General features: G+C 63.7%; 47 protein-coding genes and 2 pseudogenes (1 of these 49 running past the window's edge). 15 read left to right on the top strand and 34 right to left on the bottom strand.

Annotated features, from left to right (window positions below; genetic code table 11):
• Together ACMNAY_RS05435 and ACMNAY_RS05430 are read right to left on the bottom strand one after the other, a co-directional pair.
• Positions 1-1,167 (bottom strand): annotated as a pseudogene (locus ACMNAY_RS05435) (hypothetical protein); the annotation flags it as partial.
• Between the two features lie 166 nt (positions 1,168-1,333).
• A complete protein-coding gene (locus ACMNAY_RS05430) occupies positions 1,334-2,428 on the bottom strand; it encodes a DUF3810 domain-containing protein (RefSeq protein WP_418718677.1) in 1,095 nt (364 codons plus the stop codon).
• Positions 2,429-2,605: 177 nt separating this feature from the next.
• On the opposite strand from ACMNAY_RS05430, the gene ACMNAY_RS05425 reads away from it, so the two are divergent.
• Positions 2,606-3,049 (top strand): MarR family winged helix-turn-helix transcriptional regulator, encoded by a 444-nt coding sequence (locus ACMNAY_RS05425; RefSeq protein WP_418718676.1) that lies wholly within the window; start codon positions 2,606-2,608, stop codon positions 3,047-3,049.
• A 43-nt stretch (positions 3,050-3,092) separates the two neighbouring features.
• A complete protein-coding gene (locus tag ACMNAY_RS05420; RefSeq protein ID WP_418718675.1) occupies positions 3,093-3,959 on the top strand; it encodes a DegV family protein in 867 nt (288 codons plus the stop codon).
• Between the two features lie 83 nt (positions 3,960-4,042).
• Here the strand turns inward: ACMNAY_RS05420 and ACMNAY_RS05415 are convergent, their stop codons facing one another.
• The 13 genes and pseudogenes from ACMNAY_RS05415 to murD all read right to left on the bottom strand — a co-directional run bounded on the left by ACMNAY_RS05415 (position 4,043) and on the right by murD (position 17,046).
• Complete coding sequence (locus tag ACMNAY_RS05415; RefSeq protein WP_418718674.1) at positions 4,043-5,101, bottom strand: Gfo/Idh/MocA family protein; 1,059 nt, start codon at positions 5,099-5,101, stop codon at positions 4,043-4,045.
• A gap of 12 nt (positions 5,102-5,113) precedes the next feature.
• Complete coding sequence (locus ACMNAY_RS05410) at positions 5,114-5,575, bottom strand: carbohydrate ABC transporter permease (protein ID WP_418718673.1); 462 nt, start codon at positions 5,573-5,575, stop codon at positions 5,114-5,116.
• A 6-nt stretch (positions 5,576-5,581) separates the two neighbouring features.
• Entirely contained in the window at positions 5,582-5,938 is a 357-nt protein-coding gene (locus tag ACMNAY_RS05405; protein ID WP_418718672.1) for a carbohydrate ABC transporter permease, read from the bottom strand.
• Between the two features lie 5 nt (positions 5,939-5,943).
• Entirely contained in the window at positions 5,944-6,876 is a 933-nt protein-coding gene (locus tag ACMNAY_RS05400; protein ID WP_394976227.1) for a carbohydrate ABC transporter permease, read from the bottom strand.
• Between the two features lie 68 nt (positions 6,877-6,944).
• The gene (locus ACMNAY_RS05395; RefSeq protein ID WP_418718671.1) at positions 6,945-8,258 is read right to left on the bottom strand and encodes an ABC transporter substrate-binding protein; all 1,314 of its coding nucleotides are present in this window, start codon (positions 8,256-8,258) and stop codon (positions 6,945-6,947) included.
• A 26-nt stretch (positions 8,259-8,284) separates the two neighbouring features.
• The gene (locus ACMNAY_RS05390; RefSeq protein WP_418718670.1) at positions 8,285-9,148 is read right to left on the bottom strand and encodes a sugar phosphate isomerase/epimerase family protein; all 864 of its coding nucleotides are present in this window, start codon (positions 9,146-9,148) and stop codon (positions 8,285-8,287) included.
• A gap of 236 nt (positions 9,149-9,384) precedes the next feature.
• Complete coding sequence (locus ACMNAY_RS05385) at positions 9,385-10,347, bottom strand: helix-turn-helix transcriptional regulator (RefSeq protein WP_418718669.1); 963 nt, start codon at positions 10,345-10,347, stop codon at positions 9,385-9,387.
• A 124-nt stretch (positions 10,348-10,471) separates the two neighbouring features.
• Positions 10,472-10,816 (bottom strand): annotated as a pseudogene (locus tag ACMNAY_RS05380) (response regulator); the annotation flags it as partial.
• A 122-nt stretch (positions 10,817-10,938) separates the two neighbouring features.
• Positions 10,939-12,225, bottom strand: a complete 1,287-nt coding sequence (locus ACMNAY_RS05375; protein ID WP_394976232.1) for a cation:proton antiporter — start codon at positions 12,223-12,225, stop codon at positions 10,939-10,941.
• Positions 12,226-12,344: 119 nt separating this feature from the next.
• Entirely contained in the window at positions 12,345-13,529 is a 1,185-nt protein-coding gene (locus tag ACMNAY_RS05370; protein ID WP_418718668.1) for a YcxB family protein, read from the bottom strand.
• A 54-nt stretch (positions 13,530-13,583) separates the two neighbouring features.
• Positions 13,584-14,849: an aminotransferase class I/II-fold pyridoxal phosphate-dependent enzyme gene (locus ACMNAY_RS05365; RefSeq protein ID WP_418718667.1), complete on the bottom strand. Its 1,266-nt coding sequence runs from the start codon at positions 14,847-14,849 to the stop codon at positions 13,584-13,586.
• A 20-nt stretch (positions 14,850-14,869) separates the two neighbouring features.
• Positions 14,870-15,658 carry a GNAT family N-acetyltransferase gene (locus ACMNAY_RS05360; protein WP_418718666.1) on the bottom strand — a complete coding sequence of 263 codons (789 nt, stop codon included), beginning with the start codon at positions 15,656-15,658 and terminating at the stop codon, positions 14,870-14,872.
• Positions 15,655-17,046, bottom strand: coding sequence for a UDP-N-acetylmuramoyl-L-alanine--D-glutamate ligase (gene murD, locus ACMNAY_RS05355; RefSeq protein ID WP_418718665.1), 1,392 nt, complete (start codon positions 17,044-17,046; stop codon positions 15,655-15,657). Before murD ends, ACMNAY_RS05360 begins: the two co-directional genes overlap by 4 nt.
• 356 nt (positions 17,047-17,402) lie before the next feature.
• Between murD and ACMNAY_RS05350 the strand changes: the two genes are divergently transcribed.
• The gene (locus ACMNAY_RS05350; RefSeq protein WP_418718664.1) at positions 17,403-18,890 is read left to right on the top strand and encodes an ABC transporter substrate-binding protein; all 1,488 of its coding nucleotides are present in this window, start codon (positions 17,403-17,405) and stop codon (positions 18,888-18,890) included.
• A gap of 17 nt (positions 18,891-18,907) precedes the next feature.
• Positions 18,908-19,168 carry a metal-sensitive transcriptional regulator gene (locus tag ACMNAY_RS05345; protein ID WP_394976238.1) on the top strand — a complete coding sequence of 87 codons (261 nt, stop codon included), beginning with the start codon at positions 18,908-18,910 and terminating at the stop codon, positions 19,166-19,168.
• 38 nt (positions 19,169-19,206) lie between these two features.
• On the opposite strand, the gene gltX is transcribed toward ACMNAY_RS05345, so the two are convergent.
• The gene (gltX, locus tag ACMNAY_RS05340; protein ID WP_418718679.1) at positions 19,207-20,658 is read right to left on the bottom strand and encodes a glutamate--tRNA ligase; all 1,452 of its coding nucleotides are present in this window, start codon (positions 20,656-20,658) and stop codon (positions 19,207-19,209) included.
• 187 nt (positions 20,659-20,845) lie between these two features.
• On the opposite strand from gltX, the gene ACMNAY_RS05335 reads away from it, so the two are divergent.
• The 4 genes from ACMNAY_RS05335 (at position 20,846) to ACMNAY_RS05320 (ending at position 24,878) form a co-directional block, all read left to right on the top strand.
• Entirely contained in the window at positions 20,846-22,264 is a 1,419-nt protein-coding gene (locus ACMNAY_RS05335; RefSeq protein WP_418718663.1) for an MBOAT family O-acyltransferase, read from the top strand.
• A 15-nt stretch (positions 22,265-22,279) separates the two neighbouring features.
• Positions 22,280-23,377 (top strand): hypothetical protein, encoded by a 1,098-nt coding sequence (locus ACMNAY_RS05330; protein WP_418718662.1) that lies wholly within the window; start codon positions 22,280-22,282, stop codon positions 23,375-23,377.
• 82 nt (positions 23,378-23,459) lie between these two features.
• Positions 23,460-24,467: a tryptophan--tRNA ligase gene (gene trpS / locus ACMNAY_RS05325; protein ID WP_418718661.1), complete on the top strand. Its 1,008-nt coding sequence runs from the start codon at positions 23,460-23,462 to the stop codon at positions 24,465-24,467.
• A 168-nt stretch (positions 24,468-24,635) separates the two neighbouring features.
• Positions 24,636-24,878: an AbrB/MazE/SpoVT family DNA-binding domain-containing protein gene (locus ACMNAY_RS05320; RefSeq protein ID WP_418718660.1), complete on the top strand. Its 243-nt coding sequence runs from the start codon at positions 24,636-24,638 to the stop codon at positions 24,876-24,878.
• A gap of 67 nt (positions 24,879-24,945) precedes the next feature.
• Here the strand turns inward: ACMNAY_RS05320 and ACMNAY_RS05315 are convergent, their stop codons facing one another.
• Entirely contained in the window at positions 24,946-25,632 is a 687-nt protein-coding gene (locus tag ACMNAY_RS05315) for a helix-turn-helix domain-containing protein (RefSeq protein ID WP_394969556.1), read from the bottom strand.
• A gap of 357 nt (positions 25,633-25,989) precedes the next feature.
• Between ACMNAY_RS05315 and ACMNAY_RS05310 the strand changes: the two genes are divergently transcribed.
• On the top strand, positions 25,990-26,625 hold the full coding sequence (locus tag ACMNAY_RS05310) for a histidine phosphatase family protein (protein WP_394975507.1): 636 nt from the start codon (positions 25,990-25,992) through the stop codon (positions 26,623-26,625).
• 41 nt (positions 26,626-26,666) lie between these two features.
• On the opposite strand, the gene ACMNAY_RS05305 is transcribed toward ACMNAY_RS05310, so the two are convergent.
• Positions 26,667-27,587: an AEC family transporter gene (locus tag ACMNAY_RS05305; RefSeq protein WP_394975509.1), complete on the bottom strand. Its 921-nt coding sequence runs from the start codon at positions 27,585-27,587 to the stop codon at positions 26,667-26,669.
• A 182-nt stretch (positions 27,588-27,769) separates the two neighbouring features.
• On the opposite strand from ACMNAY_RS05305, the gene ACMNAY_RS05300 reads away from it, so the two are divergent.
• Entirely contained in the window at positions 27,770-28,450 is a 681-nt protein-coding gene (locus ACMNAY_RS05300) for a GntR family transcriptional regulator (RefSeq protein WP_418718659.1), read from the top strand.
• A 208-nt stretch (positions 28,451-28,658) separates the two neighbouring features.
• Here ACMNAY_RS05300 and ACMNAY_RS05295 read toward each other — a convergent pair whose 3' ends face one another.
• The 6 genes from ACMNAY_RS05295 to ACMNAY_RS05270 form a co-directional block, all read right to left on the bottom strand.
• Positions 28,659-30,083: a GntP family permease gene (locus ACMNAY_RS05295; RefSeq protein ID WP_394975513.1), complete on the bottom strand. Its 1,425-nt coding sequence runs from the start codon at positions 30,081-30,083 to the stop codon at positions 28,659-28,661.
• A 94-nt stretch (positions 30,084-30,177) separates the two neighbouring features.
• Positions 30,178-31,341: a UxaA family hydrolase gene (locus ACMNAY_RS05290; protein WP_394975514.1), complete on the bottom strand. Its 1,164-nt coding sequence runs from the start codon at positions 31,339-31,341 to the stop codon at positions 30,178-30,180.
• A 5-nt stretch (positions 31,342-31,346) separates the two neighbouring features.
• Positions 31,347-31,649, bottom strand: coding sequence for a UxaA family hydrolase (locus tag ACMNAY_RS05285; RefSeq protein WP_394968407.1), 303 nt, complete (start codon positions 31,647-31,649; stop codon positions 31,347-31,349).
• Positions 31,650-31,670: 21 nt separating this feature from the next.
• Positions 31,671-32,948, bottom strand: coding sequence for a nickel-dependent lactate racemase (larA, locus tag ACMNAY_RS05280; protein ID WP_418718658.1), 1,278 nt, complete (start codon positions 32,946-32,948; stop codon positions 31,671-31,673).
• A gap of 268 nt (positions 32,949-33,216) precedes the next feature.
• Complete coding sequence (locus tag ACMNAY_RS05275) at positions 33,217-34,458, bottom strand: glycerate kinase type-2 family protein (RefSeq protein ID WP_418718657.1); 1,242 nt, start codon at positions 34,456-34,458, stop codon at positions 33,217-33,219.
• A gap of 190 nt (positions 34,459-34,648) precedes the next feature.
• Complete coding sequence (locus ACMNAY_RS05270; protein ID WP_394975518.1) at positions 34,649-35,611, bottom strand: DUF4349 domain-containing protein; 963 nt, start codon at positions 35,609-35,611, stop codon at positions 34,649-34,651.
• 170 nt (positions 35,612-35,781) lie between these two features.
• Here ACMNAY_RS05270 and ACMNAY_RS05265 point away from each other — a divergent pair, with 170 nt between their 5' ends.
• The gene (locus ACMNAY_RS05265) at positions 35,782-37,005 is read left to right on the top strand and encodes a 6-phosphofructokinase (RefSeq protein WP_418718656.1); all 1,224 of its coding nucleotides are present in this window, start codon (positions 35,782-35,784) and stop codon (positions 37,003-37,005) included.
• Positions 37,006-37,051: 46 nt separating this feature from the next.
• Here ACMNAY_RS05265 and ACMNAY_RS05260 read toward each other — a convergent pair whose 3' ends face one another.
• The 10 genes from ACMNAY_RS05260 to rplM form a co-directional block, all read right to left on the bottom strand.
• On the bottom strand, positions 37,052-39,847 hold the full coding sequence (locus ACMNAY_RS05260) for an AAA family ATPase (RefSeq protein WP_418718655.1): 2,796 nt from the start codon (positions 39,845-39,847) through the stop codon (positions 37,052-37,054).
• Positions 39,844-40,971, bottom strand: coding sequence for an exonuclease SbcCD subunit D (locus ACMNAY_RS05255; protein WP_418718654.1), 1,128 nt, complete (start codon positions 40,969-40,971; stop codon positions 39,844-39,846). Before ACMNAY_RS05255 ends, ACMNAY_RS05260 begins: the two co-directional genes overlap by 4 nt.
• Positions 40,972-40,987: 16 nt before the next feature.
• Entirely contained in the window at positions 40,988-43,939 is a 2,952-nt protein-coding gene (locus ACMNAY_RS05250; protein WP_418718653.1) for a phospholipid carrier-dependent glycosyltransferase, read from the bottom strand.
• 103 nt (positions 43,940-44,042) lie between these two features.
• Entirely contained in the window at positions 44,043-45,437 is a 1,395-nt protein-coding gene (gene cysS, locus ACMNAY_RS05245) for a cysteine--tRNA ligase (RefSeq protein WP_394968415.1), read from the bottom strand.
• 185 nt (positions 45,438-45,622) lie between these two features.
• Positions 45,623-46,567: a magnesium transporter CorA family protein gene (locus tag ACMNAY_RS05240; RefSeq protein ID WP_394975527.1), complete on the bottom strand. Its 945-nt coding sequence runs from the start codon at positions 46,565-46,567 to the stop codon at positions 45,623-45,625.
• 313 nt (positions 46,568-46,880) lie between these two features.
• Positions 46,881-47,924, bottom strand: a complete 1,044-nt coding sequence (locus ACMNAY_RS05235; RefSeq protein WP_394968417.1) for a 3D domain-containing protein — start codon at positions 47,922-47,924, stop codon at positions 46,881-46,883.
• A 418-nt stretch (positions 47,925-48,342) separates the two neighbouring features.
• Positions 48,343-49,158: a histidinol-phosphatase HisJ family protein gene (locus ACMNAY_RS05230; protein ID WP_418718652.1), complete on the bottom strand. Its 816-nt coding sequence runs from the start codon at positions 49,156-49,158 to the stop codon at positions 48,343-48,345.
• 33 nt (positions 49,159-49,191) lie between these two features.
• Positions 49,192-53,091 (bottom strand): suppressor of fused domain protein, encoded by a 3,900-nt coding sequence (locus ACMNAY_RS05225; protein WP_418718651.1) that lies wholly within the window; start codon positions 53,089-53,091, stop codon positions 49,192-49,194.
• A 207-nt stretch (positions 53,092-53,298) separates the two neighbouring features.
• Entirely contained in the window at positions 53,299-53,697 is a 399-nt protein-coding gene (gene rpsI, locus ACMNAY_RS05220) for a 30S ribosomal protein S9 (RefSeq protein WP_394968421.1), read from the bottom strand.
• A 16-nt stretch (positions 53,698-53,713) separates the two neighbouring features.
• Positions 53,714-54,142 (bottom strand): 50S ribosomal protein L13, encoded by a 429-nt coding sequence (rplM, locus tag ACMNAY_RS05215; protein WP_394968422.1) that lies wholly within the window; start codon positions 54,140-54,142, stop codon positions 53,714-53,716.
• A 326-nt stretch (positions 54,143-54,468) separates the two neighbouring features.
• Here rplM and ACMNAY_RS05210 point away from each other — a divergent pair, with 326 nt between their 5' ends.
• The 4 genes in view from ACMNAY_RS05210 to lepA are tightly spaced (at most 52 nt apart) and all read left to right on the top strand, a layout consistent with a single transcriptional unit that may run on beyond the window.
• Positions 54,469-55,218 carry a tRNA 2-thiocytidine biosynthesis TtcA family protein gene (locus ACMNAY_RS05210; protein ID WP_418718650.1) on the top strand — a complete coding sequence of 250 codons (750 nt, stop codon included), beginning with the start codon at positions 54,469-54,471 and terminating at the stop codon, positions 55,216-55,218.
• Positions 55,219-55,263: 45 nt separating this feature from the next.
• Positions 55,264-56,448, top strand: a complete 1,185-nt coding sequence (gene alr, locus ACMNAY_RS05205) for an alanine racemase (protein ID WP_418718649.1) — start codon at positions 55,264-55,266, stop codon at positions 56,446-56,448.
• A gap of 19 nt (positions 56,449-56,467) precedes the next feature.
• Complete coding sequence (locus tag ACMNAY_RS05200; RefSeq protein WP_418718648.1) at positions 56,468-57,007, top strand: cysteine hydrolase family protein; 540 nt, start codon at positions 56,468-56,470, stop codon at positions 57,005-57,007.
• Between the two features lie 52 nt (positions 57,008-57,059).
• A protein-coding gene (gene lepA, locus ACMNAY_RS05195) for a translation elongation factor 4 (RefSeq protein WP_418718647.1) crosses the window boundary here: on the top strand, positions 57,060-57,160 show its 5' end (the start). Its footprint extends 1,705 nt past the window's final position; 101 of the gene's 1,806 nt are visible here — the first part of the coding sequence; the start codon lies at positions 57,060-57,062; its stop codon lies beyond the right edge, outside the window.

The raw sequence follows: 57,160 nt of genomic DNA, 5'->3' as shown, positions 1-57,160 counted from the left end.
CCCCTCCGGGGTCGGGGTGGGCGCGGGAGTGCCAGTCACCACTGGGGTCGGCTCGGGGGTAGCGGACACCACGGGGGTGGGCGTCGGGGTGACGACCACCTCGGGGGTGGGAGTGGGCGTGATCTCGGGGGTGGAGCTGCTCGTCTCGCCGGAAGCAGAGCCGGACTCGCCCTCCGCAAAGGCCACCGGGAAGAACAGGCGGCCGAATCCGCCCACCACGCTGCTCATCACGCTGCTGGCGGAGTTGGTGGCGGAATAGGTGGCCTCCACGATGTACTCGCCGCCGGCGGCGTCCTGCGCAGTCTTGCTCACGTAGTAGTTGGAGCGGGTGCCGTCCGCGTTGAGCAGCCAGTTCTTGCCGCCGTCGCTCTGGGTGTTGCCCGCCAGGACGTACACGCTGCCCTTGACTTCTTCCTTCTTGCTGATGTTGGTGTCGTAGTCGTTGGAGGGCAGGGTCACGGTGGGATCGAAGCCGTCGCTGGTCTCGTCGTCCAGCACGTTGTCGTCGGTAACGATGTCGCCGGCGCCCACTTCGCTCTCGTCCTTGATCTGGTCCTTAACGGCGTCGGTGTCCACCTTATACTCCACCTTCTCCTTCACCTTGGTGGTGACAGGTTCCGGCAGTATGTAGCCTTCCATCTCGGACAGGTGAACGGTGTACTCGCCCACCGGCAGCTCCTCGATCAGCAGGGTGCCGGTCTCGGGGTCGATCTTATAGGTCTCGGTGGGTTTCTGGGTCTTGGTGCTGGAAGAGCTGGACGACTTGCCCGAAGTGCTCTTGCTGGAGGCGGACTTGTCCGCCTTGTAGTCCACCACCACCTCGAACTCCACGCCGAGCACCGGCATGCTGTTCTCGGCGTTGGTGACGGTGATGCCCAGCGTCTGCTGCACCGCGGTGACCTCCAGGCCCAGCTGGATGGGCTCCGGCGTGGCCGTGGGTTCCGGGGTGGGCGAAGCGGTGGGGTCGGGCGTGGCGGTGGGCGCCGCCGAGGCGGAGCTGCCGGTGGAGGCGCTGTTGGCCGCCGCGTTCACCGCCGTCAGGGCGATGCCCGCACCGGTGCCCACGATCAGGATCATGGCACAGCTGAGAGCCAGCACCGCCTTGTACAGGGGCATGCGGCTCCAGAAACTGCGGGTGAAATAGCGTGAAATATCTTTTCTGCTCATGCTTTGAACGATTCCTCCGCGTATGTGTTTGTCGGCGTCCGCTTTGCTGTTCATGGCAAAGGCGGACGTTTTTTTCGCATATGTGCTTTAAGTATAGCACATATGCCGACAAAGGTACGCGAAATTCCACATTTTTCACAATTTTTGTTGAGAAGCCGGGCGCATTTCACGCCGCCTGCTCCAGCGGGCAGTAGCGCGCCACCAGCAGATCCACGCAGGCGCCGTAGCTGGCCATGCCCAGGTCCTGGCCGTAGCTTTCCAGAAAGGCGGTGTAGGTGCTCTCCGCCAGCTCAGAAGCGGGGCTTTCAAAGGACAGCCAGTATTCGTCGTTCCAGGCAAGGTCCGCCGTCGGGCCCTCTTCCAGCAGCTGCCAGACCTCCCACCAGGCGGCGTGGTCGGCGGAGTAAAGGGCGTTGGACAGGTGCAAAAAGCCAAACAGCCAGCCGGAATACTGCCAGAGCGTGTCGGCGTTTGCCAGGCAGGCCGCAATGCCCACAAAGTTCGCCTCCTGCTCGGGGGCCACGCCCTGCTGGTGGGCCTGCTCATGGGCGATGGTCACAGGCAAAAACACGTTGGGGCAGTCCATGTTGAGGGTGCTCTCGCCGGTGAAGGGAAAAATGTAGCCGGTGAAGCCCACCGCGCTCATGAACCAGGAGTAGACCGCTGGCTTGGGCTGCCGGGCCGGGCCGTCCAGAAAGGGGTATTCCTCCGTGAGGGCGGCAAGGCTGTCGGAGGCCGACTCCATGATGGCCGCGCTGTCCGCCGCAAGGCGGCCGGAAGAGTCCCGTTCCACCAGGCGGCCGGTGCGGTTGGCCCCCTCGGCGAACCACAGGGTGGTGGCCTCCAGCGCTTCGGTGGTCACCGGCTCTGCCGCAAGGCCGCTTTTGTCGCTGAAGCTGGAAGCATAGTAGTGCACGCCCCACAGCCAGCTCACCCCGGCCCAGATCCAGACCGCCAGCGCCGCCAGCCCCAGCAGCCGCCGGGCCAGCACCCGCCTGCCCTGCAGCTGGCCGCGCACCGTGACCACGGCCATCACCAGCACCCACATCCCCAGCGCCGTGCAGAGCAGCTCCGCCAGCGAAAAGGGCAGCGGGTCCGCCACAGCGCTGACGGCCCGGCGCACGCCCGTTGCAAGCGACGCCGCCGCGTCCATCGACGCACGGTCGCGGCGCAGCAGCAAAAACAGCCCCTGGGCCGCTCCCCCTGCCAGCAGAACGTACAGCGCCCGGCTCCGGGCCAGATCTTTTAGCCGCTCCTTCATCGCTCCGTCTCCCTTCGACCTTTTCTTCTTATTATATCCCCCCGCGGCGGTGGGGCGCAACGGCAAGAGAAAAATAATTTGAAGTTCAAAACATCTTGACAAAGAGCATCGGGCGTGGTACCATCAATTCGTTTGAACTTCAAAGCTTTTGTTCAAACGGGAAAGAAGGTGCATTCTGTGACCGATGCGGAGCGAAAAATCAACAGTTTTCTGGTGGACGTGTTCAACGATGTGCTGCGCCTGGAGGAGGACGACCTGGCAAAGGGGCCCTACAAAAACCTCTCGGTCAGCGAAATGCATGTGCTGGATGCGGTGAACTGCGCCGCCGGGGGCGAGGCCATGCGGGAACTGGCAGCCCGGCTGCGGGTGACCGCCAGCACCCTGACGGTGGCGGTGAAAACGCTGGAGCAAAAGGGGTATCTTGTGCGCACCCGCGCCGAAGAGGACCGGCGCAAGGTGACGGTGAGCCTCACCGACGCGGCCCGCGGCGCGCTGGAACGCCACGCGGCGTTCCACGAAAAGCTGGTGGACCGGGTGAGCCGGCGGCTCACGCCCGAACAGATGGACCAGCTGGCAGACACCCTGGCGGCGCTCCATGGTTTTTTCACCGACATCCAGTGAACCGGCGGCCGACACCGCCCCAAACGTAAGGAGACGATGTGACATGATCCGTATTCTGACCGATTCCACCTGTGACCTTCTGCCCGCCGAGGCGGCCCGCCTGGGGGTGGAAGTGGTGCACATGCAGGTGCGCTTTGAAGATGGCGAGGTGTTCCGGGACGGTCTGGACATGACCCCGGACGAGTTCTATGCCCGGCTGGTGAAGTGCGACAAGCTGCCCACCACCAGCCAGCCCAGTCCCCAGGACTTCATGGATCGCTTTGAGGAGGCCAAGGCCGCCGGCGACGAGGTGGTGGCCATTCTCATCAGCGGCCAGCTCAGCGGCACCTACCAGTCCGCCCGCATCGCCGCCGACAGCTGCGAGTACGACAAAATCCATCTGGTGGACAGCATGAACGCCACTCTGGGCGAGCAGCTGCTGGTGCGGCTGGCGGTGCAGATGCGCGGCGAAGGCGCCAGCGCCGCCGAGATCGTGGAGGAGCTGGAGCGCCGCCGGATGGACGTGCGCCTTGTGGCCGTGGTGGACGATTTGAAATACTTCCGCAAGGGCGGCCGGCTCACCGGCGCTCAGGCGCTGGCGGGCAGCCTGCTGGGCATGAAGCCGGTGGTGGCCGTGCGGGACGGCAAGGTGGGCCTTGCAGGCAAGGCCCGGGGCATGCCGGGCGCTTATGTGGCGCTGTTCAAGCTGATGGACAGCGAGGGCGGCCTGGACGAGGCCATGCCCTACATGATCGGCTACACTGCCCACCGCAAGGCCGCGGAGCCCATCCACCGCTACCTCACCCAGAATCTGGGTCTGGAAGCTCCCCTGTGCCGCCACATCGGCACCGCCATCGGCACCCATGCGGGCCCCGGCGCGGCGGGCGTGGCCTTCTTCGCCAAGAACACCGAGCAGGACCTTGCGCTGTGAGCGGTCCGCTTCCGGAATAAAAAGGAATCGCCCCCGGGCTTTGAAAGCCCGGGGGCGGTCTTTTTTTCAAGATGGGACAAATCTCAGCCGATCTGCACTTCGTGGCCGGTCTTTGCCGACTCGTAGATGGCGTCCAGAATCTTCATCAGCCACACGCCGTCCTCCGCGGGGCACAGGCAGGGCGTGCCGTCCCGCGCGCACGTCACGAAATGACGGATCTCCTTGGTGAAGATGTCGTTCATGTCGAGGCCCTGATACTGCAGTTTGGGGCGGGTGGTGGTGAGATAGTGGTGGCGGTCCTGATAGATCTCCAGCACCGGCCCCAGCTGAGCGCCGCCCTTGCTGCCGCTGAAATGCATCAGCGACGAGTCCTCGGCGTTCTCCACCCAGGTGACGTTCAGATAGGTGACCATGCCGTTGTCAAAGCGGATCAGCGCGGTGGCGGCGTCCTCCACGTCGCAGTACTCGTCGTAATCCGCCGTTTTGTATTTCTCCACGCCGGTGATATCCGGCTTCATGCCCAGTTTGGAGAAGGTGGCCGCATAGACGCTCACCGGGCGGGGATTGCCCGCCAGATAGCGCGCCAGGTCGATGATGTGCACACCCAGGTCGATGAGCGCGCCGCCGCCGCTGCGCTTTTTGTCCGAGAACCAGCCGCCGGGGTTGCCCCAGCGCCGGATGACGCTCACCTTGGAGGAATAGATCTCGCCCAGATCGCCCCCGTCGATGACCGCTTTCAGGGCGTCGGTGTTCTGAGCAAAGCGGCGCACAAAGCCCACCATCAGCAGGCGGCCGGCCTCTTTGGCCGTGTCCTCCATCTGCTGCGCTTCCCGGGCGTTCATGGCCAGCGGCTTTTCGCACAGCACATGCTTGCCCGCCTTCAGCGCGGCGATGGTGGCCGGCGCGTGGGCGTTGTTCCAGGTGGTGACGCTCACCGCGTCGATGGGCGCGTCCCGCAGCATCTCGTCATAGCTGCCGTACACATGGGGCACGTTGTATTTTTTCGCGAATTCCTGCGCGCGCTCGAGGTTCAGATCGCACACCGCGGTGACCTCGGCGATATCGCTGTTGGCCTGGTAGCCCACCATGTGGAAATGGCTGATGCTGCCCGCGCCAATGATGCCAATGCGTAATTTTTCCATGGTGTTCCTCCTTTATTTGATGCCGCTGGTGCTGATCCCTTCGATGAAGGATTTTTGCATAAAGAAGAAAAAGATGACCATCGGGATGATGAAAATGGCAGACGCCGCCATCAGCTGCGCCCACTGGAAGCCGTAGGACGTGGTGAACTGGCTCAGGCCCAGAGAAATGGTCCACTTGTCGGGGTCGGTCAGGAAGATCAGCGGCCCCAAGAAGTCGGTCCAGGACCAGACGAAGGCGAACAGCGCCACCGTGACCATCGCCGAGCGGGCCAACGGCAGCACCAGCTGGAAATAGATCCGGAATTCCGATGCGCCGTCGATCCGGCCGGCCTCCAGCATCTCGTTGGGGATGTTGTTGAAGAACTGCCGCATCATGAACACGAAGTACGCCTTGCCGAAGAAATCCGGCAGGACCAGCGGCAGGTAGGTGTTGATCCAGCCCAGCTTCACATAGATGCTGTACAGCGGGATCATCGTGATCTAGAAAGGCAGCATCATCGTTGCCAGAACCAGAAGGAAGAGCTTGTCACGCCCCGGCCAATGCAGCTTGGAGAAGGCATAGGCCACCGGCGGCACCGAGAGAAGGTTGCCCAGCACCGCCAGCGCCGTGACCGTGAAGGAGTTGAGCAGGTATTTCAGGTACGGCACGGCCTGGAACGCCTCCACATAGTTCTGCCAGCGGATCGGAGACGGGATCCACTGAGGCGGGTAGCTGAAGATCTGGTTTTCCCCTTTCAGGGAGGTGCTGATCAGCCACACAAAGGGCACAAAGAAGAACAGCCCCGTGACGACCAGGACCACATAGCGAAGGATCTTTGCCCATTTTTTCATAACCATGGCCGTCACTCCCCATAATGCACCCATTTGGGCGCGGTCTTCAGGATGATAAAGGTCACCAGCAGCACGCACAGCAGCATGAACCAGGCCTCGGCGCTGGCATAGCCGAACCGCAGGAAGGTGAAGCCTTCACGGTAGAGGTTCGACGCATAGAACAGCAGCGAGTTGCCCACACCGCCGATGTCGCCCGGCAGGCGGCCGCGGGTCAGCGACACCACATAGGCCTGGGTGAACATATTGAATCCGGCGATGATGCCGCTGATGAGCTGGAACAGCGTCACCGGCGTGAGCATGGGCCAGGTGATGCGGGTGAACTTGTGCCAGGCGTTGCCGCCGTCGATCTCGATGGCCTCGTAATAGTCGCGGGGGATCTCGCCGATGCCCGCCAGATAGACCACCATCGTGTTGCCGATGCCCCACAGCATGATCATGATGATGGCCGGTTTGCTCCACACCGTGGAGGAGAACCACAGCGGCTCCGGCAGGTGCAGCATGCGCAGCAGCGCGTTGACCAGGCCGTACTGGGGATTGAGCAGCCACACCCAGATCAGCGCGCCGGCCACCGGAGGCACCAGCGCCGGCAGGTAATAGATGGTGCGGAAAATGCCCTTGCCCTTTACGTCCATGTTCAGCAGGATCGCCGTGAAGATGGCCAGCGCCAGCTGCAGCGTCACGCCGATCACCACATAGTACAGCGAGTTCGCCAGCGCGTAGCGGAAGTTCTCGTCCCCGAACATTTCGATGTAGTTCTGCAGGCCCACCCATTCCGGGGGCGAGAACAAGTTATACTCGGTGAAGCTGTAGTACAGGGTGGTCACGATGGGATAAAGCGAAAACGCCAGAAAACCGATCACCCATGGCAGGATGAACAGCATGGCAAGCATGGTCTGCGGGCGCGTGAGCGGTTTGCGGCGCGGCTGTTTTTTCTCCGTGGTCATAATCTCCTCCCCTTTTCCGAAAAGAGCCTTCCCGCCGCGGCGGGAAGGCTCCAGGCGCTCTTTGCGGATTATTTTGCGGGCGCCCACTCATCGGCGAGAGGCTGGATCTTTTCCGTCACCTGATTCAGCGCTTCGTCCACCGTCACAGCCTGGCTGTAGATCTGCTCTTCGATGGTGATCATCAGGGTGTTGTACTCACCCATGAAGGGCAGCGCGGGCAGCGCTTTGGTCTGCGCGTGGCTGGCGTACTCGGCAAAGGGTTCGAGGCTGGGGTTCTGCTCCAGCAGGGCGGGGTCGGCAAGGCCGGAATGGGTCGCGGGCAGGTTGCCCTTGGCGGCGCACAGCGCCACCTGCGCCTCGTCGGAGGTGAGCCATTCCACAAACGTGTAGGCAGCTTCCTTGTTCTTGGAGGCAGCCGGGATCACCAGCATGCCGCCCTGCAGGAAACCGCTGGACTGTTCTTCGGCGCCTTCCGGATAGGGCAGGCTGGTCACGCCCCAGTTCAGGTCGGGCGCGTACTCCGCCAGGAAGGTGGGATACCATTCGCCCTCGATGCTGAAGGCCACCTTGCCGGTGAAGAAGGGGTTCTCGGCGCTCTGGTACTGGCCCAGGCCGCTCTTGAACTTCTGCACGCCGGCATTATCATAGAAGCCGGAATACAGGGAGTTTTTCAGCTCCATGGCCGCCTTCACGCCGTCGCTGGCCGCCAGGACCTGATTGGTCTCCTCGTCATACAGCGAAGCGCCGAAGGAATAGGGGATCGCGGCCACGGTGACCCAGGGGTAGTTGGGGATGCAGCCCAGACGGGTGTAGTCGCCGTTTTCATCCTTCTGGGTCACGGCTTCGCACATCTCGGAAAACTCTTCCCAGGTCTTGGGCGGCTCGGTGTAGCCGGCCTCCGCCAGGATGTCCTTGTTGTAGAACAGCATGAAGGTATCCATGGTGAAGGGGATGCCGTACTGCTTGCCGTCCACCTCGCCCAGCTTGAGCAGAGGCTCGATATAGTTGCTCATATCGGTGCCGGCGGCCTCGATGTACGGGGTCATGTCCGCCAGGGCGCCGGTGTTGGCCCACTGGTTGGCGGTGTAGTCCATGGTCAGGCCCACGTCAAAGGAGCTGCCGCCGGTCATTGCCACCAGCTGCTTTTCGGTGGTGGTGCTGTCCAGCACTTCCACTTTGATCTCCGGGTGCACCTTGGAAAACTCGCTGATGACCTGGGCGAACTTCTGCGCCTCCAGGCCCTGCCAGGTGTGCCAGAACTGGATCGTGGTGGTCTCGCCCTCTGCGCCGCCGGAACCGGTGGTCTCCTGCGAACCGCAGCCGGCGAACAAGCTCATCATCATGACCGCAGAAAGCACCGCGGCCGCCAGTTTCTTTTTCATGTCGTTCCTCCTGTCTGTTTGCGCCGTTACAGCTGCGACAATGTGCGGACGTTCGCCATGCTGATGCGGGAGCCGTTGCAGCAGTCCTCCACGCCCTCAAACTCGATGCAGACGTCGCCGTCGTAGCCGGACTCCTTCAGTTTCTTCATCAGTTTTGCCACGGGCAGCTCGCCCTGGCCCACGATGGCGCCGCGGAAGTACCGCCCGCCGTTGGTCTTCATCCAGCCTTCCTTATCCAGCAGAAGGTCGTCGTCCCGCAGATAGAAGTCCTTGAAGTGGACGGTGGCCGCAAAGGGCAGCAGCGCCTCCATGCACTTGAGGGGATCTTCGTCCACGCAGATGGCGTTGCCCACGTCCAGCGTGCAGCGGAAGTTGGGCCGGTCCACTCCGAGAATGAGCTGACGCACCCGGTCGCCGCCGTTGATGTAGGTGCCGTGGTTCTCCACCGTCAATACCATGCCGTAACCGGCCGCGTAGTCGGCCAGCTCGCGGCAGACCTCGATGAGCCACGGCAGGTCGCGCTGGTAGTTTTCGATGACGTTGTCCTCCGCCGCGCGGCCCCACTGGGAGAGGTCGCACCGCACACGGGGCGCGCCCAGGCGGTGGCCGATGTCGATCTGGCCTTTCAGCTTCTCCACTGCCGCCCGGTCCTGTTCGGGGTCGCCGGTGAGCACATTGCCCGGCGTGCAGTAACCGGAGATCCGCAGCCCGATCGCCTCCGCCTTGGTGCGGATGCGCTCCACCACCCCTTCGATCTCGGGATGGACGGCAAATTCCACGATCTCCATGTGTTCACCGCCGTTGTCCTTGATCCACTGGATGGCGTCCTCCAGGCTCATCCCTTTGTTAAGGGCGTCCAGAAGGCTGTAAATACTGAGTCCGACCTGCATAAGCATCCTCCTTTGTGAACATTTTTTTATCTTTTCAAATATTAAATACGTCAAAAAGCAAATGGAAAAAAGTCTTTTCGTCCCGTTTCGCGGCGGGCGCAGGGCCGCCGACCAGAAAAAATTACAAAACCGGCAGACGGGGCCGTCCGTCTGCCGGGAGAATCGAAGCCCGCCGCGCGGGCTGTATCCTGTTGTTTCCGCGGAATCGCTTTTTCCTAAATTATTACAAACCCCGCTCATTTTTTGTTTGCTCTGGAGGCGGTGGACCGGGCCTTTGCCTCGCCGGGGGTCATGCCCTTGTATTTCTTAAACAGCTTACTGAAATAGTAGTTGTCCTGAATGCCCACCCGCTGCGCCACCTCTTTGATGGAGAGATCCTCATGGGTCAGCAGATACTCGGCGTAATCCGCCCGTTTGCGATTGATGTGCTCGGTGATGGAGATGCCGTAAGCGCGTTTGAAGGTCTGGCCGAAATAGGCCGGGCTGATGAAAAATTTGGCGGCCACGTTCTCCACGGAGATGTCCGGCTCGCAGAAATGGGCGTCCAGATAGATCAGCACCTCGTTGGCAAGCTCGCCGCTGGGGTGGCTGGAGGGGTCATATTTGCCGGCCTTCAGGCTCTCCTGCAAATCGCGCCGCACCCGGACGAGGGCGCTGCCCAACGTTTCCCCCCGCTGCGCCCATTCATCCAGCTCGTCCAGAGAAAGATAGGGCAGCTGCTCCCTGTAGGGCTCCTGAATGGAGCGGGCCATTGCCACAAGGCTGTTGAACACCACCGTGATCTGAAAGAAATCCACCTGCAGGCTTTGAAGGGTGGTGAGCAGGATGTCATACAGCGCCCAGAACTGGTGCCAGCTGTATTGCTTCATCCCGCACTGGTGCAGCAGCCCCCACAGCTGGCTCAGCAGGTGGTATGCCTCCCTGTTCATCGCGCCGGACTCCTGCACCACCCGCGCTTCGCCGCCCCAGAAGGGCGAGGCCGCGATGTGGGCCTGCCGGATCGCGCCCGCCCACTCGTCCGCCGTGTAGAAAGGTCGGCTCACGCCGATGGCCGTGTGCTGTTCCTCCAGCCGGCGCAGCCAGTCTTCCTCCTTTTCCTGCGCCACGGCGGCAACGCCGTACCACCACTCGCCGCGGCGGACCATCGGGCAGACCAGGCCCTCCTCCGGGCCGAGGGAAACGCCCGCGCACAGCACCATCTTCCGCACTCCGTCGGCCACGCCCTCTGCCGGAGCACAGGACCGACGGGAGCAGGGCCTCCCCTTCTATTTCCGCCGCCGGGTGCCCGCCGGCGCCGCCCCGGTGCAGGCTGAGCAGCAGTTCGCCCCGTTCCAGCGGGCGCAGCAGATAATCGGCGGCGCCGTAGCGCATCGCCTGCCGCACATGGGTGAACTCGGCAAAATCGTCCAGCAGGATCACCCTGCACCGCCTGCACACTGACCGGACCCGGCGCAGCACCTCGATGCCGCTGATGTCCTGCAGGCGCAGGGCGGTCAGAACGATGTCGGGATCGTGTTCCGCGGCCAGTTTCACTCCCTGCACTCCGCTGCAGGTATAGCCAATGACGGAGAACCCGTGTTCCTCCCATTGCATGAGTTCCAGCATCTCATGCAGTTTTCTCTCGCATTCATCGATCAAAAGCACTGTGATCGCTCTGCCAACGTTCATTCGCGCTCCCCCCTCTTTGCCCGAACGTTTTCTTTTCTAAACAGTATAACACACCTTTTTCCGGATGGTAAACAGAAAGGGACCCCCGGGCCTTGCGGTCCGGAGATCCCTTTTCCTTTTGCTTATTTGCCCTGACGGCGCTTTTCGCCCTCGATGAGGCGGGCAGTGACCTCGTCCACCTGCTCGGACAGCTGGAAGGTCTCGGCCAGAGTGCTCTCCTCCATGCCCTCGTAGGCGTTCTCGCCCTTGAAGGCAAGTTTCAGCATGATGGGGGTGAACACGGCGCAGCACACCACCAGGATGATGATGGGGCCGAAGAAGATGGGGTTGACGATGTTCATAGCCATGCCCTTGTTGGCCACGATCAGGGCCACCTCACCGCGGCAGGCCATGCCGCAGCCCACCTGCACGCACTGGCGGCCCTTGAAGCCGCACAGCTTCGCGCCCAGGCCGCAGCCGATGAGCTTGGAGCCGATGCCCACCACCACGAGGGCGATGGTGAACAGCAGGATCATGGCGTCCATGTTGGGCAGCTCCACGCCGATGCCCAGGTTCGCAAAGAACACAGGGGTCAGCAGCAGGTAGGCCAGCGGGGTGAACTTGCTGGCGGTGTAGGTGCCCTTGGGGGTGGTGGCCACGATCAGGCCGGCGGCAAACGCACCGATGATGTCCGCCACGCCGAACCACTCCTCGGCGGCCCAGGCCATGAAAAGGCAGAGCACGAAGGCCAGGATGGGATAGCGGCGCAGGTCGCGGTTGCGCACCTTGGTCTCATACCAGTTCAGCAGCTTGCTGACCAAAACACCCAGCACGCCGGCAAACAGGAAGAACAGAACGATCTTGGCCAGCACCAGCACGATGTTCACGTCCGCACCGGCCATGCTGGTGACCACGGTCAGGCACACCAGGCCCAGCACGTCGTCGATCAGCGCGGCGGCCAGGATGGCGTTGCCCACCTTGGTGGACAGCTTGCCCAGCTCCTTCAGGGTCTCCACGGTGATGCTCACCGAGGTGGCGGTGAGCACAACGCCCAGGAACAGATCCTGCAGGAACTTGTTGCCGGGCATGGCCAGCTCGCCGGTGTTGAAGAAGAACATCAGCCCGGTGCCCATGGCCAGCGGCACCAGCACGCCGGCCATGGCGATCACAAGGCCGGCCTTGCCGGTCTGCTTCAGTTCGTTCAGGTCGGTGCCCATGCCGGCGCTGAACATGATGACGATCACGCCCAGTTCCGCCACCTGCGACAGAAAGTCGCTGGGCTGGATGATGTTCAGAACGGCGGGGCCCATCACAAGGCCGGCCACCAGAGCGCCCACCACCTGAGGCATCTGCAGCTTGCCGGTGAGCATGCTCAGCGCCTTGGTGGCCAGCAGGATCAGCGCAAGATCCGCCAGATATCCGTAGTTCATTTTCTCTCCTCCTCATAAAAAAGAAGCGGCCCCGCCGCAAACGGGGCCGCTGCAGTCACAAAGACCTATTATACACGTTTTGTCGACAAACGCAAGGGGCACAGCGAATTTTAATGTGCTTATCGTCCGTTTTTTTGTTCTGACAGTTTCTGACGCAGGAATTCAAAGGCCTGCCGGGCCTGCTCCGGGCTTTCAAAGCCCCGCTTGGGAACCACGGTGATCATGTTGCGTTCAAAGCGCAGGAAAATGTAGGCTTCGTCCTGCGCCACCTTGTTCAGGCTGGAGTAGGGCCGGTAGCTGCACAGCACGCCGCTGGTCTCGGTGAAGCCGTTCTGGCCCAGCACCACCCAGCCGGGGGTGGCGAGGCGCTGGGTCTGCTCCCCTTCCAGCTGGCGCTTCATCGCTTTTTTCTGGCCAGCCGGGGAAAACGCGGCAAGCACCGTAACGACCAGCACCATTGCAGCTCCAAAAATCACTGCCAGAGCTGCATCACCCGCATAAATGGAACTTGCCACCTCCCAGATGCTGGCGATCAAGATCACCCACAGCAGCGCCAGCCGACCCTTGCCGATGGGATTCAGCAGCCGGTTGGCCGCGCAATAGGCAGGCCGAACTTCGCTGGGTCGAAGAATCTGGGGCACAGCGTACATCTGCACCTCCCCCTTGGGAAGAGGCGGGCAGGGCGGCAACTCTTGCCGAGTCTCAGGATAGGCCAGCTGCCGAGCCGACTGTTCGTACAGCCGAGCCTTTGCCCGGGCTGCGCATCGCTCGAACTCTGCGACGGCCGCCTGCATGGCCTCCGGTCCCTCAAAAATCGCTGCGGGCAGAAGCATCAGCCGGGCACCGCCATAAAGGTAAACCAGAATGCCCTCGGGATACTGCCTGACTTTCTGGATTACCGACGGATCGATGGCCTCCTGCCCGCCACGCCGGTTGCATACCAGTTTCTCCTCGTCCAAATGGATGCGGATCTGCCCCAGCGGAGAAAGTCCCAACTTCTTTATATTGCGCAGCCCGCGGGCCGCCGTGACATCTGCCCGGCCAGACCAGAAACAAAGGATTGCAAGCGCCAGAAACAGCAGTGTTGCAACGATGTAAATGACACCTTCGCCAGGGACAATCTCCGTGTAAAAGAAGCCGGTGTGGGTCATAGACTGCACCGCAGAAACAGCCACCCAGGCGGCAAACGCAACTGCAATAGCGCCCAGCGCCCGCATAAGGCGGCCGTAAATCTTGTTCTCACGGTAATACCAAGTATAGAGCGCCAGCGCCGCCTGTTCGGTCAGTTCAAAATTCCAATCCATCGGTTTTCCCTTCTTTCTGTTCGGCGGCGGGTGCCGCCGGTCATGTTTGTTTGCTTACAGTTCCTTGCCGAAAGCCCGCTGCACCGCCAGCAGCACTCCGGCGCGGCTGGCCGCAAGGTTCAGCCCGCCCTGGAGATAAACGGTGTAGGGTGCGCGCATCGGCCCGTCACAGCTCAGTTCGATGCTGCTGCCCAGGGTGAAAGCGCCGGCGGCCATGATGACCTGGTCAGTGTAGCCCGCCATGGCGTAGGGCTCGGGGGCAACGTAGCTGTCCACCGGGCTGCCCGCCTGCACGCCCTGGCAAAAGCCCACCAGCGCTTCGCCGGTGCCCGCCTCGAAGCTGGTGATGATGTCGTTACGGGGCTCGGTGTAGCGGGGGATGGGGTTCTTGCCCAACAGCTCCAAAAGGCAGCTGGAATAGATGCTGGTCTTCACCGCTTCGGCGGTAACGCCGGGGGCGTAGTAAAGGCCCAGGTACAGGCTGCGCAGACTGTCCAGCGTGCAGCCCAGCTCCCGGCCGGTGCCGGGGGCGGTGAGCCGGTGGCCGCACAGTTCCACCAGGTCCGCCCGGCCGGCGATGTAGCCGCCGGTGGGGGCGATGCCGCCGCCGGCGTTCTTGATGAGGCTGCCCACGATGAGGTCCGCCCCCACGCTCACCGGCTCGGCGGTCTGGGTGAAGGTGCCGTAGCAGTTGTCCACCAGCACGATGATGTCCGGGTTTGCGCTCTTTGCGGCCTGCACCACCTTGCCGATGGTCTCCAGGTCAAAGGCGGCGCGGCTGGAATAGCCCCGGCTGCGCTGCACATGGCACACTTTGGCTCCGGCGGCCTTTTTCGCGATGGTCTCATAGTCCGGCACGCCGCCCTCCAGCAGGGGCGCTTCGTCGTAGTTCACGCCGAACTCCGCCAGCGTGCCGCAGCCCTTGCCCGCGTCGCCGATGCCGATGACCCCTTCCAGGGTATCGTAGGGGCGGCCGGTGGCAGCCAGCAGGGTGTCCCCCGCCCGCAGCACGCCGAAGAGGGCCACCGCCAGCGCGTGGGTGCCCGAGAGGAAGTGGGGCCGGCAAAGGGCGTCCTCCGCCCCCGCCACCTGGGCGAAGAGGGCGTCCAGCTTGTCCCGGCCGGCGTCATCGTAGCCGTAGCCGGTGGTGCCCACCAGATGGGTGGCGGCCACCTTCTGGTCGGTGAAGGCCTTGAGCATCTTCACCTGGTTGTGGTCGCGGATGGCGTCCACCTTCTCAAAATAGGGGCGGCAGAGCTCCATGGCCTGCTTGTCCAGTTCCAGAAGGCGGGGCGAAAAATCGAAAAAATCTTCCAGCATTGTCGTATGTACAGTCCTTTTCAGTCGTTTTCAGGAGCGGCGTGACCGTAGGTCAGCCCCCGCTGTTCAAAGCCCAGTTTTTCGTAAAAGCCCTCCACGCCGGGGCGGGCCACCAGGCAGATGGCCTTCCCCTGGCCGCAAAGCTTCCGGGACAGGGCGCACACCAGCGCGCCGGCGCAGCCTTTGCCCCGGAAGGCGGGCGCAGTCTCCACCGCACTGAGCAGGGCGGCGTTTTCGGTGATGGCGTAGGCGCCGGCGGTGGCCGCCGTCACGCCCTTTTCTTCCAGCGTCCAGATTTGGGCCAGCCCCCGGTTGCGCATCGTGCAGATCTCGGAATAAAAGGTATCGGTGCTTCGGCGGTCGTGGGGGGCGGCCATGCTCTCGCCGCCCCACAAAAACTCCGTCACCCCCAGCAGGGAGGGCGCTTCGTTCAGCAGGAAGCCCTCCGGCAGCGGCCGGGCCTTCGGCCCACCCGCCGGGGCGTGAAAGACGTGAAAGACCGCGTCCTGCCGCCAGCCGGGCAGCGGGTCGGGCCGGGCGGTCTTGAGCCGCCGGGCCTGCAAAAAGTTCAGAAGCAGGGCCACTTCCTCGCCCTCGGCGCTGCCGGTGAGCAGGGCGGAAGCCCCCCGCACCGCCAAGGCGAAGGGTTCCTCCCCTTCCCCGCCGGTGTAGAACTTCCAGCCGCTGCCGGGCAGCCCGGAAAAGGCGGCGAAGCGCACCGCCGTTTCCACCGCCACCGGGTCCTGTGCGTCCCCCAGCGCCGCCTGAAAGCGGGCGGCGTCGGCGGCATTTTCCACCAAGCGGATCACAGGGCGTTCACCAGTTCCTTGAAGTGACGGCCCCGCACCTCGAAGTTGGGGTAGAGGTCGAAGCTGGCGGAGGCGGGCGAAAGGCTCACGATGTCGCCGGGTTTGGCGGCGGCGCGGGCGGCGTCCACCGCCTCCTTCATGTCCTTGGCGTGCAAGATAACAAGGCCGCTCTCGGCAAAGCCGGGGCATTCCCGCACCGCCTTTTCAATTTTGGGGCCGGTGGCGCCCATGAGCACCAGCACCTTCACGTGCTCCAGAATTTCCGGGGCCAGGGGCTCGTAGGGGATGTTCTTGTCGTAGCCACCGGCGATGATGATGATCTTTTGGTTGAAGCTGCGCAGACCGGCGATGGTGCGGGTGGGGCTGGAGGCAATGGAGTCGTTGTACCACTGCACCCCGTCCAGCAGTCGCACCGGCTCGATGCGGTGCTCCACGCCCGTGAAGGTGCGGGCGGTGTCGGCCATGGCGCTCACCGGCACCCGGCCCCACACCGCGGCGATGGCTGCCAGCAGGTTCTCGATGTTGTGCAGGCCCCGCAGCTTCACCTCGTTCTTGCTCACCACCGGGGTGACGGTGCCGTTCTCGGCCATGCAGAGCATGCCGTCGGCCCGCAGGAAGGCGCCGTTGTCGGTCTCGTGCAGGCGGGTGAACCAGCACTGGCTGCCCTTGCAGTCGGCGGCCATGGCGCGGGTGATGTCGTTCTCATAGCCCAGCACCGCCTTGCCCGCCGGGCTCTGCCACAAAAGGATGTTGCGCTTTGCGTCCACATACTCCTGCATATCCTTGTGGTGGTCCAGGTGGTTCGGGGTCACGTTGGTGACCACCGCCACGTCGGGACTCTTGCGCATGCTGATGAGCTGGAAGCTGGACAGCTCCACCACGGCTTCGTCCTCGGGTTCGATCTCCGCCAGGATGGGCAGCAGCGCCCGCCCGATGTTGCCGCCCAGATGCACCCGCTTGCCCGCTGCGGTGAGCATGGCCGCGATGAGGCTGGTGGTGGTGGTCTTGCCGTCCGAGCCGGTGACGGCGGTGATGTGGCAGGGGCAATAGTCGAAGAACAGCTCCATCTCGCTGGTCACGATGCTGCCCGCCGCCTTCGCCGCCTGCAGGGCCGGGGTGTAATACTCAAAGCCCGGGGTGCGCATGATGATCTGCTGGCCTGCAAGGCCGTTCAGATAATCTTCGCCCAGAGACAGGCCCACGCCCAGCTGCTTGAGGGTCTCGGCGTAGTCGCCGAAGTCCTCCAGCTGCTTTTTATCGCACAGGGTCACCTGGGCGCCCATGGCACAGAACTGACCGATGAGGGTCTTATGGCTGACCCCTGCACCGATGAACGCCACCTTTTTGCCCCGCAGAAACGCGGCCAGGGCTTCGCTGTTCTTCTGCATCTTCGAAACACAGCCTTTCCTTCACAAAACGTGCCGCCGGGCGGCAAAACGCCCGGGAACGGTTATCTAATTCATTATAGTCACTTTTGCGGCCCCGCGCAACCAAAGGGGCGGCGCGCAGGGCGAAAAAAGCGTGAAAATTCGCCCCGCGTTTGAATTTTCTGCAATTTTTTGATAGGATAAGAACGTATAACCTCCGGCGGCGAAAACATATCCATGTTTTGTTCGTCTTACAATAATAAAGAAAGGGGGCGCGCCCCACGAAAAAGCTCAAACTGTTTTTCCTGGCCGGCCTTGCGGCGCTGTGTCTCACCGGCTGCGGCAGCCAGATCGAATTTACCTGGGCGATGGAGCGGGTGCCCAAAAACCTTGACCCGCAGCTGGCCTGGGAGAGCCCGGAACTGATCGCGGTGACCAACCTTTACAGCGGCCTGTTCCGGCTGGACGAGACGGGCAAGCCGGTGCCCGACTGCGCCGAGAGCTACACCGTCAGCGACGACGGCCTCACCTACACCTTCACCCTGAAGGAGGGGCTGGGCTACACCGAGAACCGGGGCGACGCTTCGGACTATAAACTCACGGCGGCGGACTTTGTGTTCGGCCTGCGGCGGGTGTACCGGGCCGAGACCCGCAGCCCCTACACCGACACCTACGCCGCCATCAAAAACAGCGGCGAAGTGCTTTCGGGCGCCATGGACGAGACGGCGCTGGGGGTAAGCGCGCCGGACGAGCGCACGGTGGTCATTCAGCTGGATCAGCCGGACCCGCAGCTGCTCTACAAGCTGGCGCTGCCGGGGGCGATGCCCTGCAACGAGGCGTTTTTTGAAAGCACCGAGGGCGCCTACGGCCTGACCCGCTCCGCCACGCTGGCCAACGGCAGTTTCTACGTTTACAACTGGAACGACAACGGCCTGTTTTTGCGCCGGCCGGCAGACGGCGACGCGGTGACCGCCCTGCGTCTGGTCATCAACGCCACCGGCCAGTCCGCCGATTCCAGCGGCAGTTCCGCCTCCGCCGTGCAGACGCTGTGGGGCGAGGCGCTGGTGAAAGAGGGCGGAGCCACCGCGGCTCTGAGCGAGACTCTCACCGCCGAGGGGCTGGATTCCATCCCCTATACCGCCACCACCTGGGTGCTGCTGTTCAACTGCGGCGACGAGACGCTGGCGCAGCCCCTCATCCGCCAGGCGCTCACGGCCAGCGCCCTCTCCGCGCCGGTGGAACTGCCGGAGGGCTTTGAGGCCGCCGACGGCCTCATCCCCCCCGCCGTGACCGTGCAGGGCGAAAACTACCGGGAGGCGGCAGGCAGCATCCGGCCCTCCTTCGGCAGCGCCTCCGATCTGTGCCGGGAGGGGCTCGCCGCGCTGGGCGTTTCCCGTTTTGAAAACATCACCCTGCTGGCCCCGGAGGGCGACGGCTACCTGCAGCTGGCCCAGAGCGTGAATCAGCAGTGGCAGAAGGAGCTGGGCGCCTATTCCGCTTACTTCCCGGTGAAGCAGCTCTCTCTGGAAGATCTGAACGCCCGGGTAGCGTCGGGAGACTACCAGATCGCCCTGCTGCCTCTCTCCCTTTCCAGCGACTCCGCCGCCCAGCTGCTGGGCGAGACCGCCGGTCTTGCCGCCTGGAACGACAGCGGCTGGCAGAACCAGCTGGCGGCCCTGTTTGCCGACGGCACCCACACCGCCGCCGACGCCGCCGCGCTGGAGCGCGGCCTGCTGGAGAGCGCCTGCGCCGCGCCCCTCTGGTTCCAGACCAAAGCCCTGCTGGTGCAGCCGGGGGTGGAGGGGCTGGTGTTCCGGCCCTTCGGCCCGGTGCTGGACGTCACCGGGGCTTCCATCCCCCAATGACAAAGGAGGACATCTGTATGGATTGCAAACATTCCGCCGACGTGAACCGCCGTCTGGCCCGCATCAGCGGCCAGGTGAACGGCATCCGGGAGATGGTGAACGAGGGCCGCCCCTGCGACGAACTGCTCATCCAGCTTTCCAGCGTGAGCAGCGCCGTGACCCAGGTGGCGAAGCTCATCCTCACCGAGCATCTGACCCACTGCGTTTTGCCCGACTGCGACGAGGAAACGCTGGCCAGCCTGGAAGAGGCCATCGACCAGTTCGCAAAGCTGAAATAAAAAAATCCGCTCCCTTCGGGGAGCGGATTTTTTGTTTGTTACAGGGCGGCCAGGGCGGCGTTCAGGCGGGCGAGGGTCTCCTCTCTGCCCAGCATGGCGGCCAGGTCGGTGCCGCCGCCGGGGGTGCGCTGCTTGCCGGAGAGGGCGATGCCCAGCGGATAGAGCAGCCAGCCGTTCTTGACCTCCATCTGCTCGGCCAGGGTCTTGCAGGCCTCGAAGATGGCGTCCTTGTTCCAGCTGTCCAGGCCTTCCAGCACCGGCTTCAGGGCTTCCAGTGCGGTCTTGGCGGTCTCGGGAGTGGTTTTCTGCTTCTTGTTGGCGTAGAGTTCGGGCCCGAAGGGCAGAACCGCGTCGAAGAAGTCCAGCTGCTCGGGGATCTCGCCCAGCACCTCGCAGCGGGGCTGAAGGTTCGCGCACAGCAGGTCGCGGTCGATGGGGCGGTGCACCGCCTGGTCGATCCAGGGATCGGCCATCTTGCGGAACTGCTCCGGGGTCAGGCGGCGGATGTACTCGGCGTTGATGGCCCGCAGCTTCAGCGGATCAAAGATGGCCGGGCTCTTGCTGATGCCGCTCTCGTCGAAGATCTTGCACATCTCTTCCAGAGTGAAGATCTCCTGCTCACCCTTGGGGCTCCAGCCCAGCAGCAGGATGTAGTTCAGAATGGCCTCGCTGAGGTAGCCCTTGGCCACCAGATCCTGATAGGAGGCGTCGCCGTTGCGCTTGGACAGCTTGGCGTGGGCGTCCTTCATCACCGGCGGGCAGTGGATGTACACCGGCACGGGCCAGCCGAAGGCCTGGTAGAGCAGGTTGTACTTGGGCGCGCTGGACAGATACTCCGAACCGCGGATGACGTGGGTGATGCCCATCAGATGGTCGTCCACCACGTTGGCGAAGTTGTAGGTGGGCATGCCGTCCGCCTTGATGAGGATCTGGTCCTCCAGCTCGGCGTTGTTCACCTCGATGTGGCCATAGACCGCGTCGTCAAAGCCGGTGATGCCTTCGGTGGGGCACTTCTGGCGGATGACGTAGGGAGTGCCCGCCGCCAGCTTTTCCGCCACCTCTTCGGGGCTTAAGTTCCGGCAGTGGCGGTCGTAGTGGCCCACCGCCTCGCCGGCGGCTTTCTGCTGCTCGTGCAGCTGCTCCAGCCGCTCGGTGGTGCAGAAGCAGTAGTAGGCCTTGCCCTCTTTCACCAGCTGCTCGGCATACTGCTTGAACATGCCCATGCGCTCGCTCTGGACATAGGGGCCCACCGGGCCGCCCACGTCGGGGCCTTCGTCCCAGGTGAGGCCGGTCTGGCGCAGGGTGTTGTAGATGATGTCCACCGCGCCGTCCACATAGCGGCCCTGGTCGGTGTCCTCGATGCGGAGGATAAACACGCCGTCGGGGGCGCTGCGGGCCTTGAGATAGGCATAGAGGGCGGTGCGCAGGTTGCCCACGTGCATGTAGCCCGTGGGGCTGGGGGCAAATCGGGTGCGGACAGAATTGTTCAACATAGTGCGGATACTCCTTTGAACCGGCGGCGCCGCGCGGCCCGCCGGGCTTGTCTTTGTTTCATTCTAATCGCTCAAAGCGCCTTTGTCAATTTCCCGATTTGCAAAGAGGGCTTCTTTTTCTTATAATAGGTATATTCCCGTGCGGCCCGCCGGGCCGACCCTCACGACAACAGGAGTTTTACCCATGAATTTTCTCTCTTTTTCCTTTGTGGGCTTCGGCATCGTGCTGTTCGCCCTCTGGTGGGCGCTGCCTGCCCGGCTGCGTTTCTGGGCGCTGGCGGCGGCCAACGTCTACTTCGCCCTCAGCTTCGGGCTGCAGGCGCTGACGGCGCTGGCGCTCATCACCGCTGCGGGCTGGCTTTGCGGACTTTGGATGGCCCACGGCGGCGGAAAAGCCGCGCTGACGGTGGGCGTGCTGGCGGGCGTGCTGCCTCTGGCGGGCTATAAATACCTGCCGGCGCTGGCGGGCCGCTGGGAGGCGCTGGCCGCCTTTTCCGGTCTGCTCATGCCGGTGGGCATCAGCTTCTTCGTGTTCAAGAACATCACCTACCTTGTGGCGGTGTATAAAGGGAATCTCCCCACCGAGAAGAATCCGGTCTGCTGCTTTGCCTACACCGGCTTTTTCGCCCAGCTCACCAGCGGGCCCATCCAGAGGGCGGAAAGCCTTCTGCCCCAACTGAAAGACCCGCCCGCCTTTGACCGGGCGCTGGCGCTGAACGGCTGTGTGCGGTTGTGCTGGGGCCTGTTTTTGAAAAAGTGCCTGGCGGACCACTTTGCCGCCCACTACAACGCCCTCTACCAGCCCAACCACTACTACGGTCTGGGCATTCTGTGGTCGCTGGCTGCCTATTCCCTCTACATCTACTTCGATTTCGCCAGCTACTCCCAGCTGGCCATCGGCGTGGCGAACCTGTTGGGGCTGCGCTGTGAGGAGAACTTCCTGAGCCCCTATCTCTCCCGCAGCGTGGGCGAGTTCTGGCGGCGCTGGCACATCAGCCTTTCCAGCTTCCTGCGGGACTACATCTACATCCCCCTGGGCGGCAGCCGCAACGGCGTGGCGGTGCTCGTTCTTGCCACCATGGTCACCTTCCTGGTCTCCGGCGCGTGGCACGGCGCGGCGCTGGGCTTCGTGGTCTGGGGCGCGCTCCACGGGCTTTATCTGCTGGCAGGGCGGGCCACCCGCGGTGTGCGGGAGAAGGCCTGGGGCCTTCTGCGCCAGAAAAAGGACAGCCCGCTGCGCAGCGTCGTGAGCTGGGCGGTCACGCTGGTGCTGGTGTGCTTTGCGTGGATCTTCTTCTTCAGCGGCGACGTGAGCCAGGTGCGCCTGCTGATGGACTACCTGCTGCAGCCCATCCCCTTCAGTTTGCAGTATGTGAAGGAGAGCTTCACCCAGCTGGGCTACACCACCGCCATCCTCTTCCGGCTGGGTTTGTTCACCCTGGCGGCTTTCGGGGTGGACTTTGCCGCCCGCAAGGAGGGCTTCGGCCGCTGGGCCGAGGCGCGCAAAGGCTGGGTGCAGGTGCTTTTCTGCTACGGGTGCATCTTTGCCACCCTGTTCTGGGGCGCGGCGGGCACGCTGCAGAACATCTATTTCCAGTTTTAAAAGGAGGCGCGGGATTTGAAACGTTTTCTCTGCATCGTGGCGCTGTTCCTCGCGCCCGTCTTTCTGTTCATTGGCCTCTTTGCCGGGGCCATCTACGCCAGCGGCGAATGGCGCACCGAAGAGGAGATCGCCGCGCGGGTGGCGGCGGGTGAGCCGGCCTTTATGGGCCTGGCCTACCGGGACAACACCCGCTACTACAAACACCTTGTGGCCAATGAGCTGGGGGCCGACCTGCTGGTGCTGGGCACCAGCAGAAGCATGCAGTTCCACAGCGAGTTTTTCACCACCGACAGCTTCTACAACGCCGGCGGCGGCGCGGGCTACGTGAATGAGTTCCAGTATTTTCTGGAACAACTGGACGAGGACAAACTGCCCTCCACCCTCATCATGGTGCTGGACCAGAACTTTTTCAATCAGGCCTGGGTGGGCACCGGCAGCATGCCGGAGTTCTTCGACTACAACCACTATGATTTCTCCTGGAAATCGGCGCTGCCCGAGGCCATCCGCGGCTGGGCCCAGGGCAAGTTCACCCTGCGCAGCGCCTACTCCGCCCACCCGAACGTCTACGGCATGGCCGCCATTGGCCGGGGCAGCGGCTACAACGCCGACGGCAGTTACTGCTACGGCTCCCTGCTGGACCACCCGGAGACCGGCACCGACGTGGGCTTCCACGACACCTATGACCGCATCCTGAAGGGCACCGACCGCTTTGAGTTTGGCGAGTATGTCTACGAACCCAGCACCCTTGCCATCCAGTCGCTGCTGGCCTTTTGCAACGATCACGAGATCGAAGTGGTGCTGATCGTGCCGCCCTACGCCCCCAGCGTTTATGAGCGGATGGTGGAAAGCGGCAACTACGGTTACTTCGACTGGATCATGCCCGTCCTCACCGAGCTGTGCGAGCCCTACGGATATGAGGTGTACGATTTCTCCTACATGCCTGACACGCTGGACGAAGAATATGTGGACGGCTACCACGGCAGCGACCGGGTCTACGCCCGCCTTGCGCTGCATCTGGCCGAGGAGAGCGAGACGCTGGCCGGCCTTATCGACACCGACTATCTGAACGCGGCCCTGGCCCCTTCTTCCAGCCCGCTGCGGCTGGCCCAATAACACCCTTGCGCCGCCCTTTCGGCGGGTATATAATGAATAACGATCTTCCGGGCACGCCCGGCGCAGAATTGAGGTTTTAGCAATGAGCGAACAAATCGAGCGCAAAAAGCGCATTCTTTCCGGCATCCAGCCCACCGGCACTTTCACCCTGGGCAACTACATCGGGGCCGTCCGCAACTGGGGCAGCCTGCAGGAGGACTTTGAGTGCCTGTACATGGTGGCCGACCTGCACTCGCTGACCGTGCGTCAGGAGCCTGCGGCCCTGCGCCGCCAGACCCGGGAGGCCGCCGCCATGCTGCTGGCCGCCGGCATCGACCCCAAGGTGAGCCTGCTGTTCGTGCAGAGCCATGTGCCCGCCCATGTGCAGCTGAGCTGGGTGCTCAGCTGCAACACCCAGTTCGGTGAGCTGTCCCGCATGACCCAGTTCAAGGACAAGAGCGCCAAACACGCCGACAACGTGAACGCCGGCCTGTTCACCTACCCCGCCCTGATGGCCGCGGACATCCTTGTTTACAACGCGGATCTGGTGCCCGTGGGTGTGGATCAGAAGCAGCATCTGGAGCTGGCCCGCAACGTGGCCCAGCGGTTCAACAACCTCTACAGCCCCACCTTCACCCTGCCCGAGCCCTACATCGCCAAGACCGGCGCCAAGATCATGAGCCTGCAGGAGCCGGACAAGAAGATGAGCAAGAGCGACACCAACGTGAACAGCTTCATTCTGATGACCGACGACGCCGACACCATCCTGCGCAAGTTCAAGCGCGCCGTGACCGACAGCGACGGCGTGGTTCGCGCCGGCGACGATAAGCCCGGCGTGACCAACCTGATGAGCATCTACGCCAGCCTCACCGGCAAGACCTTCGCCGACATCGAGAAGGAGTTCGAGGGCCAGGGCTACGGCGTGTTCAAGGAAGCGGTGGCCGGCAGCGTCATCGACGCCTTCCGCCCCATCCAGACCGAGTACGCCCGCATCCTGGCGGACAAGGAATATCTGGACGGCGTGCTGAAAGAAGGCGCCGCCGCCGCCAGCCGCATCGCCGACCGCATGGTGGCCAAGGTCTACAAGAAAGTGGGCCTGGTACAGCTGTAAACCCCGCTGTTTCGCCGCGCTCCCCAAGGGAGCGCGGTTTTTGTTCACAAAAATTTCTCATTATTCCATTTTTGCCATATATTGACATTTTGCTCCTTTCGCGGTATAATTGTGTCACAAATTTCCTGAACGTATAAGTCTATTCCCGCGAAAAAAAGGAGAAATACCATGAAATCCACCGGTATCGTGCGCAAGATCGACGGTCTGGGCCGGGTGGTGCTGCCCATTGAGCTGCGCCGCTTGATGAACCTGGAGGAAAACGCCGCCCTGGAGATCTTTGTGGACGGGGACGAGATCGTGCTGAAGAAGTACCAGCCGGCCTGCATCTTCTGCGGTGAGGCCAAAGGCGTGGTGGCCTTTGAAGGCCGCAACATCTGTCCCGCCTGCCGCAAAAAGATCGGCAGCCTGTGACCCATCGCTTTGCAAAAGAAAACGGCCCCCTGCCCGGCGTGCGGGCAGGAGGCCGTTGTTGCTTTGTTCAGCGCACCCGGTCAATGCGCCCCTCGCTGTTCTTGATGAGGTTGAACAGGCTGGTGGCGTAGAGCGGGTAGTCCTTGGAAAGGCTCTCGGTGGTCATGGCAAAGCAGGAGGTGTCTTTCAGGGCCGGGCCGTTGCCCATGTTCTCGCCGTCCAGCGCGGCCTTCACATTGGCCTGGGCCGTGCTCATGGCGGCGGCGGAATAGCCCTGCCAGCGTCCCGGGCTCACCCGGAACAGGCTCTCGGCGTTCTTGGGAGCCGAAGCGTAGAGCAGGCGGAACATGTTGTAGACCGCCAGCATCAGATAGGCGCTCACCTCGCTCACCAGGCCCTTGTCCGGGCAGGCGGCCAGCTTGCTGAACAGGATGTTCAGGCTGTTGGAGATGAGCTTTTTGTTCAGCGTGGGCAGCACGCTGCCCTTGTAGACGCTGTCCTTCGCGGTCTCGGGATTGGGGATCTCCTCCACCGTGAGGGTCAGGCCGCTGCGGTCGGCGCTGCGGCCCAGAAGATAATCGCAGGATACGTCGTAGTAATCCGCCACCCGCACCACAAAGTCCAGGCCGCACTCACGGATGCCCTTCTCATAGTGGGACAGCAGCGCCTGGGACACCCCCAGCTCTGCCGCGGCCTGTTTCTGCGTGATGCCCCGCTCCTTGCGAAGAAGGGTGATGATGCGATTGAATTCCATGATATCCTGCTCCCTGTCATTACTCCGGCCGCCCGCCGCGCCGCCGGCCCGTTCAATGCCGCAAAGGGCATAACAGCGCGGTTTGCGGGCACTTTTCGCCCGCCGGGGGCCATTACACATCGTAAATTATAAATCAGCGAAAACGCGTTGTAAATACGAAATTCGCCAAATTCCCCCAGCCTTTTTCGTGGGATTTGTCCATGCTTGACTTTAAAAACTATATGTACGATAATGATGCCGGGCTCTTTTCTAAATATAGTGTTTGCCCGCGCTGAAACATTCCTGTTTGTTACTATTTTGTAATATATTCAACGCCATGTGCGCCCCGAAAACGGGCGCGGGAAGGATGACGACAACGTGAAGACTTTTAAACTGCATCTGATCCGCCACGGGCTGACCCGGGGCAACCTGGAAGGGCTGTATGTGGGCGGCGGCACCGACCTGCCCCTGTGCGACGAGGGCCGCCACGACCTGGAGGTCTTTAAGAGCCGCTTTGTCTACCCCGCGCCGGACACGGTGTTCACCTCACCCCTGGCCCGTGCGGTGGAAACGGCGGATCTGCTCTTCCCCGCTGCCAGCCATCGGCTGGTGGTGCCCCAGCTGCGGGAGGCGAACTTCGGCGTGTTCGAAGGGCGCAAAATGGAAGAGCTGGTGAAGGACCCGGAATTCGCCCGCTGGATGGACCCCACCCCCGGCTTTGTGCCCGAGGGAGCGGAGCCCACAAAGGAGTTCCACGCCCGCTGCGCCGACACGCTGCACAAGCTGCTGGAATACATGATCCGCTCGGAGGTCACCGAGGCCGCCTGCGTCACCCACGGCGGCGTCATCATGAGCATGCTGGCCCAGAGCGCCCTGCCCCGCCGCCCGGCGGAGCAGTGGATGGCCGATCCCGGCTGCGGCTACACCGTGCAGACTGACGTAGCCATGTGGATGCGGGACGAGCTGGTGGAGGCGGTGGCCATCCAGCCTGCGGGCTACATGGACGAAGAATAAAAAAAGGCCGGCTGTCTTAGCCGGCCTTTTTCTTCTGTTTTTCAGGCCACGCCCAAAACGGCCAGCACCACAAGCATACCCACCACACCGCAGAGGATGGTGATGGAGTTGATGCAGCTGGTAAGGCCGGCGTCGCCGCCGCACTTTGCCGTGAAGGCCGGCGAGATCACCGAGGCGGGAGCGAAGGCCATCACCGCCAGGACCTGGCGGATCTCCAGCGGCAGGGGCACAAAGATGTACATCGCCGCGGCCAGCAGCACCGCCGCCGTCAGCCGGATGCCCACCACCTGGCCCACCCGGCGCAGGTACTCGGGGCGCAGGTCCAGATCGAACATGGCGCCGATCATCAGCATGGCCACGAAGGGGTTCGCCGCCGAGATGGGGCTGATGAACTCCACCAGCGCACCGGGCAGCTGCACACCGGCCATCACCAGCACCAGCATGGTGACATAGGTGACAAAGGGCACCGAACTGCCCAGCTTTTTCAACACATCCACCGGGCGCAGGGGCTTGTCCCCCACATGGAGCACGCCGCTGGCCCAGGCATAGCTGCCGCCGGTGCAGATGATGGCGTTGCCCACGTCGAACAGACAGGCGGCCACCACGCCCTCCGGCCCAAGGTAGCTCTGGACAAAGGGCAGCGCGAAGGCGCCGATGTTGTAGCCCGGGCAGTTGATCATGAACAGCGCCCGCTCGCCGGGTGCCTTGCCCCGGCCGATGAACTGGCCCAGCAGCATCATGGCGCAGCAGATGCCAAACCCCAGCAGCGGCAGCAGCAAAAGGCTGGAACGCCACTCCATGGAGGCAAAGTTTGTAATGACCGCCGCGGGCAGCGTGACGCACAGCACCACCTGGGTAAGCACCCTGTAATCCTGTTTGCCAAACACGCCGATCCGCTTGAGGAAATAGCCCAATGCGAGAATAAACACATAGGACGCGGAATGCTGCAGCACCTCTGCCACTTGTTCGTCAACCCCTTCTTTTTCTGTTGCGGCCCGGGCCGCACTCTTGTTAACGTATCACAAACCGGCCGAAAACGCCAGCGGCCACACAAAAAAAATCTTTTTTTGGCAATGGTCACAAAAATATGCAACTATGGTATAATAGTAGCTGAAAGATTACCCCCACGTGGGAGATGTGCTGTATGTTTGGGAAAGAAAACGCTGTGGTGAATATCCGCACGCAGGTCTACAACGCCATCAAGGAGAACATCTGCGACGGCCGCTACGAGCCCGGCCAGCGGCTGAACGAAGTGGAGCTGGCACGCTCGCTGAGCGTCAGCCGCAGCCCGGTGCGGGAGGCTCTGCGCCGTCTTGCGGCGGACGGCCTGGTGGTGGAATTGCCCAACCGGGGCGTTTTCGTGCGCGAGTTCACCCCTCAGGACATCCAGGAGATCTTTGACGTGCGCGTGCTTTTGGAAAGCTACTGCATCCAGCGCTCGGTGCAGTTCATGACCACCGAGCACAAGCAGGAGCTGATGCGCTGCCTGGACCAGATCACCTATTACCACGAGCGGCAGGATATGAAAAAGCACATCGAGGCGGACTTTCAGCTGCACATGCTCATCATCCGCATCGGCGGCAACCGGCTGGTGGAGGATATGTATCAGCGCATCTCCTCCCAGGTCCAGCAGTTCCGCATCTACTCGCTGGAGTCAAAGCGCCGCTTCCGCGAATCGCTGGTGGAGCACACCACCGTCGTCCACTGCCTGCTCACCGGCAACGTGGAAGAGGCGGACCGGGTGAACCGCCGCCATCTGGAGCTGGCGCGGGACAAGATCAACGAATATCTCATCAGCAAACAGACCCATCAGCCTCTGGAATAAGGCTTTTCCGAAACACAGGGATGCGCCCGGTACGCCGCTCAATCGGCAGCGTGCCGGGCGCTTTTTCTGCCAAAATGGCCAGTCCCCCGCTCAAGGTTTTTGCAAGCCCTTGAGCGGGGGACCGGCGCGTATTACACATTCCCGTTTGCCGCTTTTTTACGTCGCGCGCGGCCGCCGCGCACGGCAAGCTGTTTCACGGTGAAAAACCTTAGTGAATGAAGATGCTGGCGATGATCAGAACGATACCGCCCACCACGGGCACCAGGATGGAGCCGATGGTCCAGGTCTTCAGGCTGGTCTTGATGTCCATGCCGCTGAAGTTGGTGACCACGTGGAAGTAGCTATCATTCAGGAAGGAGGGGCACATGGCGGTCATGCAGATGGCCAGGCCCGCGATGTAGGGGTTGATGCCCAGGGTGGCGACCATCGGGGCCACAATGGCGGAGCCGGTGATCATAGCGGTGGTACCGCTGCCCTGGGGGAAGCGCATGATGGTGCCGATGAGCAGGGGCACCAGAACGCCGGGGATGCCAACAGCCACGATGCCGTCAGCCATGATCTGGGCAGCGCCGGTAGCCTTGACGACAGCGCCCAGGGCGCCGCCGGCGGCGGTGATCATCACGATGGGGCCGGCGTCCTTCAGGGCGTCGTTCATCATGCCAACAACGGTCTTGTTGTCCAGGTCGCGTGCCAGGACGAAGGCGCCCAGGCACAGGGCCACGAACAGAGCGATAACAGGGTTGCCCAGGAAGGTGACGACCTGGCCGATGACAGTGCCGGCGAGGGCGGTCTGGCCCACGACGGTGTTGGCAAGGATCAGCACAACGGGCAGCAGCAGGATGGTGAAGCTGATGCCGGCGCCGGGCAGCTTCTCGGTGCTCAGCAGCTCTTCAAAGTCGGAGTTTTCCAGCTCCTTGCCGGCCTTGATCTTGGCGTCGATCTTGTCCAGAACGGCCAGCTGGGCGTCGGTGTACTTGGAGCGGTCGATCTCGTAGGGAACCACGAAGTCGGGGTACTTGTTGCCGAACCAGCGGAACAGGAACACGGAGAAGATGAACACAGGAACAGACAGCAGCAGGCCGAAGATGATGAACATGCCAAGGTCAACGGCCAGGCCTTCCTGCTGGAAGGTGCTCACAACGGCCAAGGGGCCGGGGGTGGGGGGAACCAGGAAGTGGGTGATGTACAGGCCCATGCCCAGGATGCCGCCCAGGCCGACCATGGACTTCTTGGTCAGACGGCTGAACTCTTTGGCCAGGCTGGACAGGATCACGAAGCCGGAGTCACAGAACACGGGGATGGACACCACGAAACCGGTGAGGCCCAGCACCACGTCGGCCCGCTTCACGCCGACCAGTTTCAGAATGGTCAGCGCCATGCGTTTGGCCGCGCCGCTTTTTTCCAGGAAGATACCCATGATGCAGCCGAAGCCGATCACGATGCCGATGCTGGTCATGGTGCCGCCAAAGCCGGCAGTGACCATGCCGATGGACTCGCTGAAGGTGATGCCCTCAGACAGAACAGCGATCAGGATTGCAGAGATGATCAGCGAGGGGAACGCGTGCATGCGGGTGAAAATAATAAGACCCATCATCACGACAACGCCGATCAGCATTGCCAATACTGGATTCATACGATTCACTCCTTCTCAAAGTTAACGGGATACGTCTGCGGAATGTGTAACATATCAACTGGCGCGTCCTCGCGCCGGGAGACGGATAAAAGGGTCAGATGACCGGGCCCAGGCAGTGGATGTCGATGGAGCTGACGTACTGGATGGCCTCGTTCTTGGTCATCTCGCCGGAGAGGGTGCGCAGGGCCTTGGCGAAGGCTTCCTCGCCCACCTGCTCGATGGTCTTGTCGCCGGTGATGATGAGGCCGGCGTTCAGGTCCATATCCTGCTCCATGCGGGGGTAGGTGATGGGGTTGCCGCAGATCTTGACCACAGGCATGCAGGGGAAGCCCTGAGGCGCGCCGCGGCCGGTGCTGAACATCATGAACTGGGCGCCGGTGGCAGCCATGCCGGTGAGGATCTCAGGCTCGCGGCCCGGGGTGTCCTTGATCCACAGGCCCTTCTGGTTGGTAACGTACTCGGGGTAGTCCAGCACGCCCTGGATGGGACGGGTGCCGGATTTCACGATGGCGCCCAGGGTCTTTTCCTCGATGCTGGACAGGCCGCCGGCGATGTTGCCGGGGGTGGGCTGGCCTTTGCGCATGTCGCAGCCGATGGCCTTGGCACGGTTCTCCATCTTCTCAACGATCTCGAAGATCTTGTCGCCCACTTCCTTGGAGACGGCGCGGCGGGCCAGCAGATGCTCGCCGCCGATGAACTCGGTGGTCTCGCCGAAGATGACGGTGGCGCCCAAGTCCACCAGCTTGTCGGCCACATAGCCGATCACGCAGTTGGAAGCCATGCCGCTGGTGGTGTCGGACGCGCCGCACTTGATGGCCATGACGATGTTGGACACGTCCACCGGCTGACGCTGCAGGCCGGAGGCCTCGATGACCAGACGGCGGGCGATGTCGGTGCCGGCCTGGATGGCCTTGGACACGCCGCCCAGCTCCTGGATGTGGATGATCTCCACATGCTTGCCGGTGGCGGCGATCTCCTTGACCATGCGCTCATGGTCGGTGCCTTCGCAGCCCAGGCTGACCACCAGCACGCTGGCCAGGTTGGGGCTCTTGCCCAGGCTGATGAGGGTGTCGGTGACACGCTCCAGATCGGGCGGCATCTGGCAGCAGCCCTGGTGATGCAGGAAGGACACGGTGCCCATGACCTGGCGGCAGATGGCCTGAGCCACGTCATTGGCGCAGGTCACGCTGGGGATAACGCCCACATAGTTGCGCGCGCCCACCTTGCCGTCCGGGCGCACATAACCCATAAATTCCATATCGCTTACTCCTTCCAGTCGCCGCGGCCGCGCATGCTGTCCAGATTGTGGATGTGCACGTATTCGCCTTTTTTGATCTCTTTGGTGGCGATGCCGATCTCCTCGCCGTACTTCATGATCAGCTCGCCCTTGTGGATGTCGCGCACGGCGATCTTGTGGCCGAAGGGCACATCGCCGATGACATTCACTTTTTCGCTGTCGCCCCGCTTGTCGCGGATCTCCACTTCGGTGCCGTCCACGATGCCGTCGGCGAAGATGGTGGCAACGTTGTCTTTGTCGCTGACTTTCAGCGCAAGTTTCAGATCCATAGCTGTTCTCCTTTGCTCAATTCAGCCTTTCACGGCCATCACGCTCACGCCGTCGGGAATCACAACGACGCTGGCGTCTTTACCCTTGATGCCATAGGCGATCTCCAGCGCCTCGTCCGGGGTGGAGGCGGGGATCATGTTGGCCTTGCGCACCTCTTCGGGATCCAGGTACGTGGTGACCAGGATCACCTTGTGGTGACGCAGGATGCGGGAGTAGATCTGGGGGCACCACTGCTCGGAGATGGTCTCCTTGGGCGGGATCTTGGACAGATAAGCGTCGATCTCGTCCACGGTGCCCAGAGTGATGAGCTTTTCGAAGTTGGTGCCGCCCATGCCGTCGCAGCAGGAGCAGCACATGATGATGACGCCGTCCTCACCGGCGCAGGCCTCGGCGGTGGCCACCGCCTTGGGGCTCTGGTAGAGGTTCTGGTCCAGGGGATAGCCGCCGTTGGAGGTGATGACGATGTCGCCCTCGATGCTGGGGCACTGGCTCTGCTCGCGGATGAACTGCACGCCGGCGGCGTGAGCCTCCTCCAGATCGCCGGCCCAGGCGGCCACGACCTTCTTCTCACCGTCCAGCGCCACGTTCATGATGAACTGCACATTCACCGCGCGGGCGGCGCAGACCATGTCTTTGTGGATGGGGTTGCCCTCCAGCACGCCGGTGACCGAGTGGGGATCGGCGATGGCCTTGTAGCTGTGGTTCTCGTTCACGGTGGCGGCGTTGCAGATGCCGGGCAGGATGCTCTTGCGCCCGCCGGAGAAGCCGGCGAAGAAGTGAGGCTCGATGAAGCCCTCGCAGATCAGCAGGTCGCAGTCCACGGCGATCTTGTTGCAGAAGAATTCGGCGCCGCTGGGCAGGTCGCACACCTTGACGAAGTCGTCCGGCTCAAAGGCGTTGTTCACGGCGATCTTCTCGTTGTCCACGATGGCGTCGCCGAACATGCGCCGCTGCTCGGCCTCAGTGGTGGGCCGGTGCAGGCCGGTGGCGATGAGGATGGTGATGTCCGCGTCCGGGTTGCCGGCGCGGATCTCCGCCAGCAGGATGGGCAGGGTCAGCTTGCTGGGCACCGCACGGGTGTGGTCGCTGGTGACCAGGGTGACCTTCTTCTTGCCCACGGCCAGCTCCCGCAGCGTTTTGGAGCCGATGGGGTGCGCCAGGGCGTCCTTCACCAGTTCCGCCTCGCTCTTGGCCGCTTTGTACTCATGCATTTTCGCGGTGACGACGGCCTTCAGGTTGGCCTCGTCCACATGCAGGTCCAAAGTGGAGGTGTAATAAGGGATCTTGATGGTTTTCATCGTCGTTCTCCTTCTTTCTCCATGCAAAAAAGTATTACGTCGGAAAGTTTTTCGCAAATTGCATTTTGTATACAATTTTCGCTGTGACACCTTAACTTTATCCCTTAATTTGTCATATGTCAACAATTTTACGCAAATTTTAGCAAAATGACCATAGAAATCGTGCAGATTCACAATGCATTATATGAATGAAACGTGAATAAAAGAACAGCCGGCGGGGCACAAGGCCCGCCGGCTGCAGATGGATATTTTCTCGTTTTAGGATGTATTAAATTTCACGCTTGAGCAGCAGCACCGCCACGTCGTTCACGTTGGTGCCGGTGGGGCCGGTCATCACCAGGCCGCCCACCTTTTGCAGGGCGTGATAGGCGTCGTTGTTTTTCAGGACCTCAAAAATGTCCAAGCCCTGCTCCTTCAGGCGGGAGGCAGTGGTATAGTCCACATAGCCGCCGGCGGCGTCGGTGGGGCCGTCGGTGCCGTCGCTGCCCACGCTGAACACCGCCGCGCCGGAAAGCCCGGCGATGCCCTGGGCCGCGCCCAGCGCCAGTTCCTGGTTGCGGCCGCCTTTGCCCGTGCCGGTGAGGTGCACCACCGTCTCGCCGCCGGCGATGAAGGCCAGGGAGTGGTCGGCCTCGGCGTGGGTGCGGGCGATGGCGCCCAGGAAGGCGCCGGCCTCCCGGGCTTCACAGGCCAGGCAGTCGGTGAGGACCACCGGCTCGTAGCCCAGCTTCTGGCAGGCGGTCTTTGCGGCGGCGCACAGCTGCCGCACGCTGCCGGTGATCTTTGTGGTCACGTTATCCAGCTGTTTGGGGGTCTCTACCTCCATCAGGCCCAGGGCCGCCTCGCTCATCTTCAGGCCGTATTTCGCGATGATGGCCTTGGCGTCGGCGGCGGTGGAGGAGTCGGGATAGGCAGGGCCGGAGGCGATCATGTCCAGCGGATCGCCCAGGATGTCCGAAAGGACGATGCTGTACACCTGGGCCGGGGCGCAGATCTGGGCGAATTTGCCGCCCTTCACCGCGGAGAGGCGCTTGCGCAGGGTGTTGATCTCCACGATGTCCGCCCCGCAGGCCAGCAGCTGTTTGGTGATGTCCGCCAGCTCCTCGCCGCTCACCAGCGTCTTTTCAAACAGGGCTGAGCCGCCGCCGGAAACGAGGAACAGCACCGTGTCCTCGGCGGTGAGGTCTTTCACCAGGTCGATGGCCGCCTGCGCGCCCCGGAAGCTGTTTTCGTCCGGCACGGGATGGCCGGCCTCCCAGATGTCGAAATTGGCGATGGGGCCCATGCTGTGGCCGTATTTGGTCACAACGACGCCCGCCTCGATGCGGCTGCCCAGCAGGTCGCTGGCGGTCTTTGCCATCTGCCAGGCCGCCTTGCCCGCGGCCACCAGCCGCACCCGGCCGCCGCTGAAGAAATGCCCCTCCAACGCTTTTTTCACCGCGTTGTCGGGCAGGGCAGCTTCCAGCGCAGCCCCGATGATCTTGTCCGCGTCTTCGCGCAATGTGGCCATGGGATCTTCCTCCTTCAAAGCTGTTTGCCGGCAGAGCCGGCCCTGGATTGTATACAAAACCCATTGTTAGTTCATTATTAGCACGATTTCCACCGGGGCGCAACTGGCATTTTCCACGAGATTTTTTTGTAAAAATCTCCGATATGCAAAAAGCGCAGGGCAAGCCCGCCCTGCGCTTTCGGTTCACGATTTACTTTTCAGGGCCGTATTTCGGCGCGGGCTTCTCCCCCGCCGTCCCTGTGCCGGGGACCTGTGCCGGAGGCGCAGGCGGCGGCTGGATGGGTTTTTGCGGCCGGCGGCGGCGCGCCGCACGAAGGAGGACAAGCACCACCAGCACGATGACCGCCAGCACCAGCAGCACCGGCAGCAGGTAAATGACGCCGATGGCCACGTCCTGCACGCCGTTTGCGAAGTTGTGCCAGCTCTCCTTGAAGGCGGTGACGGCGCGGGAGCCGAAGTTGTTGCTCACGGGGGTGAGCACCCGCACCTCGTCCAGCGAGACGTCCACGGTGGAGTAGGCCAGCAGGCTGTCGTAGACCCGCTGCTGCCCGGTGTAGCTTTCGATTTCATAGCGCACCTGGGCCAGCTGCTCCTCGATGGCCAAAAGGTCCGCCAAATCCCCCGCCTGGCCCGCCAGTTCCAGCAGGCGGGCTTCCTGGGTGCGCAGGCTCTCCAGTCGCGCTTCCAGGTCCACATAATCGGCGGTGATGTCCTCGGTGGTCTCGCTCTTATAGGTCACGCTGCCCGCGGCGGAGGCGTCGTTCAGAAAGTCGGCGTAGCTTTCGCTGGGCACCCGGAAGGTATAGCGCACCCAGCGGCTGCCGTTCTCGGCGCTGCCGCCCTCGTCGCTGCCCTGCACCCAGGCGTCGGCGTCGGACGCGGCTTTGAGCAGCTTGTCACGGGTGGCGTCGAACTCTTCGGTCTCCATCTCCAGCGAAGCGTTGTAGATGATCTTGCGCCCGTCATTGGGGGAAAGGCGGTCCGCCTCGGTGCCGGAAAGGCCCGCGTCGGCGGATTCCTCGCTCACGGCGTAGTCCATGTTGCCGTTATAGGCTTCCGGCGCGGCGGCGGTGCCGCCGGACGAAGCCCCGCATCCAACCAGCAGCCCGGCGCACAGCGCCGCCGCCAGCAGAAGACTCATTGCCCGTTTCATGGTGTTCCCTCCTTTTTATCTCCTTGCCCCGGCCCTGCGGCCGCGGGCTCCTCTGCTTTTTAAACGAAAGGGCGCCGCGGATTATTGCGCCCGCCCTTTAAATACAGTATAATGGACAGGGTGTGCCGGCACAAGGGCTGCCGGCCAGGACAACGAAGGGTAAAGGAAGTGTGCCGATGAATTTCATGGTAGGTCAGAGCGGCGGTCCCACCGCCGTCATCAACGCCAGCCTCGCCGGCGTGTTTGAGACTGCCCGCAGCTGCGGCGCGGTGCGGGTGCTGGGCATGCAGCACGGCATCGAAGGGCTTTTGAAAGGCCAGGTGGCGGATCTCTCCCGCCTGTTCGACAACGATCTGGCCATCGAGCTGCTCAAGCGCACCCCCTCCTCCTATCTCGGCAGCTGCCGCTACAAGCTGCCTGAGCCGGTGGTGGGAGACGAGGTGTACGAGACATTGTTTGAGCTGTTCGCCCGCTATCAGGTGGACGCGGTGCTCTACATCGGCGGCAACGACAGCATGGACACCATCGCCAAGCTTTCCGCTTACGGCGAGGCCATCGGCAGCCTCATCCGTTTTGTGGGCGTGCCCAAGACCATCGACAACGACCTGGTCTGCACCGACCACACTCCCGGCTTCGGCTCGGCGGCGAAGTACATCGCCACCATCATGAAGGAGATCATCCGGGATTCCAGCGCCTACGACCTGCGCAGCGTGACGGTGGCGGAGATCATGGGCCGCCACGCCGGCTGGCTGGCGGGCGCGGCGAGCCTGGCCAAGGGCGACGACTGCGACGGGCCGGACCTCATTCTGCTGCCGGAGATCCCCTTTGACCCGAAGCTGTTCCTGCGGCGGGTGGACCGGCTGCAAAAGCAGAAGGAGAATGTCATCATTGCCGCCAGCGAGGGCGTGAAGGACCGGGAGGGCCGCTTCCTGTGCGATTTGGCCGGCGAGGGCGGCCAGCTAGACGCCTTTGGCCACAAGGCCATGCTCTCCGGCACCAGCCGGTATCTGGCGGGGCTCATCCAGCAGGAGCTGGGCTGCAAGAGCCGCGCCATCGAGCTTTCCACCCTGCAGCGGTGCGCGGGGCATCTGGCCAGCCGCACCGACATCAGCGAGGCCTACCGGGTGGGCGGCGCGGCGGTGCGCGCCGCGCTGGAAGGGCGAACCGGCTGCATGGCGGCGCTGACCCGCCTCAGCGACCAGCCCTATCTGTGCGGCACCGAACTGGTGGACGTGCACAAGGTGGCCAACGCGGAAAAGACCGTGCCGCTGGAGTGGATCGATCCGGACGGCATGCACGTGAACGCCGCCTTCGAGGCTTACGCCCGGCCGCTGATCCAGGGCGAGCTGACTCCCATGTTCGTGAACGGCGTGCCCCGGCACATCACCCTTTGATAAAACGCAAAGCCGCCCCGGAAAAACCGGGGCGGCCTTTTTTGTTTTACAACTCCCGCAGGGCCATGTGGCTGCCCCGGGGGGTCTTGGTGATGAGCACTTGTTTTTCCAGCCGCTGGCGCAGCTCGGCCACATGACTGATAACACCCACCAGCCGCTTGCCGTCCGCCAGGCTTTGCAGCGTGGCGATGGCGTTTTCCAAGCTGTCGGCGTCCAGGCTGCCGAAGCCCTCGTCCACGAACAGGGTGTCGATCTGCACCCCGCCGGCGTACTGCTGGATGGCGTCCGAGAGGCCCAGGGCCAGCGCCAGCGCCGCCTGGAAGGTCTCACCGCCGGACAGCGAGCGCACGCTTCGCCGCTTGCCGGTGTAGTTGTCCAGCACGTCCAGGTCCAGGGCGCTTTGGCCCCGGCTCTGGGCCGCGCCGTGGCACAAAAGCTGGTACTGGCCGCCGGTCATGAAAGCCAGCCGCCGGTTGGCGGCGGCCACCGCGCTTTCAAAATAGGCCACCAGCACGTACTGTTCGAACTGCTGTTTGCCCAGCCCGCCCACCAGCGTGCCGCCGGCGGTGCGGTGGAGGTTGTCGGCCAGCCGCGCCCGGCAGCGGGCGGCGTCCGCCTGCTTTGCCAGCACTTTTACCCGTGCGGCGGCGTCCCGGTTGGCGGAAAGGCGGTTGGAACGCTCCTCCTTCTGCTCTTGCAGCCGGGTGCGCCGGATGTTCACATCGGTCAGCGCGGCGGCCAGCGCCTGCTCCTCGGCGGGGTCGGCGGCGCGGGCCAGGTCCCCCTTGCGCTCCTGCGCCAGGGTGCGGGCGGCGGCCAGCTGTTCGCCGTACTCGTTCCAGGCCTTCTCCCCTTCCTGCAGCTCGTCGGAAAGGGCCTGTGCCTTTGCCCGCAGTTCGTTCAGCGCCCGCCGGGCCGCGGCCTCGCTTTCAAAGGGCAGGCTGGCCCCCAGCTCTTCTTCCAGCGTGCGGGCGGCGGCCAGCTGTGCCGAACATTCGGCGCTTTTCTGCGCCAGCTGCTCCTGCTTGTGGCGGCAGGCTTCCAGTTTCTGCTGGCATTGGGGCAGTTCCTGTTCCGCCTTTTCCCCCGCCTCGGCGGCTTCTTTCGCTGCTTTGGCCCGGGCTTCGGCTTCGCCGCGGGCAGCCTCGCCTTTGGCCTTGGCCTCTTTCAGGGCCAGCGCCGCCTCCCGGGGCGTTTCGGGGGCCTGTTCCCCCCACTGTGTCAGCGCCGCGGCGGCCAGCCGCAAAAATTCCTTTCGGGCGGCCTCGCCGGCGGCCTGGGCCGCGCCGCTCTCCCCGGCCGCTTTTTGATAGCTCGCGTTCAGCTCTTCCAGTTCTTTTTTTGCCGCCTGCAGGCTGGCCCGGTCGGGCGCGCCCTTGGCGGGTCTTGCGGGGGCGGGGTGGTGCAGGCTGCCGCACACCGGGCAGGGGGCGTTTTCAGTCAGATTTGCCGCCAGCAGACCCGCCTGCCCCTGCCAGAACAGAGCTTCCGCGGCGTCGTATTCGCTCTTGGCCCCCATGTATTCCCTCTGCGCCGCGGCAAAGGTCTCCGCCGCGTCCAACGCGGTCTGCTGGGCGCTGCGCAGGCGGCGGGCGGCGTTCAGCGCCCCGGCGGTCTGCTCCAGGCGGGCGGCCAGCGCGTCCCGGGCGGCCTCGGCGGCGGTCTGCCGCTGGCGGGCTTCCTGGGCGCCTTTGGCCTGCTGGGCAAGGCGGGCGCTCTCCTCTTCCAGCTGTTTTTGTTCTTCGGCTGCGGCGCGGCGGTCGGCTTCGCACCGGCCCAGCGTTTCTTCCAGCCGTTTACGCAGGGCGCGCTGTTCTTCCCGGCGCTGATAGTCGGGTAGCCTGGCCTCCTGCTGGCGGGCCTGCAGCTCTGCCTGTTCCAGCGCGGCACGCACCGTGCCGAGGGCATCGTGGCGCGCTTTTCTCTCTTCCTGCTGTTCTTCCAGTTCCGCCAGTTTACGGGCAGACTCGGCAGCTGCGTTGTGGAGCAGAACGGCCTGACGGACGGCTTCCAGTTTGGCCGCGGTGGTCTGGGCCTTGGCGTCCAACACCTTTTCTTCTGCCTCCGCGGCAGCGCGGGCTGCTGCGTCCACGGCGCAGAGGGCGTCGGCTGCGGCCAGCACTTCGTCGCAGCGCCAGACGGCGGCTTCGTCCTTTAAAATTTCGGCAAGCGGACGGGCCGCCTCTTCCTCTTCGGGCAGCTTGAAAGCAGCGAAGGCCTGAAGCAGGGCGGCGTCCTGCCGCTCCACGGCACGGGCGGCCTCGGTGGCGGCGGCGCGGAGTTTATCCTGCACGGCGCGGCAGCCGGCGGTGCCGAAGATCTGCCGCAGCACGGCGCTGCGCCGCTCACCGGGGGCGTTGAGCAGTTCGGTGAACTGGCCCTGGGCGATCATGGCGATCTGGCGGAACTGGTCGCCGTCCATGCCCAGCAGCTGGCGAATGGCTGTGTCCACCTCCCCCACCTTTTCCACGGGCGGGCAGCCCGGCGCCAGGAACAGGGCGGTGGCGGGCTGCGTCACCTGCCCCTCGCCCCGCTTTTTGGGCCGCTGATACTGGGGGGTGCGGCGCACGGTGTATTCCTTGCCCCGGTGCTCAAAGGTCAGCTCCACAAAGGTCTCCCGGTCGGGCTCGGCGTAGTCGCTGCGCACCGTGTCAAGGCTGCGCACCCCGCCGGAGAGCTGGCCGAACAAAGCGTAGCTGACGGCGTCGAACAAGGTGGTCTTGCCCGCGCCGGTGTCGCCGGTGATGAGGAACAGGCCGCTGAAACCGAGCTTGTCCAATTCCAGCGTTTCCTCCCCGGCGTAGGGGCCGAAGGCCGAAAGACACAGATGCAGCGGTCTCATCCTTCCGCCTCCTCTCCCAGCACTTCGTCCAGAAAGGCCCGTTCTTCCCCGCTGAGTTCCCGGCCGTGGACGCTCTGATAAAACTCCTCAAACAGCTGCCGGGGCGTGCGCATGGCAATTTCCCGCAAAGCGGGCGCGTCGGTCTCGGGCGCATTGGGCAGCACGAACTCCAGCCGCACCAGATTGGGGTAGACGCTGCGCAGCCGGGCGGCGGGGTCCAGAGGCGGGGTCTCGTCGGTGAGGCGGGCATAGATGTAATCCTCGCTGGGCACGGCGCTTTCCAGCAGCGTTTCCAGCGGGCCCTGCACCCGGCGCAGCGGGTGCAGCGGCGACAGGGGCACCTGTTTTGTGCTCACCTGCCCCTTGGGGCCGATGTCCACCACCGTGACGCTCTTTTGGCCCAGCGCCTCGCTGACGGAATAGGCCAGGGGCGAGCCGCAATAGCGCACTTCCTCCCGGCCCACCCGCTGGGCGCCGTGGATGTGGCCCAAAGCCACATAGTCGAAGGGGGCAAAAGCGGCGGCGTCCACGTTGTCCAGCGTGCCCAGGTTCAGCAGTTCCGAGCCGCTGGCCTCGGGGGAAACGGACCCGGCGGTGACGAACTGGTGGGCGATGAGGATGTTCCGCCCGCCCTCGTCCGGGGCGGCGGCGCGCACCAGCGCCGCCACCGCGTCGGTATAATTTTCGATGGTTTCGTCGGGGAAAAAGCCCCGCACCGCCGCCGGGCGCACAAAGGGCAGCGCCCAGATGGTCAGCGGGCCGTGCTCGTCCTCTGTGTCAAAGCGTTCCAGCCGCCCGGAGAACACCGAGGCCAGATGCACCCCGCTGTGCTCCAGCAGCCGCCCCCCGAAAGCAAGGCGCTCCGCCGAGTCGTGGTTGCCGCTGATGGCCCACACCGGCAGGTGATGCTCGCACAGGGCGGTGAGGAAATGGTCCCACAGGTTCACCGCGCCCACGCCGGGCACGCCCTTGTCGTAGACGTCTCCCGCCACCAGCACTCCCTGCACCCCTTCGGAGAGGGCGATGGAGACGATCTGGTCGAGGATATATTTCTGGTCCTCAAAGAGGTCCGCCTCGCACAGGCGGCGGCCCAGATGCGGGTCGGAAAGATGGAGCAGCCGCACAGCGCTCGCCTCCTTTTCAGAACATCCAGCTGGGCAGAACGCGCAGCGCGTTCACCCAGGTCTCGGTCACCGGCAGGCCGCTGATGACCGGGTAGTAGCACACGAAGAATATCCCCGCCACAGTGGTGAGGCCGATGCACAGCCACTTCACCGGCACCGGATGCCGCTCATGGAAGTGCGCCGCCGCCACCGCCAGGGCCGCCACCGCGAACCACAGGCTGGGGAAATAGTGATAGAGGAAGGTGCAGCGGCTCACCATCGTCCAGGGCAAGAACTGGGCCAGGAACAGCACCGACAGCGCGCCGGTGGCGCCGCTGCCCTTGCCGGCCAGCTGCCGCCAGCCGGCCCAGCAAAGGCCGCCCAGCGCCGCCAGCCACACCGACAGATTGCCCAGCGCGGCGATGGTGCCCCGCATGCCCTGGGGCAGGCCGGAGGCCAGATAATACCACACCGGGCGGGCGCTGAAGGGCCAGGTGTACCAGCGGGATTCGTAGGGGTGGGTGGCCTCAAGGCCGCTGTGGTAGCGGTACATGCTCACCTGGCACTGCCACCATTCGCCCAGCGAGAAGCCGCCCTCCCGCCAGAAATACGGGATATAGCTGGCGAAATAGATGAGAAGGGGCACCGCCACGAAGAACACCACGCCGCCGCAGAACGCGGTGGCCACCTCCTGTTTGAGGCGGAGCGGCTTCTGCTTGGCCCGCTGCCACAGCACGCCGAAGTAGAGCACCGCAAGCCCCGCGCCGGCGTAGAGGCCGGTCCACTTGCTGGCAGCGCCGAGGCCGAAGGCCAGGCCCGCCAGCGCCATGGGCAGCACGCTCTCCTCCACTCCTTTTTCCAAAACACTCTGGCAGTACCAGACCATGAAATAAGCGGAGAGCAGAATAAAGAAAGTGCCGTACACGTCGATGGTGGCGATGCGGCTTTGGGCAAAGCGCAGGGTGTCGAAGGCCGCCAGCACCGCCGCAAAGAGGGCGAAGGCGGGCTTGCGGCAAAGCCGGCGCACCAGGAGATACAGCACCGGCACCATCGCCACGCCGAAGGCCGCCCCCGCCACACGCCAGCCGAAGCCGGTCATGCCGAAGAGGGCCACGCCCAGCATGATGAACACCTTGCCCAGGGGCGGATGGGTGGTCTCATAGACCGGCATGCCGTGGAGATGCTCGTAGGCGGTGCGGCCGTGGTAAATTTCGTCGAAGTACATGCTGTTTTTGTAGCTGATGGTCTCGGGCACCCACTGCTGTTCGTCAAAGAGGGCGCTGTCGGAAGAGACGGCCACCAGCGCGCCGCTCTCGTCCCGGAAGGCGGCTTCCATCACCTGGGCGTTGTCCACCCGGAGGGTCAGCGGCCCTTCAGCGGCAAAGGAAAGCCCCACCTGCTTCCACTGGAACACGGTGCCGCCGTTCAGCTCCACGCTGGCCAGCTGGGTGCCCGCGGCGTCGTACACCGTAAGGCTGCCGCCCCAGCTGATGCCGGGATAGACCCAGAGCTCGGTGGCGGGCGAAGAAAGCTCCACCTGCACCTCGGTGGCGACGCCGTCGCTCACCAGCGGGTTCTGGGGTGCGGTCATGTCGCCCAGATTCCAGAAGCTCACCAGCGCCGTGGCCAGCGTGGCCGCCGCGAGGGCGAGGCCCTCTTTGCGGCTCCAGGCCGGCTGCGGCGCGGGGGCAGCGGGAACGGCCGGCGCGGTGAGGACGTACTCCCGCACGGTTTCGCCCCAGCACAGGGAAAACACGGCCCAGACCAGCAGACCAAAGCCCGCCACCTCCACGGCGCTGACGATGCGGATCATCACCACCGCCGTGGCGCTGGACAAAAACTGGTCCTCGGTGCCGTTGCTGGTGAGCACCATGGCAAGGTTGACCACCGAAGAAAGGCTGAGCAGGCCGAAGGCGCCCAGCAGCCGCTTGTCGCCCCAGCGGGCAGCGGCGGCCAGCACCAGCAGCAGCGCGGGAATGATGTACCGCTCGTGCATGCGGTGGCTCAGGGTGAACACCGCCACCCCGTAGAAGGCGGCCAGCAGCAGGGGCGAAAAGCGCCCGGCCTTCCAGCTGCTCCAGGCGAGATACGCAAGGGCAACGGTGGCGAGGGCGATGCCCGCGGAGCCCAGCATCTGCCAGGTGATGGGGCCCAGGGCGGGCGCGTCCTGGGGCTGCCAGTTTGCGCCGAAGAGGGTGAGCAGATTGTAGCCGTTCACGCTGGCGTAGGGGTAGCTGGAGGCGGTGGAGGTGTATTTCTCCCACAGCCAGCCGGCGTCCTGGCTGCCCCAGAAGGGCAGCGCGCAGGCAAACACCGCGGCCAGCGCCAGAACGGCCCCCGCCGCGCCCCGGCCAAGAGCGGTCAGGGCCGGCCGGCGCTGACGGGCGGCCAGCAGCGGCGCCAGGAAGGCCACCGCCAGCACCGGCCCGAAGAGCAGGGCCTGGGGCTTCACCGCCAGGGCAAAACCGTAGAGCGCCGCGGCGGGCAGCCACTTTTTCTCCTCAAGGCACACAAAGGCGGCGATGAGCAGAAGGCAGAACACGCCGTCCACCTGTTTCCAGACGGCGGTGTCGTACAAAAGGGCCGGGCAGAAGGCGGCAAAAGCGGCAAAGCGCAGCGCACGCTGCTCTCCGAAGCGCTTTTGGGCCACGGACCAGATGAGCGTCACCAGGCTCAGATCGCAGAGGATGGGCCACAGGCAGATCAAAAAGCCCATGGCTTTGCCGGTCACTTCCAGCTGCAACGCACGGGCGATGAGGCCCACCGGCCAGAGCAGCAGCATGTAGCCCGGGGGATAGTCGGCAAAATAATCCGGGGCGTAAAAAGCGCCGGGGCCGTTCTCCGCAAGACGCATCGCCCAGGCGGAAAAACAGGTCACATCGCTGGAATAGCCCTCGCCGGTATAGGCAAGAACGCAGCGCACCGCCAGCAACACGGCCGCCAGCGGCAGCCACCGCCGGCGGGAAGAATAAACAGAAGGGGTGGACATCTCCGATTCCTCACTGAACACAAAATCAAACGGGCCGCGGGGAGCTGTTAGGTCAAAACAGCGCTCCTCGCGGCCCGTGTCGGTCAAAAGGGGGTCTGGCGGCTCAGGCGCGGGTCACCTTGGGGCCCTGGGGAGTGTCCTCCACCACATAACCCATCTCGGTGATCTGGGCGCGCAGCGCATCGGCGGTGGGCCAATCCTTCGCCTTCTTGGCCTCGGCGCGCTTGTTCACAAGCTCCATCACCTCGGCGGGGATCTCGTCGGTCTTGCGGTTGTAGAGCAGGCCCAGCACTCCGGTGAGCTCGTCGAAGGTGGCGGCGGCGGTCTTCAGCGCGTCGGCGCTGGCGTCGGCGCCCAGGGTGTTGATGTCCTTCACCAGCTCAAAGACGGCGGCCAGCGCGTCGGGGGTGTTCAGGTCGTCGTCCATGGCGGTGTTGAACTTCACCTTCGCGGCGGCGGCCTTCTCCGCCAGCAGGTTGCTCTCGCCCTTCGCGTTCTTGATGAGGAAGTCCAGGTTGTCGCGGCAGGTGTACAGACGCTCCAGACTGGCCTTGCAGCTGTTCAGCAGCTCCACGGTGTAGTTCAGGGGCATCCGGTAGCCGGCGGTGAGCAGGAAGTAGCGGATGGGCTCGTAGCCGAACACATCGGCGATCTCGCGAACAGTGAAGAAGTTGTTCGCGCTCTTGCTCATCTTGTGGTTGTCGATGTTCAAGAAGCCGTTGTGCATCCAGTAGCGGCTGAAGGTGCAGCCGTTGGCGCACTCGGACTGGGCGATCTCGTTCTCATGGTGGGGGAAGATCAGGTCCTGGCCGCCGCAGTGCAGGTCGATGGTGTTGCCCAGATGCTTGCGGGCCATGGCACTGCACTCGATGTGCCAGCCGGGACGCCCCGGGCCGTAGGGGCTGGGCCAGGCGGGCTCGCCGGGCTTGGCGGCCTTCCAGACGGCGAAGTCGGCGGGGTCTTCCTTCAGATCGTCGTCCATCTGGCTGCGCAGCTCGCGGTTGCCGCTCTCCAGCTCCTCCAGATTCAGGTGGCTCAGCTTGCCGTACTCCTTGAAGGCGCGGGTGCGGAAGTAGACGTCACCGTTCTTGGCCACATAGCCGTAGCCCTTGTCCAGGATGTCCTTGACGATGTCCAGGATCTCCTCGATGTGCTCGGTGGCGCGGGGGCGCACGGTGGGGGTCTTGGCGTTCAGGCCGTCGCTGTCCTTGATGAACTCGGCCTCGAACTTCTCGGCGACCTCCTTCATGCTGCAGCCCTGCTCCTGGGCCTTCTTGATGAGCTTGTCGTCGATGTCGGTGATGTTGGAAACAAAGTACACCTTGTTGCCCCGGTACTCAAGGTAACGGCGCAGGGTGTCGAACACCACCACGGGCCGGGCGTTGCCGATGTGGATGTAGTTGTAGACGGTGGGGCCGCAGACGTAAATGCGGTACTCCCCTTCCTTCTGGGGGATGAATTCTTCTTTTTTGCGGGTCAGCGTATTGAAGATCTGCATACTGCACGCTCCTTTTAACGCGCCGCGGCAGGTTTTTTCGCCCCGCCGGGGCGCAGTATGTTCATTTTTATCATTATACCCAAAAAATGCCCGGGACGCAACACAGGCCGGGGAAAAGGCGGCACTTTTTGCCCCAAAATAAAAAAACGCGGCGGGCAAAAGCCCGCCGCAGCGTTCGCAGAATGTCACAGCCAGCGCTTGTACTTTGCCAGCAGGATGGCACCCAGAGTGGCAAGACCCGCCACACCCAGCACGATCCAGAAGCCGAAGGGGCTGCCCTCGAAGGGAACGGGCACGTTCATGCCCCAGAGGCTGGAAACGATGGTGGGCACCGTCAGGATGATGGTGACCGAAGCCAACAGCTTCATGACGATGTTCAGGTTGTTGGAGATCACCGAGGCGAAGGCGTCCATGGTGCCGGACAGAATGTCACGGTAGATGCCGCTCATTTCCATGGCCTGCTTGTTTTCAACGATGACGTCCTCCAGCAGATCGGTGTCTTCGGGGTAGTCCTTCACAAAGTCCATGCGCAGCAGCTTTTCCAGAACCAGCTCGTTGCTCTTGAGGGAGGTGGAGAAGTAAACAAGGCTCTTCTCCAGACCCAGCATCTGGATGAGCTCCTTGTTCTTCATGCTAATGTGCAGCTCGTTCTCCACGCGGGTGCTGGCCTTGTCCACCTGGCGCAGGTAGAACAGGAACAGGCTGGCGTTGCGGTAGAGCATCTGCAGCGCAAGACGCTTGAACTTCTTGGTGCTGCAGCCTTTCACCAGGCCCTCCATGAAGGCCCGGGGCAGCGCCGTCTCCCGCAGGCAGACGGTGATGACGTTCTGGGGGGTGAGCACGATGCCGAAGGGAATGGTGGAATAAACGAAGGTGTGGCCCTCGGTCTGCACCAGGGGCGTGTCCACCAGGATCATGGTGCAGGGGTTCCCGCCCTCGTCCTCCACCTCGATGCGGCTTCGCTCCTCTTCGTCGAGGGCGGCGCGGATGAGGTCAGGGTCCACATGGAGCTGGGCGCACACACGCCCGATCTCCTTCTCGTTGGGGTCGCACAGATGGATCCACGCGCCGGGACAGATCTGATCCTGCTCCAGCATGCGGCCACCGTCACTGAGATAAATCGTGATCATATTTTACACCTGCTTTCTTCTCGGCGGCGCACAAAGCCCGCCCCGCGCAGGTGTCAGCGCACGGGGAACAGAAAGGCAGAAGCGCCACATATGAGGGTCATACACGTTCGACTACCGGGGTCGCCGTCCATGCCTTTCATCTCCTTGCACACAAAAATTCGGGGCGGTCACGCCCTCTCTAAGTGTATGTCCTGCGCCGGGGATTTGTCAAGCAGGTTGCGAGAAAAAACCTTGTAAAAAAACATTCCCCGCCCGGCAAATCGCCGGGCGGGGAAAATACCTGTTTTCTGTTTGCAAAAGCAGCGGGCACGGCTCAGCCCACAACGTAGACGTTCACCTGCTGCACGCCGTTGAGCAGCGCCTCGTCGTAGGTCTCGTAGAACAGGTCCACAAGGCAGCTGCCGTTCTGCAGCGCGGTGCCGGTGTCGGTGGCGATGGCGTAGCCATAGACAAAGCGGCCGTCGGTGCTGGTGATATAGAGCTTGGTGCCGTAGGGGATGAGGTTGGGGTTCACGGCCACGGTGCCGTAGCCAAGGCCCAGGCCGGAAGCGCCCCGGCCGCGGCTGGCGGAATAGCCGGTGGCCCGGCCGGTGTAGACGGCGGTGTAGCTGGAGGGCACGCCGTTCACCACTTCGGGGCCGGAAAGGTCGCTCACCGGAGCGCCGGCCTTGTAGGCTTTGATGACGGTGTTCACGGGAGCCTCGGTCATCACCACGCTCACCACCTGGCTGGACTCCACCTCGCCGTCCACGATGCGCAGGCGGTGGGTGATCTCGTTGGTGCCCTCCTTGCCCTGCTGCATCACGGTGGTGCGCTTCTTGTTGCGGTAATACAAGCTGGTATAGACGTATTCGGTCTCGTAGGGGATGCTCTCATAGGTCACGGTGTCCTGGTATTCCACCCGGTGCACCGTGATGGGTTCGTCCTGGCTGGCAGCGGTGTGCAGGCTGGGCTCGGTGTAGTCGTGCTCGCCCAAGGTCACGCCGCAGGCTTCCAAAGCCTCGGCCACCGTGCCGCCCGCCAGTTTGGTCACATGCTCGGTTCCGTCGGCATAGACGGTGATGGGCACCGCCCGCTGGATGCTCAGGCTGGCCAGGTTGCCGTTGAAGGCGGTGAAGTAGACGCTGTCTTCCTCCTCGGCAACGATGCCGGAGAGGTCCATCAGCTCTTCGGGGTCCTCCACCCGGGTGAGCAGCATGCGGCTGGCACCGTGGGAGTCGGACACATAGACGATATTCAGTGTGGAAAAAAGCGCAAACAGGGTCAGTGACAGGCAGCACAGGGTCAGCAGGGTGACATAGAATTTGGCCGGGATGGCCAAAACCCGCCGCCGCAGATGTTCTGTGAATTTTGTCATAAACACTCCTAACGTTCCATGTTGTAGGGCAGTCTCTGCGGCCGAAACATGGGCACGGCCGCGCCCTTCCTTGCAGTGCGCCCGCCTGCCGCCGCTCCCCTGCGGCGCATCGGGCACTTGAGGCATTGTAGCAAATGCCCGCCGCCGCGTCAAACCTCCTCGGCGGGCGGTTTTGATTCAAAAACGCCGTGTTTTGGCGTTTTGTAAAATCCATCCATGCCATGCTCTCTATCCCGCCGCGGCTCTTTGATTTGCTCCCGTTTGCTTCGATTTTTACAGCAATTTTTACCGTTTTGTCATTTTTAGACCCCCTTCTCGCTTGTGCTTTTTGTCTAAATCGGCGCCTTTCTGTATGTGCAAATTGCATATTCTCCGGCAGATTCGACACAAAAAAGAGGCCGCCGAAGCGGCCTCTTTTTTACAAAATTTCCGGCAGCGGACCCTCCCGGAAGCCGGCCTCGGTGAGGTACCAGCAGGAGGAAAATCCGCAGCTTTCCAGCAGCGTTTTTGCCTGTTCAAACCCGGCCAGCAGCGTGCCGGCGGCGTGGCTGTCGCCGGTGATGCACACCCGCGCGTTTTTGCGGCGCATCTCCTTTAATAAGAAGGGCGCCGGATAAGGGGCGGTGCGCCAGCCCCGGGAGATGGCCCCGGTGTTCACCTCAAAGATCACGTCTTTAGCGGCAAGGGCTTCCAGCGCCTCCAGCGCCAGGGCGCGCAATGCAGGTTCTTCCGGGTCGAAAAAGCGGTTTTCTTCGTTGAATTTGGTCACCAGGTCGAAGTGGCCCAGAATGTCACAGCTGGTGCGCTCCGGCGTTTGGGCCAGCAGGCCATAGTACTCCCGCAGCAGCCCCCGCACGCCGCCGCAGCGGTCGACCAGGCGGGCAAAGGCCTCGGGGCTTTCGTCCACCGAAAAAAGGCAGCCATCCAGCCGCAGGCCGTGGACCGAGCCGATGAGGTAGTCATAGGTCCCGTCCGGCGGCGGGCTGAAATAATCCTGTTCCAGCCCCAGAAACACCTGCATGCGCCCGGCGTACCGTTTTTTCTCCTCTTCCACCGCCGCACGGTAGGCGGGCAGCTCCGCCGGGGCCATGCACCACTCCTCCCCTTCCAGCGGGGAATGGCCGGAAAAGCCAATGGCCGAAAGGCCCGCGGCAAAAGCCGCCGCGGCCATTTCCGCCGGGGTGTTTTTGCCGTCGCAGAAGGTGGTGTGGGTGTGCAGATTTTGCGCTTTCATCGCGTTTTTCCTCCTGTTCTGCCCCGGGCCGCTTCAGGACAGCCGCACCGGCCGGCGCCCGGCCAGGGCGAGTGCCAGACGGTCCCGTTCGGAGCCGGCGCTGCCGTTCCAGCTATCCGGCAGGGTGAACTCCACCCAACCGGCGCCCAGCGCGGCGGGCACCGCGCCGTACTGCTCGTACCAGCGGCGGGCCAGTTCCGCCAGCCGCCGGCCGCTTTCGCCCAGAGGCAGCTTTTCAAAGACCTCCCAGGGAGCGGACGCCGTCACACGCGCCAGCACCGCCGGGCGGGTGCGGCCGTCCTCGTCTAAAATACAGGCAAAGGGCCGAGCGGCAGGCTGCGGGGTCTCCGGCAGCCCGACGGCGTCGAAGCTCTGCCACAGGCCCTCCTCCACCGTCAGCAGCAGGGGGATATAGCCGTCCCGGATGGCTTGCCGCCGGGTGTAGTCAAAGGCCGCCAGCAGCGGGTCGGGGTCTTCCATCGCCGGGAAGCTCTGGCAGCGGAAGCCCACCTGCTGTTCCAGGGCCGCCGCGCCGTCGGTCTCCTGCCGGAAGGGGTCGCCCTGCTTTTTCCAGCAGGCGAACCGGCGGTCCATCACTCCGGCCATGCCCTGGTAATGGGCCTCGTCAAAGGGCACGAAGAGATAGGCTTCGTCCTGGAATTCGTCGGACTGATAGCGCACCGGCCCAAAATACGCCAGGGACCAGCTGTCCACATCGTTGGGGAAGGAGGGCGCTTCGTTCTCGCCATAATAATAGGAAGCGAAAGCTTGCCCCTCCTCATTGAAGAGGTTCGACCACAGCTTGCCGCCCAGCGCGTCCCGGACGAAGGGGCGCAGGTCGGTGCCCGCGCCGTCCTGCCGGACGGCCTCGGCCAGCGTGCGGTGCTGTTCCAGGAACTCGCCGCTCATCAGGCCCCGCTCGATGCACCAGCGCAGATAGATGGCCAGATGGTCATAGGCGGCGATGCTCTCCACCGCCAGACGCTTTTCGTGCAGGCACTGCAGGTGCCAGGCGGCGTCATCCAGCAGGAAGGCGTCCGGGTCCGGCTCTGTCAGCGCCGCGCAGGGCCGGCCCGGCTGCACCACGAAGCTGACGCCGTCCATGTGGTCCAGCAGCGCCTCCGCGCCGTTCTCCTGTTTGTATTCCATCTCCGCCCGGTGAAGGGGGATGACCTGGTAAAAGTTGATCTCGTCGCCGTCGGGCAGGGGGCAGACGTCGCCGCCGGGCAGCGCGCCCTGCAGCCCCACCAGCAGCGCGGCGCAAAGGCCGGTGTCTGGAGCGTAGGGCTCCTGGTTGTCCACCGTGTGGCCCCAGCCCAGCCAGGTGTCGCAGGCGCCGGGCAGTCGCGCCAGACTCTTGAGCAAGCGCAGCGGCCAGTACCAGCGCTCGTCCTGCAGAGATTCCTGGTCCAGCTTCCAGTCTTCCGGCAGGGCGATGGCCAGCTCCGCCCGCTCCAGCCGGTGCCCGGCCAGCTCGGGGGGCACGTTCATCCGCCGCGCGCCCATGCCCATAGTGACAATGGTGTAGAAATTGCGGTCGCCGTCCGGCGGCACGACGCACAGGTCCACATGGATGTCCGGCGAGACCAGCTCGTGAAGCACCTGGTCAAAGGGGCCCACATGGGTGCGGATGTGCTGTTCCACCAGCTCCATCTGATGCTCGGTGTACACCCACTGGGGCACGGGCTCCTCCTCTTCCGGCTGGGGCGGCTGGCCCCACCACTCGCAGGAAGCGGGGGTGCCGTCCTCCTGCAAAAGCACCTGGAAGCGCTTGTCGCCCTCCCGGGAGCGGCCCAGCAGCCGCACGCTGCGGTCCAGCCCAAAGAGCACCGTCATCAGCTTGCCCGGCTTGCCCTCCGGGTCGGCGGGGGCCAGCCAGCAGCCGCTGTCCAGCCGGTCCCGCTGAAGGCGCAGCCAGTCCCGCCCCAGCTTGGAAAGGCCCGCCTCGTTCATCAAAAACGCCACTTCCAGGCGCCGGCTGTTCACCAGGCGGTGGAAGGTGCAATAGGGGGCGTTGGGGGCGTAGTCCTCTTCGTCGGGGGCAAACAGTTCAAAGAACTCGTCCAGCCCCGCCTTGTTGAGCAGGATGCAGGAGATGGCCTGCAGCTTTGCCGCCGCGCCCTCGTCCTGCCCGGCCTGCAGCTTTCGGTCGAAGTCCGGGTCGATCCAGTGGTTCTCCATCTGTTCCAGCGTCGCCCCCGCCTCGATCTCACGGCGCAGGGTGAGGAACTCATAGTCGCCGGGCTCAAGCCCGAGACCCCGCTCCACCGCCGCCAGGGCAGCTTCTTTCTCGCCGAAGTGGCTGCGGAGCTTGGCCGTCAGCAGCCAGGCCCAGGGGTAGTCCGGCTCCTCCACGGTGCCCTGCTCGGCGTATTTCCGGGCCTCCTCCAGCCGCCCGCAGTACATCAGCGCGGCGGCGTAGCGGTAGTACCAGGTGCCGCAGCCTTTGGCGGCGGGCTCGGAGTCCGGCAGCCACTGGGCGGCCCGGTAATAGTATTCGTATTCATCCACGTTCAGGCAGGCATAGGCGTACCACAGGGCGATCTGCAGGTCACGCCGGGCCTGCCGCTCGGTGAAGCGGCCCTCTTTCTGGCCTTTCTCAATAAAATCGCCCAGATATTCCAGCACCTGATAGAAGTAGCCGCTGCTGGCTTCCAGATAGCTCTCCATGGCCGCGATGTCCTCCGGGGAGAGCAGCGAGCCGGTCTCGGGATGCACTTCGGGCTCCTTTGCCTCCTCGGCGTTCCACAGGCGCACGGTGCCCACGTCCCGGCGGAAGGAGTGGTAGGAACCCCAGGCAAGACCGGAGGCGGCGAAGAACTCCGCCGCCGCGTCCAGCACGGCGGGCAGGTCCCAGGCGATGAAGTCCAGATAGCCGCAGAACAGGCCCATGGCGCCGCCCAGCAGGGTCACGCCCTCCGGGCCGGCGGCGGCTGTGAGCACCTCTTCCAGCTGGGCCCGCAGCGCAAGGGCCCGCTCGCCCCGTTCCTCGGGAGCGAAGCCGTCCAGCGGCCAGCAGATGAAGCCCGCCGCCGCACCGTCGTCGTGGAGCAGGTCCACCGCGCCGCTCTCCCCCGCCAGATACTGACGCACCAGCGCCGGGCAGCGGGTGGAGCCGGCGATGACGTCCAGCCGCCAGTCGGCGTCCGGGTCCTCGTTGGGCTCGAGTTGGTAGGCGACGTAGCCGTTTTCCAGCAAAGCCGCCGGGTCCTCCCCTTCCGCCGCGCCGGGCAGGTCCTCCATGGAGGAAAGGTCCACCCGCACCTGCCAAAGGTCCGCCGGCTTGCGCCGGAGCAGCTGCACCAGTTCGAACAGCCGCGCCCGGTCGCCGCCGGGCGAGAGGATGAGCTCATAGCCGCCGTTCCGCCGCAGGGTGAAGTCCGGCCGGGCAAGCGCAAGGTTCAGCGCGCCCTTTGCCAGTTCCCGGGCCCGGCTCTCTTCCCCCGCGTCCAGCAGGCGGCGCACTTCGGCCTCCCGCCGGGCAAACTCCGCCCAAGCCTCGGCGGCGCGGCGGCGGAAGGGCCGTTCAAACCGGGGCAGAGTGAGGCGGTGGCGGCAGTCGCCGATGAGCTGGCGGATCTCCTCCCGGCTGTTGCGCTGAGGCGAATCGCCGGGGTGCAGTTCCAGCGCCCGCTCCAGATACGAAAGGGCCGCACCCTCCCGATCCAAATAATAGCAGGCGTAGCCCATGCGGAAGTTCCAGCTGTAGGGGTCGGGGCAGTCGGACTCGTGGCGGGCCATCAGCTCCAGCGCCCGCAGCAGCATCTCCCGGCCTTCCGGCTCGTCGAGCTGGGCAAGGTTGTTGTAGGCCCGGGCCAGTTCCATATCGGTGGCGGCGGTGCGCTGCTCTTCGGGCAGCGCTTCCAGCGCCTGGACGATCTTTTCGTGTTCCTCCGCCTCATGCCACAGGCGACACTGTTCCAAAAGGTCCATGGGGTGCGGTCCTCCTTTTGCCCCCGGCGGGGCGTGTATTCTACCTCGATTATATCGAAAACATCGGCGAAACACAATGTCGCAAAAAGACAAAATAATTTTGTTGTCTTTATTCACAGCGTCCCCCGCGCACCTTCTGCGGTTTTTGCAACGCAAAAAACCCCGGAACCAAAGGGTTCCGGGGTTTTGAAGCAAAGGGTTCTGAAATCAGCGCTTGCTGAACTGGGGAGCCCGACGGGCAGCCTTCAGACCGTACTTCTTGCGCTCCTTCATACGAGGATCGCGGGTCAGGAAGCCAGCCTTCTTCAGGGCGGGGCGCAGGTTCTCGTCGTACTGCAGCAGGGCGCGGGACAGGCCATGACGGATGGCGCCAGCCTGGCCGGCAACGCCGCCGCCGTTCACGCGGACCACGATGTCAAACTTGCCTTCCACCTCGGCCACAGCCAGGGGCTGACGGACGATCAGCTTCAGGGTCTCGAGGCCGAAGTAATCGTCGATGTCACGATCGTTGATGGTGATCTTGCCGGTGCCGGTGTAGACGCGAACGCGGGCAACGGAATTCTTACGACGACCGGTGCCGTAGAAATAAGGTTTCGTCTCGTACATATTCTATTGCCTCCTATTAAAACTCGTAGACTTCGGGCTTCTGGGCGGCGTTCAGGTGCTCAGCGCCCTTGTAGCAGCGCAGGCGGGTCATAGCCTTGGCGCCCAGGGTGTTGGCGGGGATCATGCCCTTCACCGCAACAAACATGGCCTTGTCGCTGTTCTCAGCCATCAGGGTCTTGTACTGAGTCTCCTTCAGGCCGCCGATCCAGCCGGAATGGGTGCGGTAGTACTTTTTCTCCAGCTTCTTGCCGGTCAGAACCGCCTGGTCGCAGTTGATGATGATGACATGGTCGCCGCAGTCCACATTGGGGGTGAAGGTGACCTTGTTCTTGCCGCGCAGCAGCACGGCGGCTTTGGCGGCAACGCGGCCGAGGGGCTTGCCCGCGGCGTCGATCACATACCACTTGCGCTCGGTCTGGGCGGGTTTAGCGAGAGTAGTGCTCATTTGCTGTTCCTCCTGATTTTCTTTTCGTGCCAAAAGGCGCGTGAATGCGGTTTGGCGCACATCGGCGCAAGGTTGATTATAACCGAAAGGAAAAGCCGCGTCAAGCACTTTTTTCGATTATTTTGATTTAATCCCGGCTCACTCGCTCATGCTCTTTTATTCTCTCTTATGCTCCCGTTTTCTCACTTTCTATTTTTTCAAATTTTCGCGCAAAGTTTGTGCAGATTGCCCCGTATGTGGTATAATGACCGGGAAAAGCGCCTCTTTGCCCCTTGCGGCATGGAGCGCTCGTCTTTATAATACATTATATGGAAGGGGGCCGCGACATGCAGCGTCTGGAAGGACTCATGCGCAAGGCCATTCAGGAATACGGCATGATCGCGCCCGGCGACCGGGTGTGCGTGGGCGTGTCCGGCGGCAAGGACAGCGTGGCTCTCACGGTGGGCCTTGCCCGCCTGCGGGAGTATCTGGGTATCCCCTTTGAGGTGGTAGCCGTGAGCCTGGACCCCCAGTTCGGCGGCACTCCCGCCGACTACACGCCGCTGGAACGGCTGTTCGCCGAGTACAACGTGGAGTACCACATCCGCCGCAGCGAGATCGGCCACGTGGTGTTTGACCTGCGCCAGGAGAAGAACCCCTGCGCCCTCTGCGCCAAGATGCGCCGGGGCCTTTTGCACAACACCGCCAAAGAGCTGGGCTGCAACCGGGTGGCCCTGGGCCATCACCTGGACGACGCGGTGGAGACCTTTTACATGAACCTCTGGGGCGAGGGGCGGCTGGGCTGCTTTTCGCCGGTGACCTGGCTTTCCCGCAAGGAGCTTTACCTCATCCGGCCCATGATACTGGCCACCGAGGCCGAGGTGCGCCGGGCGGTGCGGGAGCTGGACTTGCCGGTGGTGAAGAGCGCCTGCCCCGCGGACGGTGCCACCCGCCGCCAGGAGATGAAGGACTACGTGGCGGCCATGGCCAAAAAGGACCCGGCCTTCCGCCAGAAGATGCTGGGAGCCCTGCAGGACGCCGGTCTGGACGGCTGGGCGCCCCTGCCCGGCACCGAGGGCCGCAGGGCCCGGCGGTGAGCGCGGGCCATTCCGCCGCCGAAAGCGGCAAGCGAGGTGTTACCATTGGAGTTTGAAAAGCACTGTTGGGCCGAGGTGGATCTGGATGCTCTCGCCCATAACTTTAAACTCATCGCGGCCCATGCCGCCCCCGCCAAGGTGTGCGCGGTGGTGAAGGCCGGAGCCTACGGCCACGCCGACGGCATGGTGTGCCAGACGCTTCAGGCCGCCGGAGCCGAATGGTTCGCGGTGAGCTGCCTTGCCGAGGCGCTGCACCTGCGCTCCGGCGGGGTGACGGGGCACATCCTCATTCTGGGCCACACCGACCCGGCCTACGCCGCCGAGCTCATCGGCAACGACCTGACCCAGGCGGTGTTCAGCGGGGCCTACGCCCAGGCGCTGAGCGAGAATGCCCGGGCCGCCGGCGGCCGGGTGAAGGCCCATCTGAAGGTGGACACCGGCATGGGCCGGCTGGGCTTTGACGCACGCAGCGAAGGGCGCATCGACGCCTGCGTCTCCGCTTTGGCGGGCTGCTGCGGTCTGCCGGGCCTCAACGTGACGGGCCTGTTCCAGCACTTTGCTGTGGCGGACAGCCACGCCCCCGAAGACATCGCCTACACCGCCGGCCAGCACGACCGGTTCGTGAAGGTAGCCGAGACGCTGAAAGGCCGGGGCATTGCCCTCGAGACCGTTCACTGCTGCAACTCGGCGGCCCTCACCGAGCACCCGGAATGGGGCATGGACCTGGTGCGGCCGGGCATCATCCTCTACGGCTGCGACCCCAGCGACGAGGTGCACTTTGAGGGCCTGCGCCCGGTGCTGCGGCTGAAAGCACGGGTGAGCCAGGTCAAGACCATCGAGGCGGGCCAGTCCCTGAGCTACGGCCTGCTCTACACCGCCCCCGGCCCCCGGCGGGTAGCCACCCTCTGCGTGGGCTACGCCGACGGCTACCCCCGCAGTCTGACCAATCAGGGCGTGTGCAGCATCCACGGCCAGAGCGCCCCGGTCATCGGCCGGGTGTGCATGGACCAGCTGATGGTGGACGTGACCGGGCTGGACGGCGTGGACGCCGGCGACGAAGCCTGCATCTTCGGCGCGCCGGGCTGCGATACCATTGAAGATGTGGCCCGCAAGGCGGGCACCATCCCCTACGAAATTATGTGCGCGCTGGCGCTGCGGGTGCCCCGGGTCTATCTCCGGGACGGCGAGGCCGTGGCACTGGCGGACTATCTGAACCAGACTTCATTCTGACGCATCGGAGGGCAGGAAGATGAGCAAGCTGCTTGTGGTGGTGGACTACCAGAAAGACTTTGTGGACGGCGCGCTGGGCTACCCCGGGGCCGAAACGCTGGAAGGCCCCCTGTACGACAAGGTGAAAGCGGCGCTGGCCGAGGGCTGGAAGGTAATTTTTACCCGGGACACCCACGCCCCCGATTATCTTGACACCCGGGAGGGCCGCTTCCTGCCGGTGCCTCACTGCATCAAGGGCAGCGAGGGCTGGCACCTGTTCGGCAAACTGGCCGAATTCGAGGCTGCGAAAAACGAAGCCATCGCCTTTGTGGACAAGCCCACCTTCGGCAGCATGGAGCTGCCCGAGGCCGCCCGCGCTCTCTGCGGCGGCGAGCCGGAGGAAATCGCCCTGTGCGGCGTGGTCACCAACATCTGCGTGGTGAGCAACGCGGTGGTGCTGCATTCCGCCTTCCTTTCCAGCACCATCACTGTGCTGAAAGACCTGTGCGGCACCGGCGACAACGCCATGGGCCAGAAGGCCTTTGACCTGCTGGCAGGCATGGGCTACAACGTGATTTGAACCAAACGCCGGGGCCGCCCGGCTTTACACCTGTTTTTTGGAGGGGACCTGTTTGTCGAAAAAGAACATCCGCAATTTCTGCATCATTGCCCACATCGACCACGGCAAGAGCACCCTGGCCGACCGCATTCTGGAAAAGACCCACAGCGTGGA

This window comes from Candidatus Allofournierella merdipullorum (assembly GCF_048426865.1).
Classification (GTDB): domain Bacteria; phylum Bacillota; class Clostridia; order Oscillospirales; family Ruminococcaceae; genus Allofournierella_A; species Allofournierella_A merdipullorum.
Note: the sequence above shows the minus strand (reverse complement) of the source record. Positions and strands in the feature narration are given on the sequence as shown.

What these genes read in the sequence shown, in the direction of transcription:
- ACMNAY_RS05235 (WP_394968417.1), bottom strand. Translation starts at nt 47,924, where the DNA reads ATGACAAAATTCACAGAACATCTGCGGCGGCGGGTTTTGGCCATCCCG.
- ACMNAY_RS05225 (WP_418718651.1), bottom strand. Translation starts at nt 53,091, where the DNA reads ATGGACCTTTTGGAACAGTGTCGCCTGTGGCATGAGGCGGAGGAACAC.
- ACMNAY_RS05375 (WP_394976232.1), bottom strand. Translation starts at nt 12,225, where the DNA reads ATGAACTACGGATATCTGGCGGATCTTGCGCTGATCCTGCTGGCCACC.
- ACMNAY_RS05400 (WP_394976227.1), bottom strand. Translation starts at nt 6,876, where the DNA reads ATGACCACGGAGAAAAAACAGCCGCGCCGCAAACCGCTCACGCGCCCG.
- ACMNAY_RS05365 (WP_418718667.1), bottom strand. Translation starts at nt 14,849, where the DNA reads ATGCTGGAAGATTTTTTCGATTTTTCGCCCCGCCTTCTGGAACTGGAC.
- ACMNAY_RS05405 (WP_418718672.1), bottom strand. Translation starts at nt 5,938, where the DNA reads ATGGTTATGAAAAAATGGGCAAAGATCCTTCGCTATGTGGTCCTGGTC.
- ACMNAY_RS05300 (WP_418718659.1), top strand. Translation starts at nt 27,770, where the DNA reads ATGTTTGGGAAAGAAAACGCTGTGGTGAATATCCGCACGCAGGTCTAC.
- ACMNAY_RS05415 (WP_418718674.1), bottom strand. Translation starts at nt 5,101, where the DNA reads ATGGAAAAATTACGCATTGGCATCATTGGCGCGGGCAGCATCAGCCAT.
- ACMNAY_RS05260 (WP_418718655.1), bottom strand. Translation starts at nt 39,847, where the DNA reads ATGAGACCGCTGCATCTGTGTCTTTCGGCCTTCGGCCCCTACGCCGGG.
- ACMNAY_RS05410 (WP_418718673.1), bottom strand. Translation starts at nt 5,575, where the DNA reads ATGATCCCGCTGTACAGCATCTATGTGAAGCTGGGCTGGATCAACACC.
- ACMNAY_RS05320 (WP_418718660.1), top strand. Translation starts at nt 24,636, where the DNA reads ATGAAATCCACCGGTATCGTGCGCAAGATCGACGGTCTGGGCCGGGTG.
- ACMNAY_RS05240 (WP_394975527.1), bottom strand. Translation starts at nt 46,567, where the DNA reads ATGATCACGATTTATCTCAGTGACGGTGGCCGCATGCTGGAGCAGGAT.
- cysS (WP_394968415.1), bottom strand. Translation starts at nt 45,437, where the DNA reads ATGCAGATCTTCAATACGCTGACCCGCAAAAAAGAAGAATTCATCCCC.
- murD (WP_418718665.1), bottom strand. Translation starts at nt 17,046, where the DNA reads ATGCAGAAGAACAGCGAAGCCCTGGCCGCGTTTCTGCGGGGCAAAAAG.
- rpsI (WP_394968421.1), bottom strand. Translation starts at nt 53,697, where the DNA reads ATGTACGAGACGAAACCTTATTTCTACGGCACCGGTCGTCGTAAGAAT.
- ACMNAY_RS05210 (WP_418718650.1), top strand. Translation starts at nt 54,469, where the DNA reads ATGCAGCGTCTGGAAGGACTCATGCGCAAGGCCATTCAGGAATACGGC.
- ACMNAY_RS05390 (WP_418718670.1), bottom strand. Translation starts at nt 9,148, where the DNA reads ATGCAGGTCGGACTCAGTATTTACAGCCTTCTGGACGCCCTTAACAAA.
- ACMNAY_RS05295 (WP_394975513.1), bottom strand. Translation starts at nt 30,083, where the DNA reads ATGAATCCAGTATTGGCAATGCTGATCGGCGTTGTCGTGATGATGGGT.
- ACMNAY_RS05285 (WP_394968407.1), bottom strand. Translation starts at nt 31,649, where the DNA reads ATGGATCTGAAACTTGCGCTGAAAGTCAGCGACAAAGACAACGTTGCC.
- rplM (WP_394968422.1), bottom strand. Translation starts at nt 54,142, where the DNA reads ATGAGCACTACTCTCGCTAAACCCGCCCAGACCGAGCGCAAGTGGTAT.
- trpS (WP_418718661.1), top strand. Translation starts at nt 23,460, where the DNA reads ATGAGCGAACAAATCGAGCGCAAAAAGCGCATTCTTTCCGGCATCCAG.
- ACMNAY_RS05395 (WP_418718671.1), bottom strand. Translation starts at nt 8,258, where the DNA reads ATGAAAAAGAAACTGGCGGCCGCGGTGCTTTCTGCGGTCATGATGATG.
- ACMNAY_RS05250 (WP_418718653.1), bottom strand. Translation starts at nt 43,939, where the DNA reads ATGTCCACCCCTTCTGTTTATTCTTCCCGCCGGCGGTGGCTGCCGCTG.
- ACMNAY_RS05315 (WP_394969556.1), bottom strand. Translation starts at nt 25,632, where the DNA reads ATGGAATTCAATCGCATCATCACCCTTCTTCGCAAGGAGCGGGGCATC.
- ACMNAY_RS05290 (WP_394975514.1), bottom strand. Translation starts at nt 31,341, where the DNA reads ATGGAATTTATGGGTTATGTGCGCCCGGACGGCAAGGTGGGCGCGCGC.
- ACMNAY_RS05335 (WP_418718663.1), top strand. Translation starts at nt 20,846, where the DNA reads ATGAATTTTCTCTCTTTTTCCTTTGTGGGCTTCGGCATCGTGCTGTTC.
- ACMNAY_RS05385 (WP_418718669.1), bottom strand. Translation starts at nt 10,347, where the DNA reads ATGGTGCTGTGCGCGGGCGTTTCCCTCGGCCCGGAGGAGGGCCTGGTC.
- ACMNAY_RS05430 (WP_418718677.1), bottom strand. Translation starts at nt 2,428, where the DNA reads ATGAAGGAGCGGCTAAAAGATCTGGCCCGGAGCCGGGCGCTGTACGTT.
- ACMNAY_RS05230 (WP_418718652.1), bottom strand. Translation starts at nt 49,158, where the DNA reads ATGAAAGCGCAAAATCTGCACACCCACACCACCTTCTGCGACGGCAAA.
- ACMNAY_RS05345 (WP_394976238.1), top strand. Translation starts at nt 18,908, where the DNA reads ATGGATTGCAAACATTCCGCCGACGTGAACCGCCGTCTGGCCCGCATC.
- ACMNAY_RS05270 (WP_394975518.1), bottom strand. Translation starts at nt 35,611, where the DNA reads ATGAAACGGGCAATGAGTCTTCTGCTGGCGGCGGCGCTGTGCGCCGGG.
- ACMNAY_RS05275 (WP_418718657.1), bottom strand. Translation starts at nt 34,458, where the DNA reads ATGGCCACATTGCGCGAAGACGCGGACAAGATCATCGGGGCTGCGCTG.
- ACMNAY_RS05420 (WP_418718675.1), top strand. Translation starts at nt 3,093, where the DNA reads ATGATCCGTATTCTGACCGATTCCACCTGTGACCTTCTGCCCGCCGAG.
- larA (WP_418718658.1), bottom strand. Translation starts at nt 32,948, where the DNA reads ATGAAAACCATCAAGATCCCTTATTACACCTCCACTTTGGACCTGCAT.
- ACMNAY_RS05200 (WP_418718648.1), top strand. Translation starts at nt 56,468, where the DNA reads ATGAGCAAGCTGCTTGTGGTGGTGGACTACCAGAAAGACTTTGTGGAC.
- ACMNAY_RS05370 (WP_418718668.1), bottom strand. Translation starts at nt 13,529, where the DNA reads ATGGATTGGAATTTTGAACTGACCGAACAGGCGGCGCTGGCGCTCTAT.